The following is a 55,951-nucleotide window of genomic DNA, read 5'->3' on the forward strand; positions in this document are numbered from 1 at the left end:
GTGCGCTGCCTGGGCTGCACCCAGAGCGGTTACGGTCGTACCAACGACTAGCGCGTGAGGCCAGGTATCAGGCCTGGCCGCTGATCTTCAGGTACTTGTCGTGCAGCTGCTCCTTGGTCTCGACATGATTCTCGTCGAGGGGGATGCAGTCCACCGGGCAGACCTGCTGGCACTGGGGTTCGTCGTAGTGGCCCACGCACTCGGTGCAGAGGTTCGGGTCGATCACGTAGATCTCCGCACCCTGGGAAATGGCGCCGTTCGGGCACTCGGGCTCGCACACGTCGCAGTTGATGCAATCGTCGGTAATGATGAGGGACATCGTCGGCTCCTCGCCCCGCGAACGCGCGGCGATTCAAAAGTCAGGCGCGCATTTTGCCCCATCCGCGCGCCGGCTGCACCCGACAGTCCTTGGGGTTAATCAGCTGGCCGGGGCAAAACGCTCCAGCAGCGCCTGGTGCACGGTGGGATGGACGAACTTGGTCACGTCGCCGCCGAGCGCCGCGATCTCGCGCACCAGGGTGGAAGAGAGGTAGGAGTAGTGTTCCGAAGGGGTCAGGAACATGCTCTCGGCCTGGGGTGCCAGGACCCGATTCATATTGGCCAGCTGGAATTCGAATTCGAAGTCCGACACCGCGCGCAGGCCGCGCAGGATGATGGTCGCCTGCTGCTGTTCCACCAGGGTGGCCAGCAGGCAGCTGAAGCCGATCACCTCGACGTTGGGCAGGTGCGCGGTCACCGCCTTGGCCAGCTCGACCCGGCGCTCCAGCGGAAACAGCGGATTCTTCTTGGGGCTGGCGGCCACCGCCACCACCACTTCGTCGAACAGTCGCGAGGCGCGCTCCACCAGATCGCCATGGCCCTTGGTGATGGGGTCGAAGGTGCCGGGGTATAGCACTCGGTTCATGACGCTGTCCTGGGGGCGAAGCTGTAGGGGCTTGGATGGTAGCTCAGGGGCGGGAGGAGGCCAAGGCGACCAGGGCCAGGATCGCCGACCCGTGGGCGTTTATCGGCCGGATGGCGGTGACAGCTGGCTGACCAGCCAGTCGGGTATGCGTCTTTCCAGATAGTAGTCGGGGGCGCGAAAGGCACCGCCGACGAAGCCGACGTGGCCGCCATGGGGCAACCGCTCGAAGAGGGTGCCGGGTGCCAGTTCGGCGCGGGCGGGCAGGGCATCGGTGCCGATGAAGGGGTCGTCCTCGGCCTGGATCAGCAGGGTGGGGATGCGGATGCCAGCCAGGTAGTAGCGGCTGGAGGCCTGGCGATAATAGTCCCGGGCATCGCGGAAACCGTGCAGCGGCGCGGTGTATCTGTCGTCGAAGTCCCAGAAGGTCTTGAGGCCCTCGGGCGGTCCCAGGCGGGCGAGGAGTTCGTGCTGCTCGGGATGCCGCTCGCGGTCGAACAGCGCCTGCTTGTCGCGCACGTAGCGCGCCAGTTCGCGGATGAAGTGCCGTTGGTAGATGCGCGAGAAGCCGATGCCGATGCGGTCGGCGCAGAGGTCCAGGCGAAAGGGCACCGAGACCGCGGCGGCGGCGCGCAGGCCACTGTCGGCGCCGCGTTCGCCCAGGTACTTGAGCAGCACGTTGCCACCCAGGGAAAAACCCACGGCGAACAGCGGGGTCTGCGGGCGACTGGCCTGCAGGTGGCGGACCACGGCCGCCAGGTCTTCGCTGACGCCGGAGTGGTAGCCGCGCGGCAGGCGGTTGGGTTCGCCGGAGCAGCCGCGCCAGTTGAGGCCGACGCTGGCCCAGCCGCGGGCGGCGAGGGCGAATTGCAGGCCGAGCACATAGTGGGAGCCGGAGCTGCCGGTGAGGCCGTGGGCGATCAGCACCAGTGGCGCCTGGGGATCCTCGGCGTGGTACCAGTCGAGATCGAGGAAGTCGCCATCCTCCAGCCACAGTCGTTCCCGCGGCCGGGTGATGGGCGGCAGCCGACGCCACAGCGAGCCCCAGAGGGTCTGCAGGTGCGGACCGGGCAGCCAGGGCGCCGGCCGGAAGGGGGCGTCGGTCACGCCTGGCGGTGCCAGAGGGCGTAGTGGACGTTGCCGGTCTTCTTCTCGCGGTGCAGGTGCCAGGTCGCCGGCAGGGTCAGGCGCGAGGGCTGGGTTTCGCTCTCGGTGTAGACCCAGGCGTCCGCGGCCAGCCAGCCGTTGGCTTCCAGGGCCTGGCAGGCCGGCTCGAGAAGCTCCTTGCCAAAGGGCGGGTCGAGGAAGACCAGGTCGAAGGACTCTGTCACCGGCTTGGCCAGGGCCTGCAGGGCATCGGTCTGGCGCACCTCGGCCTGGGTGCAGCCGAGCGCCTGCAGATGGCTGCGCAGGGCATTGGCCGCCTGGGCATTGAGGTCGAAGGCCAGGGCCTGGCTGGCGCCGCGGGAGAGGGCCTCCAGCAACAGGGCGCCACTGCCGGCGAAGGGATCGAGCACCCGGGCGCCGGGGGTGACGGGCGCCAGCCAATTGAACAGGGTCTCGCGGACGCGGTCCGGGGTGGGTCTCAGGCCCAGGGCATCGGGGAACACGAAGCGCCGGCTACGCCAGTCGCCACCGATGATGCGCAATTGGTTGGCGGTCTTCTGGGCCATGTCAGAGCTCCGGAACGCCGCGGGGCGGCAGCGAGGTAAGAGGACGGGGTGGTGGCAACGGCTGCTGGGCGACCCGCGGGCCGGCGGTGACCACGACGAATGTCTGCGGATCCAGGTGGCGCTGCAGGGCGGCATGCACCTGTTCCACCGTCAGGCGGCGGACCTGCTGGAGGAAGTCGTCCAGGTAGCTGCTGGGCAGGTCGTAGAAGCCGATGTTGCCCAGTTGGGCGACGATGGCGCCGTTACTGGCGTTGGCCAGCGGGAAGCTGCCTTCGATCTGGCGCTTGGCGCGGTCCAGTTCGGCCTGGGTCGGGCCCTGGGCCAGGTAGTCGCTTAGCAGCTCCTGCACCAGGGCGAGGGTAGCGTCGCCCAGTTCGGCGCGGGTCTGCAGGCCGATGGTGAAGGGGCCCGGCTGGCGCATGGGGGTGAAACCCGAGCTGACGCCATAGGTGAGGCCACGGCGCTCGCGCAATTCGGTCATCAGGCGACTGCCGAAGCCACCGCCGCCGAGGATCTGGTTGCCGACGAACAGCGCCGCATAGTCCGGGTCGTCGCGGGTGATGCCGAGCTGGCCGAGCAGCAGGCGCGTCTGCTGGGCCGGCACCTCCAGCTGGACCCGTGCCGGCGCGGCAGCAGGGGGCGCCGGCAGCGGCGGCAGGGCCGGGCCCTGGGGCAGGGCGCGGGACAGCTGGGCGGCGATGCGTTCGGCGCGGGTGCGATCCAGGTCGCCGGTGATGGCGATCACCGCATTGCCGGCCGCATAGGCGCGGGCGTGGAAGGCCTTCAGGCGGGCCGCGTCGAGGCGCGCCAGGCCGGCCGCCGTACCGCGCGGCGAGTGGGCATAGGGGTGCTGGCCGTACAGCCGCTCCTGCAGGGCGTCGCCCGCCAGGTTGGCCGGTTCGCGCTGGCTGGCGGCGATCAGCGTCAGCAACTGGTCGCGGATGCGCTGGATGGCCTCGGCGGGAAAGGTGGGTCGGCCGACCACGTCGGCGAGCAGCGCCAGGGCGGGATCGCTGACCGCCGGATCGGCGAGGGTGCGCAGCCCGGCCACCGCCTGGTCGCGGTAGGCGCCGTTGCTGAAGTCGGCGCCCAGGCGCTCGAAGCCATCGGCGATGGCGCCGGCATCACGCCCCGGGGTGCCTTCGTTGAGCAGGCCGTTGGTCAGCATGGCCAGGCCCGGGGTGGCGCCGTCCTGGCTGCTGCCGGCGGCGAAGATCAGGCGCACGTCGAACATCGGCAGTTCCGGCGCCGGCACGAACAGCACCTGGGCACCCTCGGCGGTACGCCAGCGCTGGATGTCCAGCTGACGGCCCAGGGGTGGTGCGTCCTTGAGGGTCTTCAGGCTGTCCACGGCGGGATAGGCCCGCGCCAATTCATTGACCGGTGACGGGGACTGGCAGCCGGCGAGCAGGCACAGCGAGAGGCAGAGCAGGCGCTTCATGGACGCGTCTCCGCGGCGGGTGCGGGCCTTAGCTGGGCCAGGGTCAGGCGCTCGCGGGTGAAGTAGGTGCGGGCCACGCGGCGCAGGTCGTCCGGGGTGACCTTGGCCAGCTCGTCGAGTAGCGCATCGCCCCGCCGCCAGCCGAGGCCGACGCTTTCCAGCTGGCCGATGCTGCTGGCCTGGGCGGTGATGGAGTCGCGGCCGTAGACCAGGCCGGCCACCAGCAGGGCGCGGACCCGGGCCACTTCCTCCACAGTGGGTGCCTCGCGCTTGAGCAGCTCCAGTTGCTCCCAGAAGGCCGCTTCCAGCTGTTCGAGGGTCTTGCCGCGCTGGGTGTTGGGAAGGCCGCTGAGCAGGAAGAGGCTGTCGCCATTGGTATAGGCGCCGTAGGCGGCGCGGACGCTGGTGGCCAGTTCCTGGCCGCGTTCGAGGCGGCTGGGCAGGCGGGCCCCCGAACCGCCGCCGAGCAGGGCTGCCAGCAGTTGCAGGGCATAGGCGTCGCGGGGATTGGCGGCGGTGGCCAGGCTGGGCACGTTGAAGCCCATCAGCAGGCTGGGCACCTCGCGCGCCTGCAGCGCCAGGCGCCGCTCACCCGGCGCGGGCAGCTCCAGCGGGCGCCGCGGCGCGGGCAGCTCGCTGCGCGGGATGGCGCCGAACCACCGCTGCACCTCGGCCTTGAGCGCCTGGGGGTCGACGTCACCCACCACCACCAGGGTGGCGTTGTTGGGCGCGTACCAGGTCTGGTACCAGCGCTGGAGCTCGGCCGCGCTCAGGCGTTGCAGGTCCTGGGGCCAGCCGATGGTGGGGTTGCGATAGCCGCTGGCGGGATAGGCCGCCGCCTTGAAGCGCTCGAAGGACAGCGCCTCCGGACGGTCGTCGGTCCGCAGTCGGCGCTCTTCCTTGATCACCTCGAGTTCGCGGGTGACCTCGTCCGGCGCCAGGCGCAGATGGGCCATGCGATCGGCTTCCAGCTCCAGAGCCACCGGCAGGCGGTCGCGGGCGAGCAGCTGGTAGTAGACGGTGTAGTCGTCGGTGGTGAAGGCGTTTTCCTCGGCGCCCAGGTCGCGCAGCAGATGCGAGGCCTCGCCGGCGCCGAGCTTGCGGCTGCCCTTGAACATCAGGTGTTCCAGCGCATGGGACAAACCGGTCGCGCCGGGGCCTTCCAGGCTCGAACCCACCCGGTACCAGAGCTGCATGACGGCAACCGGGGCCCGGTGGTCTTCGCGGACCACCAGCTTCAGACCGTTGTCGAGGACGAATTCCTCGGTGTTCTGCCGGCTGGCAGCGGCCAGGGCGAGGCCGGGGAGCAGGCTGAGCAGGACGACCAGGGCGGTTCGACGAGAGCGGGAGGCGGGCATTGCGAGAGCAGGCCTTGTAGCGCGGTAGGGGACGAAGCGGCTGCGTCCTGGGGACGGTCGCGCGTTTTTCGCCGACGGGGAGGTCTTCCGCCCGGCAGGCTGCTAGGATACGCATCCCTTTTCCCGACGGCCATGCCTGACGGTCGAGCGCCGCCTGGCGGAGCTCCCGCAGCCCGGTCGTCCGTTCGATACAGAGCCCCGCATGTTTGGATCCGACGACAAGAAGTCTCCCCCCACGGAGAAGAAAAGCCTGTTCGGCTGGTTCCGCAAGAAGACCGCCGAGCCCGTAGAAACCCCGGCCGAAGCCCCGGCGGCCGCTCCCGAGGAGCGCCTGCCCGAGCCGCTGGCCAGCGAGCCGGTGCAGCACCCGGAGCCGGTACCCGAGCCGCCGGAGGCCATCCCTTCGCTGACGCCGATGCCGGCGTCCGAGGAAGAAGCGCCGTCGCCGGTCGCGCTCACGGCGCTGGTCGAGCCGGTGGTGATAGATCCCATCGTGCCGCCGGTCGAGGTCGAGCCGGTAAGGGCGCCCGAGCCCGAGCCAGTGGCTGCGCCGGTCGCGCCGCTGCCTCCGGCTGTCCCTGAACCTGAGCCCATTCCCGCTCCGGTCGTACCTGTTGCGCCCGCCGCCCCGGTCCGTCCTGATCCCGTGGTGGTTGTGCCCGAGCCCGAGCCCGCTCCACCCGCCGTCGCCGCCACTTCGCCCGAACCGGCCAAGCTGGGCTTCTTCGCCCGCCTGCGCCAGGGCTTGTCCAAGACCAGCGCCAGCCTCGGCGAAGGCATGGCCAGCCTGTTCCTCGGCAAGAAGGCCATCGACGACGACCTGCTCGAAGAGCTGGAGACCCGCCTGCTGACCGCCGACGTCGGGGTCGAGGCCACCGGCGTCATCATGCGCAACCTGACCCAGAAGGTGGCGCGCAAGCAGCTGGCCGACAGCGAGGCGCTGTACCAGGCGCTGCAGCAGGAACTCACCGAGATGCTGCTGCCGGTGGAGCAACCGCTGGTGATTGACACCAGCCACAAGCCCTACGTGATCCTGGTGGTCGGCGTGAACGGCGCCGGCAAGACCACCACCATCGGCAAGCTGGCCAAGCGCCTGCAGAACGAAGGCAAGAAGGTCATGCTGGCCGCCGGCGATACCTTCCGCGCCGCCGCCGTGGAGCAGTTGCAGGTCTGGGGCGAGCGCAATCGCATCCCGGTGATTGCCCAGCACACCGGCGCCGATTCCGCCTCGGTGATCTTCGATGCCGTCCAGGCGGCCAAGGCCCGCGGCATCGATGTGCTGATCGCCGACACCGCCGGCCGGCTGCACACCAAGGACAACCTCATGGAAGAGCTGCGCAAGGTGCGCCGGGTGATCGGCAAGCTGGACGAGGCGGCGCCCCACGAGACCCTGCTGGTGCTGGACGCCGGTACCGGCCAGAACGCCCTCAACCAGGCCAAGCAGTTCCACAATGCGGTGCCCCTGACCGGCCTGGCGCTGACCAAGCTGGATGGCACCGCCAAGGGCGGGGTGATCTTCGCCCTGGCCAAGCAGAGCGCCCTGCCGATCCGCTACGTCGGCGTCGGCGAAGGCATCGACGATCTGCGGCCCTTCGAGGCGCGGCCCTTCGTTCAGGCCCTGTTCGCGGAGCGTGGCGTCTCATGATCCAGTTCGACCGCGTCTCCAAGCGCTATCCCAACGGTCACGTCGGCCTGCAGGAACTGAGCTTCCGTGCCGAACGCGGCGAGATTCTCTTCGTCACCGGGCATTCCGGCGCCGGCAAGAGCACCCTGATGCGGCTGATCCTGGCCATGGAAAGGCCCACCGGCGGCAAGCTGACCCTGGCCGGCCAGGACATCTCGCGTATCACCAATGCGCAGATTCCCTTCCTGCGCCGGCAGATCGGCGTGGTCTTCCAGAACCACCAGCTGCTCTATGACCGCACCGTGTTCGACAACGTCGCCCTGCCGCTACAGATCCTCGGCTTGTCCAAGCCGGAGATCGCCAAGCGGGTGGCCGCGGCCCTGGAGCGGGTCAGCCTAAAGGACAAGCTCGACGACTATCCGGCGGAGCTGTCCACCGGCCAGCAGCAGCGGGTCGGTATCGCCCGCGCCGTGGTGCATCGTCCAGCCCTGCTGCTGGCCGACGAACCCACCGGCAACCTGGATCCCCGGCTGGCCTCGGAGATCATGGGCGTCTTCGAAGACATCAACAGCCTCGGCACCACGGTGCTGATCGCCAGCCACGACCATGCCCTCATCGCCCGGCTGCGCCATCGCATGCTCACCCTGCAGCGCGGCCGCCTGATCGGCGACGAAGAGGAGAGCCAGCCATGAGCGCCAACGAACTGCCGCGTGGCGAAGAGCAGGGCGGCAAGCCCCAGCGTCCGCAACGCCAGGCTCCGCAGAAACCCAAGAGCGACTGGCGCAGCCCGTTGCACGCCTACCTCGAAGCCCACCGTACCGGCCTCCGGGACAGCCTCAGGCGCATGGTGCAGCAACCCATAGGCACCTTCCTCACCTGCCTGGTGATGGGGATCGCCCTGGCCCTGCCGATGGGCGTATCGCTGCTGCTGAAGAACGTCGAGCGCCTCGGTGGCTCTTGGCAGCGCGCGGCGCAGATCTCGGTCTTCCTCGACCTGCGCACCGGGCAGGACCAGGCCGAGGTGCTGATGAGCCAGATCAAGGTGCTGCCGGACGTGGCCGAGGCGCGCTGGATCAGCCCGGATGACGCCCTGAAGGAATTGCAGCAGGACGCCGGCCTTGGTGAGGCGCTGCGCGAATTGCCGCAGAATCCGCTGCCCGGTGTCATCGCCGTGACGCCCAAGGAAATCGACAAGAGCCGCCTCGACATGCTGCGCAGCCAGTTGGCCGAGATGAACGGCGTGCAGCAGGTACAGCTGGACATGCAGTGGGTCGAACGCCTCACCGCCATCCTCAAGCTCGGCGAGCGCTTCGTCTTCGGCCTGACCGTGGTGCTGGTGATCGCCCTGTTGCTGGTGATCGGCAACACCATCCGCCTCGCCATCGAAAACCGCCGCACCGAGATCGAGGTGGTCAAGCTGGTGGGCGGTACCGACGGCTACGTGCGCCGGCCCTTCCTCTACATGGGTGCGCTGTTCGGCCTCGGCGCCGGCATCGCCGCCTGGGCGCTGCTGGTGTTCGGCCTGAACTGGCTCAATGCGGCGGTGATCGACCTGGCCGGCCTCTACGGCAGCAATTTCGCCCTTGGCAGCGTAGCCGTGGAAGATGGCCTGCAGCTGCTGATCGGCGCCGTATTGCTCGGTTATATTGGCGCCTGGCTGGCGGTCGCCCGCCATCTGCGCGAACTCGCCCCGCGCTGACGAACGGCCGTTTCCGCAACCTGCGGAAACGGTCCAAACCCCTGATGAAACAAGGCTTTCGCGGGTGTTTTCAGCTGGGGTTAAGGGAACCTCGGCTAGTCTGGCGCTGTCCAAAAAATCAGTGTTAGACTGTCCAGTGCTTAGTGAATCGGAGGATTCGCATGACCACTTCGTTGCAACCTGTTCCTACATTGGTTCCCGGCGCCAGCCTGGAAGCCTATGTGCACTCGGTGAACAGCATTCCGCTGCTCACCCCGGAGCGGGAGCGTGAACTGGCCGAGCGCCTCTTCTACAAGGAAGACGTGGAGGCCGCCCGGCAGTTGGTGCTCGCCCACCTGCGCTTCGTGGTGCATATCGCCAAGAGCTATTCCGGCTATGGTCTGGCCCAGGCCGACCTGATCCAGGAAGGCAATGTCGGCCTGATGAAGGCCGTCAAGCGCTTCAATCCCGAAATGGGCGTACGCCTGGTGTCCTTTGCCGTGCATTGGATCAAGGCCGAGATCCATGAATTCATCCTGCGCAACTGGCGCATCGTCAAGGTGGCCACCACCAAGGCCCAGCGCAAGCTGTTCTTTAACCTGCGCAGCCAGAAGAAGCGGCTGGCCTGGCTGAACAACGACGAGGTCCATCGCGTGGCCGAGACCCTGGGCGTCGAGCCGCGGGAGGTGCGCGAGATGGAAAGCCGTCTGACCGGTCAGGACATGGCCTTCGATCCGGCCAGCGATGCCGACGACGATGCCGCCTACCAGTCGCCGGCCCAGTATCTGGAAGACAGCCGCTACGATCCGGCCCGCCAGCTGGAGGAAGCCGACTGGACCGATAGCTCCACGGCCAATCTGCACGAGGCCCTGGAACGCCTGGATGACCGCAGCCGCGACATCCTCTATCAGCGCTGGCTGGCCGAGGAAAAGGCCACGCTGCACGAGCTGGCGGCCAAGTACAACGTGTCGGCGGAGCGTATCCGTCAGCTGGAAAAGAACGCGATGAACAAGCTCAAGGGCAACATCGCCGCCTGATCCGAGCGTTCATCGAGAAGCCGCGCCTCAGGGCGCGGTTTTTTTATGTCTGCGAGTTCGGCTTTAGCACGGAAGGCGCGCGACCCATCGCGGCCATGGGCCGCTCCTACAGCAGAGGCCCTAACTGGTAGGAGCGGCCCATGGCCGCGATCCAGGCTCACCCTTGGCATTCGAACGCTAGGCTTTCATTGCGTCTCGACAGGCAACGCGACGTTCAACGCCCAGTTTTACTGCCCGGTCATCCGTCGCAGATAGTCGCTGCCGCCGAGCTGGCGTTCCTGCTGGCGGATCCAGGCGGCGCGCTCGGCGACGTAGGCGCTCGGGCGGCTCGGACTCCATTCGCGCGGATTGGGCAGGACGGCGGCCAGCAGGCTGGCCTGGCGGTCAGACAGGTAGGGGGCGCCTATGCCGAAATGATGGCGCGCCGCGGCCTCGGCGCCGAACACGCCATCGTCCCATTCCACGCTGTTGAGATAGACCTCGAGGATGCGTTGCTTGGACCAGAAGGTCTCCAGCAGCACCGTGAACCAGGCTTCGAAGGCCTTGCGCAGGTAGCTGCGGCCGCTCCAGAGGAAGAGATTCTTGGCGGTCTGCTGGCTGATGGTGCTGGCGCCGCGCAGGGAACCGCCGGCTTCGTTGTGGCTGAAGGCCTGGCGGATCGCCGCCATGTCGAAGCCCCAGTGCTCGGCGAAGTGCTGGTCCTCGCCAGCGATCACCGCCATCTTGAGATCGTCCGGCAGCTCCTTCCAGGGCCGCCAGTCGCGTTGCAGGTCGATGGGCTTGCCGTCGATCCAGGACTCGACCTTGCGCTCCACCATCAGCATGCTGCCCGGCGGCGGTACCCAGCGCAGGATCAGCACCAGGGCCGCGCTGAGGGCGGCGAACCAGAGGGCGATACGCAGGAGACGGCGGAGGAGGGTGAGCAGCATCGGCTTGGTCTTTGGCGGTTAGCGGGCCATTATAACCAGCGCTGCTCTTCCATCGCCCGGTAAAACCCATGTTGCGTCTCTTCCTGCTGTTCGCGGCCCTGGCCGGCTTCACCGGTGTCGGCCTCGGCGCCTTCGCCGCCCACGGTCTCAAGGGGCGACTGTCCGCCGATTACCTCGCCGTGTTCCAGACCGGCGTGCTCTACCAGCTCATCCATGCCCTGGCGCTGTTCGGCGTCGCCCTGCTGTCGCTGCATTTCCAGGGCCGCCTGGTGGCCTGGGCCGGTGGCTGCTTCATCGCCGGCATCCTGCTGTTTTCCGGCAGTCTCTACCTGCTGACGCTGACCGGCGTTTCCCGGCTGGGCATCGTCACGCCCTTCGGTGGCCTGTGCTTCCTCGCCGGCTGGGCCTGCCTGGCCATCCTGGCCTGGCGCCTGAGCAGCCTCTGAGCGCGCGCTGGCCGTCGTTCCCGGTCCGGCGTCGCTGCAATGCGCGCCCGACCGGCGTAGAATGCGTCGCTCACCCCGCGACGATGCTTTTGCCATGCAGATCCTGTTGAACGGCGAATCCCTTGAATTGCCGGACGGTGCCACCGTCGCCGACCTGCTCGTGCGTCTCGAATTGACCGGACGGCGGGTGGCGGTGGAGCGCAACCTCGACATCGTGCCGCGCAGCCAGCACGCCACCACCGCCCTGGCGGACGGCGACCGGCTGGAAGTGGTCCACGCCATCGGCGGCGGCTAGCCGCGAAAGAGGAATCCAGATGAAAGACACTCCCTTCACCCTCGCCGGGCGCACCTATGAATCGCGCCTGCTGGTGGGTACCGGCAAGTACCGGGATCTCGAAGAGACCCGCGTGGCCATCGAAGCCTCGGGTGCCGAGATCGTCACCGTGGCGGTGCGCCGTACCAATATCGGCCAGAATCCCGGCGAGCCCAACCTGCTCGACGTGATCTCCCCCGAGCGCTACACCATCCTGCCCAACACCGCCGGCTGCTACGACGCGGTGGAGGCGGTGCGTACCTGCCGCCTGGCGCGCGAGCTGCTCGACGGGCACAACCTGGTCAAGCTGGAAGTCCTGGCCGACCAGAAGACCCTGTTCCCCAACGTCATCGAGACCCTCAAGGCGGCCGAGACCCTGGTGGCCGACGGCTTCGACGTCATGGTCTACACCAGCGACGACCCCATCGTCGCCCGCCAGCTGGAAGCCATCGGCTGCATCGCCGTGATGCCGCTGGCCGGCCTGATCGGCTCGGGCCTGGGCATCTGCAACCCCTACAACCTGCGCATCATCCTCGAAGAGGCCAAGGTGCCGGTGCTGGTGGATGCCGGGGTCGGTACCGCCTCCGATGCCACCATCGCCATGGAGCTGGGGTGCGAGGCGGTGCTGATGAACAGCGCCATCGCCCATGCCCGCGAGCCGGTGCTGATGGCCGAGGCCATGAAGCACGCCATCGTCGCCGGCCGCCTGGCCTACCTGGCCGGCCGCATGCCGCGCAAGCTCTACGCCACGGCGTCTTCGCCGCTGGACGGCCTGGTCAACTAGGAGGCTACTCTCGATCTGCTGCGCGTCGGCCAAACGGCGTTGAAAATGCCTTCGGAATGCTCATTTACTCTTTGTAAACTCCGCTTCCTCAGGCATTTTCGCCTTGTTTCGCTCTAGCTCGCGAGATCGAGAACAGCCTCTACACCGGCGCCCTCCGTCACGCGCCCGGCCTCTGCCGGGCGTCTCTTTTTCCCACTATCGATAACGCCATGACCGATCATCAAGACGACCAGACTCCCGACCGTCCCCTGCGCACCATCAAGAGCTTCGTGATGCGTGCCGGCCGCATGACCGAGGGCCAGCAGCGCGGTCTCGACCAAGGCTGGCCGCGCTTCGGTCTGGAATTGTCCGACGGCCCCCGGGATTTCGACCAGGTGTTCGGACGCCAGGCGCCGCGCACCTTCGAGATCGGCTTCGGCATGGGCCATTCCACCCTGGAGATGGCGGCCGCCGCGCCGGAGCAGGATTTCATCGGCGTCGAGGTGCATCGCCCGGGCGTGGGCGCGCTGCTCAACGGCGCCATGACCCAGGGACTGACCAACCTGCGCGTCTACAGCTGCGACGCCCTGGAAGTGCTGCGCCAGAACGTCGCCGACGCCAGCCTGGACCGGGTGCTGCTGTTCTTCCCCGATCCCTGGCACAAGAGCCGCCACCACAAGCGCCGTATCGTCCAGCCGGCCTTCGCCGAACTGGTCCGGCAGAAGCTCAAGGTCGGCGGGGTGCTGCACATGGCCACCGATTGGCAGGCCTATGCCGAACACATGCTCGAGATCATGAACGCCGCCCCGGGTTACCGTAACCTGGGCGACGCCTCGGGCTACGTCCCTCGTCCCGAGGAAAGACCCATCACCAAGTTCGAGCGGCGCGGCGAGCGGCTGGGCCACGGCGTCTGGGATCTCAAGTTCGAGCGCTGCGACTGACCGTACGTCTCTGACGAACCGACTTGAGCTGCCAGCGGGCAGTTGGCATGATGGCCAATTGCCCTGCTGTGATGGCGGTTGCAGTCGAATTCACAGAGACACCTGGATGCCAGCCTCCCACAAGAACGACAAACGGCGTAGTGCCGCCCCTGGCGGGCGACAAGTACGATGACGGATCTGGTACGTCCTGATTCGCCCGCCGCCGAGTTGCATGCCGTGCGCCGGCGGCTCGAGGTCGAGCGCAGTGCGCGGCAGCGCACCGAGCGTTCGCTGCACCTGATGGCCTCGGCCTTCACCCTCTGCCGCGACGCCATGGCGGTCCTGACCGAAAGCGGCCAGATCATCGAGGCCAACGCGGCCCTGCGGGCCCTGATGCTGAGTGCCGAGCGCAGTGTCGCCGGCCAGTACCTGTCGCACTACATCAAGTTGCCCGAAGCGGCCATCCGCACCTTCGAGCGTGACGGCTATGCGCTGTCCGAAGCCCAGTTCCATGTCTCCGCCAAGCGCGTCACGCCGGTCGAGATCAGCCTGAGTCGCTTCGCCGGCGAGGCGGATCGCGAAGGCTACGTCATCGCCAGCCTGAGGGACATCACCGAGCGCAAGCGCACGGAGCAGGCCCTGGAGCGCATGGCGCTGAGCGATGCCCTGACCCAGCTGCCCAACCGGACCTCCTTCTACCAGGCCTTCACGGCGCGTCTGCAAGGGTTGGCGGAGGCGAGCAAGCTGGCGGTGCTGTTCATCGATGTCGATGGCTTCAAGGAGGTCAACGATTCCCTGGGCCACGCCGCCGGTGATGAGCTGCTCTGCGCCCTGGTCCGGGAGTTGCGCCAGGTGCTGGGCGAAGGCGAGGTGCTGGCGCGCTGGGGTGGCGACGAATTCGTCGCCCTGCTGGACGTGCAAGACCCCGCCCATGCCCTGCAGGTGGCCGAGCAACTGGTGCAGGCGGTGGGGCGCCAGCAGCGCATCGGTGGCCATGACATCCGGGTGTCGGCCAGCATCGGCCTGAGCCTGGCGCCTGAGGAGGGGCTGGACGTCGAGACCCTGCTGCGCAACGCCGATGCGGCCATGTATGCCGCCAAGGCGGCGGGCAAGAGCCGGGTGCGCTGCTACGATCCGCAACTCACCAGCGCGGCGCGCAGCAAGGTAACCCTGCTGGCCCACCTGCACGGTGCCATCGAGGGCGAGCTCATCACCTTCGTCCTGCAGCCCAAGTTCGATGCGCGGCAAGTCATGGTCAGCGCCGAGTTGCTGGCGCGCTGGAACTGCCCCGGGGTGGGGATGGTACCGCCCAATGTCTTCGTGCCCCTCGCCGAGCAGAACGGCATGGCCTCGGCCCTCGGGCGCCTGGCGATCCGCCGCGCGGCCAGTCATGCCCGGGCCTTGCAGGACGCCGGGTTGCAGATTCCGGTGGCGGTGAACGTCTCGCCGCTGCAGGTGGCCGACGACGAGCTGGCCGAGGTGCTGGCGACCGCCTGTACGGATTACGGCATCGCCCCCAGCGCGCTGGAGCTTGAGGTCACCGAATCGGTTTTCCTGCAGAAGGGCGCCCCCGAACGCCGCCTGGCGGCGCTCCGGGAGCAGGGCTTTCGCGTGGCGATGGACGATTTCGGTACCGGCTATTCCTCGCTGGGCTACCTGCACCGCCTGCCCTTCGACACCATCAAGATCGACCGCAGTTTCCTGCTGGCGGTGGACGCCGACGACCGCTCCCGGCAACTGCTGGCCGGTATCGTCAGCCTGTGCCGCGCCTTGAACATGCAGATCGTCGCCGAAGGGGTGGAAACCCAGGCGCAATTCGAATTGCTCAAGGACCTCGGCGTGGACACCTTCCAGGGCTTTCTGCTCGGTCGCCCGCAGCCCCTGGAAAGCCTGCTCGACGGCCTGCGCGCCCGCGACTAGCTTCAGCCGCGGCGTTCGGCCAGGACACCCAGCAGGCAGACGCCGATCAGCAACACCGGCGCCAGGGCATAGTTGTTGAACTGCGCCAGGCCCTTCACCACCCAGGGCGTGAGGAAGGTCATGGCGGCGCCGTAGATCGCCAGGCACGCCAAGGCGAAGGCCGGTACCCGGACGGCGGTGGGCAGGCTGCCCAGGCGTGCCTGGATGAAGGCATTGACCTGGCTGCCGAACAGCACCAGCAGGGTGGCGGTGACCGCCAGGGCCACTTCGTCGAGATGGCTGCGGCTCCAGCGGGAGAGGTCGGCGATATGGTTGAGCACGAAGTCCAAGGCAGAGCTCCTCGTCAGTCAGGCAGAAAGGATTGCAACAGGTCGTTCAGGAACAGCTGGCCGCGGGCGGTGGGCCGCAGGCGTTCCGGGTCGTCCGCCAGTAGGCCGTCGCGTCGCGCTGCGGCCAGGGCGGGCGCCAATTCGTCCAGCGATTGACCGGTCCGCTGCGCATACCAGGCGGTCGGTACCCCGTCCACCAGGCGCAGGGCGTTCATCATGAACTCGAAGGGCAGGTCGGCCGCTTCCAGCCATTTCTCGCCGGCCTGGAAGGCCTTGGCCGGGTCGAGGTAATCCTTGGGCAGGCGGGTCTTCCAGCTGCGCAGCAGGCGGCCGTCCGGCGCACTGAGCTTGGCGTGGGCGCCGGCGCCGATGCCGAGGAAGTCTCCGAAGCTCCAGTAGTTGAGATTGTGCCGCGCCTGGCGCCCGGGCTGGGCGTAGGCGGAGGTCTCGTACTGGTGGTAACCGGCGGCGGCCAGGCGGGCCTGGCCGGCTTCCTGGATGTCCCAGAGCACCTCGTCCTCGGGCAGTTCCGGCGGCTGGCTCCAGAATACCGTGTTGGGCTCCATGGTCAGCTGGTACCAGGACAGGTGCGTGGGCGCCAGGGCGATGGCCTGCTGCAGATCTGCCAGGGCATCGGCCAGGCTCTGCTCGGGCAGGCCGTGCATGAGGTCCAGGTTGAAGTTGTCGAAGCCGGCGGCGCGCGCCCGGTCGGCGGCGCGGATGGCTTCGTCACGCCCATGGATGCGCCCCAGGGCCTTGAGTTTCTCGTCCTGGAAGCTCTGGATGCCGATGGACAGCCGATTGATGCCGAGCCCGCGATAGGCGACGAACTTGGCCTGCTCGAAGGTGCCCGGATTGGCTTCCAGGGTGATCTCGATGTCGGGCGCGAACTCCAGGCGCCGGGCCACGCCTTCCAGCAGGCGACCCAGGGCCGCGGCCGAGAACAGGCTGGGGGTGCCGCCACCGAAGAAGATCGAGGTCAGCGGCCGGCCATGGACGTGGACCAGGTCGTTATCGAGGTCGGCCAGCAGGGCGTCGACATACTCCACTTCCGGCAGCGTCGGGCCGGCGGCGTGGGAGTTGAAGTCGCAATAGGGGCACTTGCGCACGCACCAGGGGATATGGACGTAGAGCGCCAGCGGCGGCAGGGCGAAGGCCTCGGTCACAGGCCGAGCCGTTGCTTGAGCAGGACCATGGCGCGGGCGCGATGGCTGCGCTGGTTCTTTTCCGCCGGGACCAGTTCGGCCGCGGAGACCGCCTCGCCATCGGGCTGGAACAGCGGATCGTAGCCGAAGCCATGTTCGCCCTGGGCGGCCTGCAGGATGCGTCCCGGCCAGAGGCCTTCGCAGATGATAGGCAGCGGATCGTCGGCGTGGCGTACCAGCGCCAGCACGCAGACGAACTGGGCGGTGCGCTCGGCGTCGGGGACATCGCGCAGGGCGTCGAGCAGCTTGGCGTTGTTGGCCGCATCGCCCTGGCCGTCGGCGTAGCGGGCGGAATAGATGCCGGGGGCGCCGCCGAGGGCGTCCACCGCCAGGCCGGAGTCGTCGGCCAGCGCCGGCAGGCCGGACAGCCGCGCCGCGTTGCGCGCCTTGAGGATGGCATTCTCGACGAAGGACAGGCCGGTTTCCTCGGGTTCCACCTGGCTGAACTCGCCTACCGAGCGTACCCGCACCTGGCCGCCGAGCATGGCCTGGAGTTCCTTGAGCTTGCCGGCGTTGTGGCTGGCGAGGACCAGTTCGGTAAGGTCGGACATGAGGACACCGCGTCTCGTTGGGATGGCGGCGTATTGTACGCGAAGCCGGGGCCGGGCTGGCCGCGCCGCCCATGCCTTACGTCATATCGCGACGCGATGCTCCTGCAGGCGCGGCGCGCTGACCCGGTAGATGCCGATCTCGCCGAGCAGGTTGGGCCACAGCTTGCTGGCCCAGCCGTGGCGGTGCAGCCGGTCCACGGCGAGGCGATCCAGCACCTGGGCACGCTGCTCGCGGCAGAGGCGCTCGAAGTCCTCGAAGGTGCAGAAGTGGATGTTCGGCGTGTTGTACCAGGTGTAGGGCAGGAAGTCCGAGACCGGCATCCGTCCCTTGCCACCCAGGTAAAGCCGGCAGCGCCAGTGACCGAAGTTGGGAAAGGTGATGATGCACTGGCGCCCGACCCTGAGCATCTCCTGGAGGATGCGATCGGGATACTGCAGGGCCTGCAGCGATTGGGTCATGACCACCACGTCGAAGCTGTCGCTGGCGAAGTTGGCCAGGCCGCCATCGAGGTCCTGCTCGATGACGTTGACGTCCTTGAGCAGGCATTCGGCGATCTTGTCCGGATCGATCTCCAGGCCGTAGCCGGTGACCTGCTTGTGGTCGCGCAGCCAGGCGAGCAACTCGCCGGTGCCGCAACCGAGGTCGAGCACCCGGCTGCCCGCGGGGATCCATTCCTGAATGATGTCCAGATCGGCGCGCACGGCAGCTATACCTCGATACGGGTCATGTAGTGGGAGAAGGCCTGCAGATAGCGCGGGATGGGGATGAGGAAGGCGTCGTGGCCCTGGGGCGCGTCGACCTCCAGGTAGCTGACGTCCTTGCGTGCGGCCATCAGGGCGTTGACGATCTCCTTGGAGCGCGCCGGCGAGAAGCGCCAGTCGGTGGTGAAGGAGACGATCAGGAAGCGCGCCTGCACCCCGGCCAGGGTCTTGGCCAGGTCGCCGCCATGGGCGTGGGCCGGATCGAAGTAGTCCAGCGCCTTGGTCATCAGCAGGTAGGTGTTGGCGTCGAAGCGGCCGGAGAACTCCTCGCCCTGGTAGCGCAGGTAGCTCTCCACCTGGAATTCGACGCTGTGGAAGTCGTAGTTGAGCTGGTCGGTCTTCAGCTCGCGGCCGAATTTCTCGCCCATGGCCTCGTCGGAAAGGTAGGTGATGTGGCCGACCATGCGTGCCAGCATCAGGCCACGCTTGGGGATCACCCCCTTTTCCTGGAAGTGGCCGGCGTGGAAGTCCGGATCCGAGAGGATGGCCTGGCGCGCCACCTCGTTGAAGGCGATGTTTTCCGCCGACAGCTTGGGCGCCGAGGCGATGGCCAGGCAGTGGCGGATGCGCTCGGGATAGCTGATGGTCCACTGCAGCGCCTGCATGCCGCCCAGGCTGCCGCCGATCACCGCCGCCCATTGGGCGATGCCGAGGCGATCGGCCAGCCGGGCCTGGCTGTGCACCCAGTCTTCCACGGTCAGCACCGGGAAATCCGCGCCATAGGGGCGGCCGGTCGTGGGATTGGCACTGCTGGGGCCGGTGGAACCGTTGCAGCCGCCCAGGTTGTTGAGGGCGACGACGAAGAACTTGCTGGTATCTATCGGCTTGCCGGGGCCGATGCAGCTGTCCCACCAGCCGGGCTTGCGGTCGTCCAGGCTATGGTAGCCGGCCGCGTGGTGGTGACCGGAGAGCGCGTGGCAGATCAGCACGGCGTTGCTGCGACTGGCGTTGAGTTCGCCATAGGTCTCGACCATGAGGTCGTAGGCCGGCAGGGTGCGGCCACAGGCCAGGGCCAGGGGCTCGCTGAAATGCAGCAGCTCGGGGGTGACCAGGCCGACGGAATCTTCGGGAATGACGCTGGGCATTGACGGCTCGTCCGGGGCGGGGCTCGCCAGTCTAAAGAGCACCGCCGGGAGCGGCAAGGGCAGTCGCGGCGCGGCGGCCCCGGGGTGGCGGGTGGCTCAGCCGACCCGCGCCAAGGGCAGGGACACGACGTTGTCGTGGCGCTGCGAGGGGGCCGGGCGACTGATCTGCTTGAGCATGTCGCTGACCTCGGTGAGTTGCCGATGCAGGACGTCCTCGTGCACCTGCAGCCGCCGCACCTGCTCCTGGCTATTGAGGTTCTGCTGGGTGAGTTGCTTGAGGGCCAGCATGCTGGTTTCCAGCAGCTGCTTCTGCTCGCGGGTGTGCTGGACCAGCGGCGTCAGGGCACCATCGTTCCAGCGCAGTACCTGGGCATGGGCACCTTCCTGCAGCGCCTGGACCTCCTGGGCCACGGTGGCGAAGAAACGCCGGGCCAGGGCGCTCTGCTCGGTGAGCAGGGTCTTGACCTGGCGCTGCACCTCTTCGGTCTTGAGTTGCAGCTGGCGCAACTCGCGCACATAGGGGCGGATGCGCAGCCGCGGTGCTTCCAGCGGGTGCAGGGGATTCTCGGCATTGTGCCGCTGGTAGACCGCCCCGAGCACCTTGTTGGCCCGGTCGGCCTCGTTGTCCAGGGCCAGCAGGTCGTGCTCGACCATGCGGAAGAAGCGGGCGATGGACTGGTTGATGCCGACCGTGGTCAGGCTGGTGCGGAATTCGCGGCGGGCCGTTTCCAGGTGGGCGTCCAGGCGCTCCGGGGCGACCAGGTCGGTCAGCAGCTTGCGCTGCCCGGCCAGCATGTTCTGGGTGGTGCGCAGGTCCAGCAGGCGGCGGTGATAGAGGTCGTACTCCTGGCGGGTGCGCGCGGTCTGCAATTCGAGGCCGGCACCGGGCAATTCCTCGTCGGCCAGCTGCGCGTACTGGGCGCGAATGGCCTCCAGGCGCTGCTCGATGAGGGTGCGGCTGGCACCCAGCAAGCCACTGGCCTGCTGCACGATGCGTTGCTGCAGCAGGCGCTCGCGGGCACCGACGATGCGTTCGGCGAGCAGCTGTTCGAGGCTGTCGAGCTGGCTGCGCGCGAGCAGTTCCAGGTCGCCGCGCACCTTGCCCAGCAGTGCCTGCTTGGCCGACAGCGGCAGGATGTGCTCGGCCGGTAGCGCCAGTTGGCGGGCGCTGGCCTGGCGGACGTTTTCCAGCGACTGGGCGACATGGGCGACGCCGCCGAGGTCGTCCCAGAGGCTGTCGATCTTGTTCATCACCGCGAACAGCCGCTCCGGGGCATCGCCCAGGGACGGCTTGACGCACTGCTCCCAGAGCGCGAGGTCCGAGGCGGTCACGCCGGTGTCGGCGCCGATGAGAAAGAGCACGGCCTGGGCGTGGGGCAACAGCGACAGGGTCAGTTCGGGCTCGGCGCCGAGGGCGTTGAGACCGGGGGTGTCGAGGATGCGCAGGCCCTGGCGCAGCAGCGGATGATCGATGCTGATCAGCGCATGGCGCCAGGCCGGGATGCTGACCAGGCCGGCGCTGTCGAGCTGTTCCAGCTGCTCGGGGTCGAAGCCCAGCTGCACGGCGAGGGCGGTTTCCACCTCGCGCGTCTCGGTGACCTTTGCCAGCAGGGCGGCCATGGCGTCCGGGTGGCTATCGTCCAGGGCGAAGCGCTGCCAGGCGTCGGGGGTCTTGCGCCAGGCGCCCAGGCTGCGTTCGTCCAGGCGGCTGTCGATGGGCAGCAGCTGCAGATAGGGACCGTCGGCCGCGGCGTCGAAGAAGATCTCGGTGGGGCACATGGTGGTGCGCCCGGCCTGGGACGGCAGCATGCGCTGGCCGTAGTCGGCGAAGAAGAGGGCGTTGATCAGCTCGGTCTTGCCGCGGGAGAACTCGCCGGCGAAGGCCAGGGTGATGCCGTCGGCCTGCAATTCGCTCTGGCAGCTGGCCAGGGCGGCGTCCAGGGCCGGGGAGGCGAGACGATTACGCTGCAACCAGTCACGGTAGCGGCCCAGTTGGGTATCGAGTTCGGCTTTCCACGCGGCATAGGCATCGACGTGGCGGAACAGGCGTTCCATAGGGGACTTCCTTGACCTGGACAGCAAAGGCAGGACGGTGCCCCAGCGTCCGGAGGACGTCAATGCCGCCTCCGCCACGACGCGGCGGGCGGTCGTGGCGGGTGCGCGAGTGGTGCGTCAGAGGAAGGGCGCGAGGATCTGCGGCATGCCGGTGGCGGCGGCCAGCTGGCCGATGACGAAGCGATCCAGCAGATTGATCACGATGAAGGCGAAGATCGGCGACAGGTCCAGGCCACCCAGGCTCGGCAGGATGCGGCGGAAGGGCGCCAGCAGCGGCTCGCAGATCTGGTTGACCAGTTCGGCGGCGGGGTTGTGGGTCTGGGGCGCGACCCAGGAGAGGATGACGCTGACGATCAGGGCGAAGAAGAACACCTTGAGGAACAGCGAGGCCACGCCCAGCAGGGCCCAGATCAGCAGGGCCGGGAACAGGCCGGCGATGCTGGCGCCGAGCAGGACCACCACCACCATCATCAGTGCCAGCTGGACCAGCACGGCCAGCACCAGCGCCGCCAGATCGACGCCACCGAAGCCGGGAATGATGCGCCGTACCGGCTTGAGCAGCGGCTGGGTGGCACGCACGGTGAATTGCGACAGCGGATTGTAGAAGTCGGCGCGGACCAGCTGCAGGATGAAGCGCAGCAGGATGATCAGCAGATAGAGGCTGCCGAGGGTCTGGATGACGTAGACGAGAGCTTGCGCGAGAGCGGACATGGATACTCCTTATCGATCCGGCAACTGGGCCAGTTCCGCAGCCCGGTCGGCCGCGGCGGTGAGGGCTTCTTCCACCAGGTCCGCGAAGGCCCCGGCTTGGAAGGTTTCGATGGCGCGCTCGGTGGTGCCCTTGGGGGACATCACCGAACGACGCAATTGTTCGGGACTGCGGTCGCCCTGGCAGGCCATGGCGGCGGCGCCGCGGGCGGTGTGCAGGGTCAGCTGCTGGGCGACCTCGGCCGGCAGGCCGAGCTTGGTGCCGGCCTCGGTCATGGCTTCCATCAGCAGGAAGAAATAGGCCGGGCCGCTGCCGGAGACGGCGGTGACCGCGTCCAGCTGCTGCTCTTCCTCGACCCACAGGGCCAGGCCGACCGCGGCGAGGATTTCCTGGGCGCGGGCGCGCTGCTCGGCGCTGACCTGGTCGTTGGCGAACAGGCCGCAGGCGCCGAGGCGCAGCTGCGAGGGCACGTTGGGCATGCAGCGCACCAGCGGCCGCGCGCCCAGCCAGCGTGTCAGGCTGGCGCAGGTGATGCCGGCGGCCACCGAGACGATCAGTTGCTCCGGGCGCAGATGGGGTGCCAGCTCCTGGCAGACCTCGCCCATCACCTGGGGCTTCACGCCCAGCACCACCACGTCGGCGTCGGCGAGGACGGCGGCGTTGCTGGCCTCGACGCGGATGCCGAGGTCCCGGGCCAGCGCCTCGCGCTTGGCCGGATTGCGATTGCTGGCGCTGAGGCGGTGGGCCGGCACGCCCTGGGCGAGCAGCCCGCCGATGATGGCGCCGGCCATGTTGCCGGCGCCGATGAAGGCGATGCGGGTGTCGTTCATCGAGACTTCCTAGATTGAAGAGGCGGCGCCGTAGTCGCGGGCGCCGAAGAGGGCGGTACCGACGCGGACCCAGGTGGCGCCCTCGGCGATGGCGGCTTCCAGATCCTGGCTCATGCCCATGGACAGGGTGTCCAGGCCCAGGTTCAGCGCCTCGCTCAAGGTCCGCAAGCGGGCGAAGGCGGCGCGCTGCTCCGCCGGGTCGTCGGTCGGTTCGGGGATGGCCATCAGGCCACGCAGGCGCAGGTTGGGCAACTGGCTCACCGCGGCGGCCAGCGCCGGCAGGTCGTCGGGATGGCAGCCGGACTTGCTGGCCTCGCCACTGACGTTGACCTGCAGGCAGATGTTCAGCGGCCCGCGCTCGGCGGGGCGTTGTTCGGCCAGGCGCTGGGCGATCTTCAGGCGATCCACCGAGTGCACCCAGTCGAAATGGCCGGCGATGGCGCGGGTCTTGTTGGACTGGATGGGGCCGATGAAATGCCACACCAGCGGCAGGTCGGCCAGCTCCCCTTGCTTGTCGAGCGCCTCCTGCAGGTAGTTCTCGCCGAAGTCGCGCAGGCCGGCGGCGGCGGCCTCGCGCAAGGCGGCGGCGGGCTTGGTCTTGCTCACCGCCAGGAGGCCGACAGTCGCGGGATCGCGGCCTGCCGTCCGGCTGGCGGCGGCGATGCGTTCGAGTACGGTTGCGCTATTCTCGGCTATCGTGGACATTCAGCCCCTGCTTGCGTCGGCGCATCCGGCAGGCCTCGGCGTGCCGGATGAATGAGTGGCGGTGACCAGGTCAGACCGCCAGTGCTGCGCGGCATTCTACCTGCTTGCTCGACATCTGGGAGTCCCATGGATATCACCGAATTGCTGGCCTTTTCCGCGCGGCAAGGCGCCTCCGACCTGCACCTCTCCGCCGGCCTGCCGCCGATGATCCGCGTCGACGGCGACGTGCGCCGCATCAACCTGCCGGCCTTCGAGCACAAGCAGGTGCACGCGCTGATCTACGACATCATGAACGACAAGCAGCGCAAGGACTTCGAGGAATTCCTGGAGACCGACTTCTCCTTCGAGGTGCCGGGCGTCGCGCGCTTCCGGGTCAACGCCTTCAACCAGAATCGCGGCGCCGGCGCGGTGTTCCGCACCATTCCCTCCAAGGTGCTGAGCATGGAGGAGCTTGGCATGGGCGAGGTGTTCAAGAAGATCACCGACGTCCCGCGCGGCCTGGTGCTGGTGACCGGGCCGACCGGCTCGGGCAAGTCCACCACCCTGGCGGCCATGCTCGACTACCTCAACAACACCAAGTACCACCACATCCTCACCATCGAGGATCCCATCGAATTCGTCCACGAATCCAAGAAGTGCCTGGTCAACCAGCGCGAGGTGCACCGCGACACCCTGGGCTTCTCCGAGGCGCTGCGCTCGGCGCTGCGCGAAGACCCGGACATCATCCTGGTGGGCGAGCTGCGTGACCTGGAGACCATCCGCCTGGCCCTGACCGCCGCCGAGACCGGGCACCTGGTGTTCGGCACCCTGCACACCACCTCGGCGGCCAAGACCATCGATCGGGTGGTGGACGTCTTCCCGGCGGAAGAGAAGTCGATGGTGCGTTCCATGCTGTCCGAATCCCTGCAGGCGGTGGTCTCCCAGACCCTGCTGAAGAAGGTCGGCGGCGGCCGGGTGGCGGCTCACGAGATCATGATCGGCACCCCGGCCATCCGTAACCTGATCCGCGAGGACAAGGTGGCGCAGATGTATTCCTCGATCCAGACCGGTGGCGGCCTGGGCATGCAGACCCTGGACATGTGCCTCAAGGCCTTGCTGGCCAAGGGCTTGATCAGCCGCGACGCGGCCCGCGAGAAGGCCAAGACGCCGGAGAACTTCTGATGGATTTCGACAGGTTCCTGCAGCTGATGGTGGACAAGGGGGCGTCCGACCTCTTCATCACCACCGGCGTGCCCCCTTCGATGAAGATCAACGGCCGCATGACGCCCGTCACCAAGGACTCGCTGTCCCCGGATCAGTGCCGGGCCATCGTGCTGGGCGTGATGAACGACGAGCAGCGCCAGGAATTCCAGCAGAAGCGCGAGTGCAACTTCGCCATCAGCGCCCGCGGCATCGGCCGCTTCCGGGTCAGCGCCTTCTACCAGCGCAACCTGGTGGGCATGGTGCTGCGCCGCATCGAGGTGAACATTCCCACGGTCGACCAGTTGCGCCTGCCGGAGATCATCAAGAAGCTGGCCATGACCAAGCGGGGCCTGGTGATCTTCGTCGGCGCCACCGGCACCGGCAAGTCCACCTCGCTGGCGGCCATGATCGGCCATCGCAACAAGAATTCGGCCGGCCACATCATCTCCATCGAGGACCCCATCGAATACATCCACCAGCACCAGGGGTGCATCGTCACCCAGCGCGAGGTGGGCATCGATACCGAGTCCTTCGAGGTGGCGCTGAAGAACACCCTGCGCCAGGCGCCGGACGTCATCATGATCGGCGAGATCCGCAGCCGCGACACCATGGAGCACGCCCTGGCCTTCGCCGAGACCGGCCACCTGTGCCTGGCCACCCTGCACGCCAACAATGCCAACCAGGCGCTGGACCGCATCATTCACTTCTTCCCGGCGGATCGGCACAGCCAGACCTGGATGGACCTGTCGCTCAACCTCAAGGGCATCGTCGCCCAGCAACTGGTGCCGACCACCGATGGGCAGGGCCGCCGCGCGGTGATCGAGGTACTGCTCAACACCCCGCTGGCCGGCGACCTGATCCGCAAGGGCGAGGTCCATGAACTCAAGGCGTTGATGAAGAAGTCCAGCGAGCTGGGCATGCAGACCTTCGACCAGTCGCTCTATGGCCTCTATCGCGAAGGCGAGATCAGCTACGAAGCGGCGCTGGCCCATGCCGACTCCGCCAACGACCTGCGGCTGATGATCAAGCTGGGGTCGGAGACGGATGCCGATCACCTCAATCAGATCACCCAGAATCTCTCGGTGGACATGGGCGACGACGCGCCCAAGCGCTTTCGCTAGCCGTCGCTCGCGCTGTCGGCGGCCAGGGCCCTGGCTTCGCGCAGGGCGGCGACCAGGGCCTGGCGCGCCTGCTCCTGCTGCCGGGCATCCGGGGTCCGCAGGATGTAGGAGGGATGGTAGGTGGCGATGATCCAGCGGTCATCTAGGCGCAGCGGCCGGCCCATGAACTGTGCCAGGCCGCGCGGCTTGCGCCTGAGCAGGGCTTCCAGGGCCGTCGCGCCGAGCGCGACCACCACCGTCGGCTGGATGTCACGCAGTTCCTGCTCCAGCCAGTAGCGGCAGGGCGCGATCTCCGGTCCCGGGGTGACGTGCTTGCGCCTCATGCCCTGGGGAATCCACTTGAAGTGCTTCACCGCGTTGGTCAGGAACACCTCGTCGCGCGCCAGGCCGGCCTCGGCCAGGGCCGTCATCAGCACCTGCCCGGCCGGGCCGACGAAGGGCCGGCCGGCCAGGTCTTCCTGATCGCCAGGCTGCTCGCCGAGCAGCAGGATGCGCGCCGTGCGTGGGCCTTCGCCGGCCACCGGCTGGGTGGCCTTTTCCCAGAGCTCGCAGCGCCGGCACTCGTCGAGGGTGGTGGGCAGCGGCCGCTCCGGCTGGGCGCGTTCGGCGGCGATCAGCACCTCACGCCCGGCCTGGCGGCCCACGGCTTCGGCCTGGGCCAGGCGCTGGGCGCCGGCGCGCGCCTCGCTGAGCAGCGCCGGGATCAGCGGACCTTCCGGCAGGTCCTTCCAGAAGCGCGCCGGCATGTTGCCCCTCAGGGTGCGCGGATTGGCGCGTGCCGGATTGAAGGTGCTGCGATAGTAGGCGCGCCAGAGTTCGTCACCGGCGTTGCGGTCGTCGTCTTCCGGCGTCTGGCGGGCCAACTGCTGCAGGTCGGAGGGGCAGGGCTGTACCAGCTGCAGCGCCTGGCCATCCCAGAGGGCGGCGGCTTCCGGCGTGGCGATCAGCCAGCTGCTGTTGCCCATGCGGTCGCAGAAGTGCGGTGCTGCCAGGGCCAGCACATCGTGGGCCGGCTGGTGCCAGGCCACCCAGGCCGGTGGGCCGGCGCTTTCCGCGCGTGGCCGAAAGCGCAGGAAGGCATGCACGTGGTGGATCTCGCGGCGGATCGCCTTGACCCGGCGCTGCAATTCGCTGCCGTCTTCGTCACCGGCCAGCATCGCCGCGCGCTCACCGCGGGCGACACGCCAGAGCACCTGGTAGAGCAAGGCCCAACGATCATCGCTGCGAAAGCAGGCGGCGTAGTTCAGGGCCTCGGCCAGTTGTGGCGGGATCCGTATGGCGCCGCTGGGCGGAGGCGCCACGGCCTCGGCCGGCTCGTCGAACAGATCACCCAGCCCGCGACTCTCCTGCCAGCTCACCTGCGCCGGCGCGATGCCCGCCTGCAGCAGCCGGCGCGCCTCCTTGCGCCAGCCGGCGAAGGTGCCGTCGAAATCGACTCTCTGCATCTAGAGCAGGGCGAGCTGGGCGGGCGGTTCGGCGAGCTGCCGGCGCAGGTCGAGGGATTCCGCCAGGCGCGGCTGCGGGCGGTAATCCTGGGTGACGATGAAGGGGCGCGCCTTCTCCACGCTGCATTTGAGGCGGATCAGGTCGGCGTAGCGGATGCGCCGCTCGCGCCTGAGCTCCACCAGGCGCTTGGCCGAGAGCACGCCGATGCCGGGGACCCGGGCGATCAGCGCCTGGTCGGCGCGGTTGAGATCCAGCGGGAAGATGGCGCGATTGTGCAGCGCCCAGGCCAGCTTGGGATCCACGTCCAGCGGCAGTTGCCCATCTTCGGTGGGCAATTCCTCCGCCTGGAAGCCGTAGCCACGCATGAGGAAGTCGGCCTGGTACAGCCGGTGCTCGCGCAGCAGCGGTGGCGGCTGCAGCGGCACCGTGCCCGGGCTTTCCGGGATGGGGCTGAAGGCCGAGTAGTAGACGCGCTTCAGGCGATAGGCGCCATACAGGGTCTGGGCGGTATCGAGGATGGTGCGGTCGTTGGTGGCATCGGCGCCGACGATCATCTGGGTGCTCTGGCCCGCCGGCGCGAAGCGCGGCGCCTTGGCTTCGGCCTCGGCTTCTTCCAGGCCGAGACGGATGTTGCCCATGGTCTTGCGGATGCTGCTGCCGTTCTTTTCCGGCGCCAGCTTGATCAGGCTGCTCTCGGTGGGCAGCTCGATGTTCACCGACAGGCGATCGGCATAGAGACCGGCCTGGGCGATGATCTCCGGATCGGCGTCGGGAATGGTCTTGAGGTGGATGTAGCCGCGGAACTGGTGCTGTTCGCGCAGCAGCTGGGCCACTCGGGTCATCTGCTCCATGGTGTAGTTGGAGGAACGGATGATGCCGGAGCTGAGGAACAGCCCGCTGATGACGTTGCGCCGGTAGAAGTCGAGGGTCAGCTGCACCACTTCCTCGGGCGTGAAGCGCGCCCGCGGCACATTGCTGCTGCGCCGATTGACGCAGTACTGGCAGTCGTACTGACAGAAGTTGGTCAGCAGCACCTTGAGCAGCGCCACGCAGCGCCCATCGGGGGTGAAGCTGTGGCAGATGCCCATGCCATCGGTCGAGCCCAGGCCGTCCTTGCCCTTCGAGCTGCGCTTGGGCGCGCCGCTGCTGGCGCAGGACACGTCGTACTTGGCGGCATCGGCGAGAATGATCAGCTTGTCGGCGAGTTCCATCGAGACCTCCTGGACTGTGATTGCATACAGTATCCGGGAAGCGGAGCGTCGTTCAATGGCTTTGCGCCGGGCGGCGCCGAGTGGAGCGACACTCCGCCGGGCGGTAGTGGCCCGGCGGAGCGAGGGGAGGGATCAGGACTTGCGGGTACGCTTGGTACGCGGCTTGTCCGCGACGGGATCGGTTTCCGCCGCCAGGGTGGTGGGCTGCTGCAGCACGCGCTTGGCCGAGGCGAAGCGCTTGGTCCAGTAGGGCTTGCTCAGGTGGTCGACACGCACGCTCTCGCCACTGCGCGGGGCGTGGACGAATCTATCGTTGCCCAGGTAGATGGCGACGTGATCGATGCCGCTGCGCTGACCGGTCTTGAAGAACACCAGGTCGCCGGCCTTGAGGTCGCCGCGGGCGACCTTGGGTCCCTTGAGCTGGGCCAGTTCCCGGGAGGTGCGCGGCAGCTTGACGTTGTGCACGTCGCGATAGACGTAGTTCACCAGGCCGCTGCAATCCAGGCCGTTCTGCGGATTGGTGCCGCCGAAGCGATAGGGGGTGCCAACCAGGTCCATGGCGCGGGTCGCCACCTGGGCACCCACGTTGCGGGTGGCCGCCTGGGCGGTAGCCTGCTTGCGGTGCAGGGCGCTGGTCACGCGGGCGGCGCGCTTGGCGCGGGCCGCAGAGGCTGCCTGGGCATGGTCGACGCTGGCTACATGGCGAGCGGCGGCCTTGGGCGCGGGAGCGGCGGATGCGTGCCGGGCGGCGGTCTTGGGAGCTGAAGCGGCGGTGACATGCCGGGCTGCGACCTTGTGGACCGGAGCGGCAGTGCGCGCTGCAGAGTTCTCTTTCGCTTGCACTGCTGCGGGCAGTACAAGACAGGCGGAGAGCCATGTCAGAAGAAATAGACGCATTGTCGTAGGGGTGTCTGAAGATCGAAGCGAGGGATTCTATACCAACCCTGTGGATATTTTGTGCACCTCTCATCAAGAAATTATGTAATTTTTAGCGGAAAGTGAGGTCCCTTGACCGCCAACCAGTGAGACTCCCTGGGCATTCATCCAGTTTTCGACATAAAGTCACGGTGAAGGTAAGGGTGTACGTAAAGCAGCTTTTTCCATCCACGATGAGGTCTCAGGCATGCAGTATCAGGACACCCACAGCAAGGTCATGGGCTATCTGCTGTGGATCTTCGGCTTTCTCGGCGCCCACCGCTTCTACTATGGCAAGCCGGTCACCGGCACGATCTGGTTCTGCACCCTCGGCCTGCTGGGCATCGGCTGGCTGATCGACCTCTTCCTGATCCCGGCCATGGATCGCGAGGCGGACCTGCGCTTCCAGTCCGGTTCGCTCAACTACAGCCTGGGCTGGATCCTGCTGACCTTCCTCGGCGTCTTCGGCGTCCACCGCCTCTACCTGGGCAAATGGATCACCGCCATCCTCTATTTCTTTACGGCGGGTTTCTTCCTGCTGGGCGTGCTCTACGACTTCTGGACGCTCAACTCGCAGATCTCCGAAGAGAACCGTCGGCGGCTGGTGCGCTGAGTCGCGGCAGCGGGATAACAAGAAGGGGCTCCGCGGAGCCCCTTCTTGCATTCAGGCCTGGCGGCGGTAGGTCGCGCGCCCACCCACCAGGGTGCGCTCGACGCGCCCCGGCAGGGTGAGGCCCTGGAAGGGGCAATTGCGTCCGCGCGAGACCCAGGGGGTATCCGCCTGGGCCGTGGCGGCCTGGGCGAACAGCACCAGGTCCGCCGGCAGGCCCCTGGCCAGGCGGCCCGCGTCGAGGCGCAAGGCCTGGGCCGGGCCGTTGGTCAGGCGTGCCAGCAGGGTGGGCAGGTCCAGCAGGCCGTCCGCCACCAGGGTCAGGGCCAGTGGCAGCAGCAGTTCGACACTGCTGATGCCCGGTTCGGTGGCGGCGAAGGGTGCCAGCTTGGCATCCGCCTCCTGGGGCTGGTGATGGCTGGAGATGGCGCCGATCACCCCGTCGCGGACCCCGGCGCGCAGGGCGTCGCGGTCGCGCGCGGTGCGCAGCGGCGGCTTGACGTGATAGAGGCTGGAAAAGCCCTGCAGCGCCTCGTCGGTGAGCAGCAGCTGGTAGAGCGCCACGTCGGCGGTCACCGGCAAGCCCCGCGCCTGGGCGGCGGCGATCATCTCCACCGCGCGGGCGCTGGTCAGCTGACTGAAGTGAGCCCGCACGCCACTCTGCTCCACCAGCAGCAGGTCGCGGGAGAGGGCGATGGTCTCGGCGGTTTCCGGAATACCGGTGAGGCCGAGGAAGCTGGCGGTGGGGCCCTCGTGGGCCAGGCCGCCCTCGGCCAGGTCGGCGTCCAGGGCGGTGAAGACCACGGTGAGGTCGAAGGTCGCCGCGTACTCCAGCGCTCGCCGCTGCACCCGCAGGTTCTCGAACGGCTGCAGGCCATTGGTGAAGGCGACGCAACCGGCATCACGCAGCGCCATCAGCTCGGACAGCTGCTCGCCGGCCAGCCCCTTGGTCAGGGCGCCGATGGGATGGACGCGGGCGTGATCGGCGGTACGGGCGCGGTCGAGGATGAGTTCGGCCACCGCCGTGGTGTCCAGCACCGGGCGGGTGGTCGGCGGGCAGCACAGGCTGGTGACGCCGCCAGCGGCGGCGGCGCGGGTCTCGCTGTCGACGTTGCCCTTGCGGGTCAGGCCCGGTTCGCAGAGCGCGACGTCCAGGTCGACCAGGCCGGGGGCGAGGACCAGGCCGCTGGCATCCAGCTGCTCGGCGGCCTGGAAGCCCGCGGGCGCCTGGCCGATGGCCAGGATGCGGCCTTCATCGATATGGACATCGCTGACCTGGTCGAGGCCGGAGGCCGGGTCGACTACCCGGGCATTGCGGATGCTCAGGCTCACTGCACATTCTCCTGTAGCTGACGCTGGGCGGTCTGCCCGCTCATGGCCATCGACAGCACCGCCATGCGGACCGCGATGCCGTAGGTGACCTGGTTCAGGATGACCGACTGCTCACCGTCGGCGACCGCGGATTCGATCTCCACGCCGCGGTTGATTGGCCCCGGATGCATGACGATGGCGTCGGGCTTGGCCCGCGCCAGGCGCTGGCGGGTCAGGCCGAACAGCCGGTAGTACTCGCCTTCGCTGGGCAGCAGGCCACCCTGCATGCGCTCGCGCTGCAGGCGCAGCATGATCACCACGTCCACGCCGTCCAGGCCCTCGGCCATGTCGGTGTAGGCGCGGACGCCATAGAGCGCTTCGAGGCCGACCGGCAGCAGGGTGCGCGGGGCGATCACGCGGATGTCGCGGCAGCCCAGGGTGCGCAGCGCCAGCATGTCGGAGCGAGCGACCCGCGAATGCAGGATGTCACCGACGATGGCCACCGAGAGATTGGCGAAGTCGCCCTTGTGGCGGCGGATGGTCAGCATGTCGAGCATGCCCTGGGTGGGATGGGCGTGGCGACCGTCGCCACCGTTGATGATGGCCACGTCGGGGCAGACGTGCTCGGCGATGAAGTGGGCGGCGCCGGAATCGGCATGGCGCACCACGAACATGTCGGCGGCCATGGCCTCGAGGTTGCGCAGGGTGTCGAACAGCGTCTCGCCCTTGCTGGTCGAGGAGGTGGAGACGTTGAGGGTGATGACGTCCGCCGACAACCGCTTGGCCGCCAGTTCGAAGGTGGTCCGGGTGCGGGTGGAGTTCTCGAAGAAGACGTTGCACACCGTCTTGCCGCGCAGTAGCGGCACCTTCTTTACCGCCCGGGCGCCGACCTCGAGAAAGGAGTCGGCGGTATCGAGCAATTCGGTGAGGAGCTCGGCGGGCAGGTCGTCGAGTGACAGGAAGTGGCGCAATTGGCCCTGGGCGTTGAGTTGCAGCGAGCGCGTAGCGTCGGTCATGGCAGCGAATCCAGGTCAGGCGGCGGGGACGTCGCGGTATTCGAGGGCGAGCGGCGTGGGGCCGGTCAGCTTGACGCGCTGGGTGGGGGCGAGGGTCAGGGTGGCACCCACCACGTCGGGCTGGATCGGCAGTTCGCGGGCATTGACGTCCAGCAGGCAGACCAGGGTCACACTGGCGGGGCGGCCGTAGTCGAAGAGTTCGTTGAGCGCCGCGCGCACGGTGCGGCCGCTCATCAGTACGTCGTCCACCAGCACCAGGTGCTGGCCGTCGATCTCGAAGGGCAGGGCCGAGGGGCGTACCTGCGGGTGCAGGCCCTTCTGGGTGAAGTCGTCACGGTAGAAGGACACGTCCAGGCTGCCCAGCGACGTGTCCAGGCCGAGTTCGGCCAGCAGGGCCTCGGCGATCCACAGGCCGCCGGTATGGATGCCGATGAAGCGGGGATCGGTGATGCCGCGACGATCCAGCGACAGGCGCAGGTCCGCGGCCAGCCGCGGCAGGAGCTCGGCGGGGGTGGGCAGGTGCATGGCTACTCCGATTGCGGGCGCGCGGCCCGTTCCAGTTGTTGGGTCAGCCAGCCTTCCAGCAGGAGGGCGGCGGCGAGGGCGTCCACCGGGCGTTCGCGATAGCCGTCGCGCTGACCGCCCTGCAGGCGCTCGCCCTTGGCGGCGTAGGTGGTGAGGCGCTCGTCATGGGTATGCACGGGCAAGCCGTAGCGGCCGTGCAGGCGCCGGGCGAAGCGTTCGGCGCGCTCGCTCATCTCGCTGGGGGTGCCGTCCATGTTCAGCGGCAGGCCGACCACCAGGGCGCTAGGGCGCCACTCGTCCAGCAGGCGCTGGATCTGCTGCCAGTCCGGTACGCCGTTCTGCGCCTTGAGCGTGAGCAGTTCACGGGCCTGGCCGGTGACGGCCTGGCCCACGGCCACGCCGATCTGCCGGGTGCCGTAGTCGAAACCCAGGTAGAGGCCCGCGGGCGCACTCATGCGTGGCCCGCCTGGCGCGAGAGCAGGCGCAGGTCGATGCCCAGCAGGGCGGCGGCCGCGCCGAGGCGTTGCTCGCTCGGCGTTTCGAAGAGCAGGGCGCTGGTGGCCGGGGTGGTGAGCCAGAGATTGGCGGCCAGTTCCTCTTCCAGCTGGCCGGGACCCCAGCCGCTGTAGCCCAGGGTGATCAGGTGCCGGGCCGGACCGCTGCCGTCGGAGATGGCGAACAGCACGTCCGGCGAGGTGGTCAGGCTCAGGTCCTCGAGCTCCAGGGTGTTCTGGAAGATCGGGCCGGCATCATGCAGGACGAAGCCGCGATCGTTCTGCACCGGGCCGCCGGAGTAGAGGGCGAGCTGGTGGTCCTGCGGCGTGGGCGGCACGTCCGGGCGGAGCTGTTCGAGCAAATCGTCCAGGTGCAGGCCATTGGGGCGGTTGATCACCAGGCCCATGGCGCCATCGGGGCCGTGGTCGACGAGGTAGATCACCGTGGCGGCGAAATGGGGATCGTCCATCTGCGGCATGGCGATCAGGAGCTGGTGCTGTAGGGTGGTGCTGGAGGTCGGCTTCATGACCGGCAAGTTTCCCGGTTGCGCGGTCCGGCTTCAAGTACAACGACGTGCGCGGCTATTGACTGGACAGGCGGTCACCGCGCTCGAAGCGCCAGGTACGGATGATCTCCAGCCGGTCGATGTCGGCGAGGTCGCCACTGAAGGGCGCGAAGGGCGCCGCCAGCCGCACGATGCGCAGTGCCGCCTGGTCCAAGACCTGGCGTCCCGAGGATTCCAGCACCTGCACCTCGTACAGCGAGCCGTCCTTGTTGATGGCCACCAGCAGCCGCAGGCTGCCATAGAGCCGGTCGCGCTTGGCCTGCTCGGGGTAATTGAGGTTGCCGATCCGCTCGATCTTGCGTCGCCACTCTTCCTTGTAGCGGGCGCCCTTGTCCTTTTGCGTCGAGGCGGCGTTGATCCGCCAGATCTTCGGCCGCTTGGCGTACTGCTGGCGCTCTTCGGCGAGCTGGGCTTCGAGGCTGGCGAGCTCGGCGGCCTGGCTGTCGGCTTCCGGGCTCGGGGCATCGCGCTGCTCCCGCTCGGGTGTCTCGCGGCTGGGTTCGGCCTTGGTCGGGCGGCTGGCGCGTGTGGTCACGGCTGCCTTGGGCGCCTGGGCGCGATCAGCCGCGGACTTGCGGGCGGGTGGGGCCGCTTCGCGGATCTCGCTGTCGTGGAAGGGCGCCTGCACCGGCGTGCTCGGCGCCGCCGCCTTGTCCAGGGTGCCGCTGCCCTGCTGGTTTTCCTGGGCGAGGAAATCCGCCTGCTGGGGGGCTTCGTCGCTCTTGAAGCTGGCCAGCGTTACCTCCAGGGTGCGGCTGATCTGGCTGGGTTCGGGCAGCGCGAAGCCGACGCCGAGGATCAGCACGACATGCAGCAGGGTCGCGATGAGCAGCGTGAAGCCCAGGCGGTCGGCGGGATGCACCTGGACGGCGGGGGAGGAAGCGGTGCTGGGCATTGACTGGGTCGGCAAGGGCAGAAGGCGCGCGGCAGGGCTGGCGCCAGTCTGCGGATTGTGTCCGCGCTTGTCCATGCCGCCGCGGGCGGCATGGACGCTCGCCTCAGCCCGCGCGTTTCTGCGCGATCACGTCCATGAGGCGCTCGGCGATCCGGGTATCGTAGGCCGCATCGATCTCGCGGATGCAGGTCGGGCTGGTGACGTTGATCTCGGTGAGGTGCTCGCCGATCACGTCCAGGCCGACGAACAGCAGGCCGCGCTTGCGCAACTCCGGGCCCACCGTGGCGGCGATCTCGCGGTCGCGTGCCGACAGGGGCTGGGCCACGCCACGACCACCGGCGGCCAGGTTGCCGCGCGTCTCGCCCTGGGCCGGAATGCGCGCCAGGCAGTAGTCCACCGGCTCGCCGTCGATCATCAGGATGCGCTTGTCGCCGTCCTTGATGCCCGGCAGGTAGCGTTGGGCGATGATCTGCTGGGTGCCATGGGCGGTCAGGGTCTCCAGGATCACCGAGAGGTTCGGGTCGCCTTCGCGATGACGGAACACCGAGCTGCCGCCCATGCCGTCCAGTGGCTTGAGGATGACGTCGCCGTGGGTACGCGCGAATTCGCGGATGATGTCGGCGCGGCGGCTCACCAGCGTCGGCGGGGCCAGTTCGGGGAACAGGGTGGCGAAGAACTTCTCGTTGCAGTCGCGCAGGCTGGCGGGTCGGTTGACCACCAGGGTGCCGCCCCGCTCGGCCTGCTCCAGCAGGTAGGTGGCATAGACGAATTCGTTGTCGAAGGGCGGGTCCTTGCGCATCAGGATCACGTCGAGCTCGCGCAGGGGCAGGTCGACGTCCTCGCCAAAGGCGAACCAGCGTTCCGGATCCTGGAAGACGTCCAGCTGCCGGCCGCGGCCGCGGGCCTCGCCATCGACCTGGTACAGGTCCTGCATCTCGAAGTAGTGCAGGCTCCAGCCGCGGGCCTTGGCTGCCCACAGCATGGCCATGGAGCTATCCTTCTTATAGGAGATGCGTTCGATGGGATCCATGACGATCCCCAGGCGGATACTCATTGACGCTAGACCTCGGTTGGGCGTGGGCAAGGCATCAGGATAGCCCCTGCATCCCCTTGAGTGCCAATGCTTGCGCGATCGTCGTGGCGGGCGGGCCGGTGGTCCGTCGTCAGGGGATCTGCGTGGTACGTCACGGTATTGTGTGCTACAAAGAGGCGCCGCCAAAGTGCCCGGATCGACATCATTCACGTTTCATCGACGATGAGCTGGTAGCTTGAACATGGAACAGTATTCGGAAGGGCTGAAGGTCATGGTGATCGACGACTCGAAGACGATTCGTCGCACCGCCGAGACCCTGCTCAAGAAAGTTGGCTGCGAGGTCATTACCGCCATCGATGGATTCGATGCGCTCGCCAAGATCGCCGATAGTCATCCCCACATCATCTTCGTGGACATCATGATGCCGCGACTGGATGGCTATCAGACCTGTGCGCTGATCAAGAACAACAGCGCGTTCCGCGCGACGCCCGTCATCATGCTCTCCTCCCGTGACGGGCTCTTCGACAAGGCCAAGGGCCGCATCGTCGGCTCGGACCAGTACCTCACCAAACCCTTCAGCAAAGAAGAGCTGATCGGTGCGATCAAGACCCACGTCCCCAGTTTCACTCCGCTCGAACAAGCGTCCTGAGTGTCCTGAGGCGGGCGATTCAATCTAGTAGGAAATTTTCATGGCTCGAATTCTGATCGTCGACGACTCTCCAACCGAGATGTACAAGCTCACCGCCATGCTGGAAAAGCATGGGCATCAGGTGCTCAAGGCCGAGAACGGTGCCGATGGCGTGGCCCTGGCCCGCCAGGAGAAGCCGGATGCGGTGCTGATGGACATCGTCATGCCGGGCCTCAACGGCTTCCAGGCCACCCGGCAGCTGACCAAGGATGCCGAGACCAGCCACATTCCGGTCGTCATCGTCACCACCAAGGACCAGGAGACCGACAAGGTCTGGGGCAAGCGCCAGGGCGCCAAGGACTACCTCACCAAGCCCATCGACGAAGACACCCTGCTGCGCACCCTGGCGGGTGTCCTGCAAGGCTGAGGGCTCACGTCCGTTTCTCGCGGCAGCGCCCCGGTGGGCAGGGAATCCTATGAGCGACGCCACTACGCCCTACGAACTCTTGCGGCTGATCGACCTGCGCTGCCGGGAACGGGCGGCCGGGCTGCCGGCGCAGCAGGAAAACCAGCGGACCTGGAGCGGCATCGGCTTTCGCCTCGGTGAATTGCGCTTCGTGATCCCCATGGGCGAGGTCAGCGAGATCCTGCCGGAGCCGCGCTTCACCGCCTTGCCCGGCGTCAAGCCCTGGCTCAAGGGCGTAGCCAACGTACGCGGCCGGCTGCTGCCGATCGCCGACCTCGGGCAATTCCTCGGGGTGAAGGTCCAGGCGCTGCGCAAACAGCGCCGCATCCTGATCGTCGACCATGGCGACCTCTTCGTCGGATTGGCGGTTGACGAAGTCCTGGGCATGCAACATTTCGACATCGAGGCCTATCGCGAGCACGCCGACAGCGTGCCCGCGGGCCTGCACTTCTTTCTGGAGGGCGTCTTCCAACGCGACGTGCCGTGGCTGGTCTGCAGCCCGCGCGCCTTGGTCGAGCATCCCGAATTCATGGACGTCGCGGCCTGAGTCGCTAGACGCCAGGGCGCCGCGCACCGGCGCGGGGTCGGGATGGCAGGAGCTGTCGCCGACGGGTGGGGGTAGGGCGACGAGCACCGGCTTCAAGCGAACCGGTCCGGCGTCCGACAAGGATAGAACTGAAGGATCCAAGGTCCAGGCGGGGGCCGCTGATGAACAAACTCAATACCGGGAAACTCAACGCGTGGGTCGCGGGCATGTTCGTGGTGCTGATCGTCGCGATCGTGCTGCTGTTCGCCAACTTCGCGTACCTGGGCACCCAGACCAACTACGACAACCAGTACCAGGGGCAGGCCACCGAGCTGCGCATCCTGTCGCAGCAGCTCGCCAAGAGCGCCAGTGAGGCCGCCACTGGCAAGGCCGAGGCCTTCAAGGACCTGCGCGTGGCCCGCGCCGAATTCGAGCGCCGCTGGAACATCCTGCGCAATGGCGATCCCCAGACCGGCCTGCCGGCCTCGCCGGCGATCCTCGCCGCGCGGCTGGACACCGTGCAGGGCCAGTGGGCCAATCTGCGCAAGCAGGTCGACACCATGCTGGGCAGCGAACAGACCGTGCTGTCCCTGCATCAGTTGTCCGGTGCCCTGGCCGATACCATTCCCCAGCTGCAGGTCGAGAACGAGGAAATCGTCGACATCCTGATCGAGCGCGGCGCGGCCGCCAGCCAGGTAGTGGTGGCCCAGCGCCAGGCGCTGCTCGCCGAGCGGATCCTCAGCGCCATCAACAAGATCCTCACCGGCGACGAAGCCGCCGTGCAGGCCGCCGACAGCTTCGGCCGCGACGCCAGCCTGTTCGGCCGGGTACTCAAGGCCATGCGCGAAGGCAATGCCTCCATGGGCATCGCCAAGATCACCGATCCGGAGGCGGTCGGTCGCCTGAACGAGGCCAACAAGCTGTTCGAGTTCGTCTCTGGCAACGTCGACGAGATCCTCGCCACCTCGCCCGAACTGCTGCAGATCCGCTCCGCCGTGGGCCAGATCTACAGCGGCTCCCAGGCGCTGCTCGGTTCCGCCTCGGACCTCAGCGCCGGTTACGCCGCCCTGGCCCAGAGTCGCAAGATCAATACCGTGGGCAGCTATCTGCTGGTGTTCATCGCCCTCGGCGCCATCCTCTGCATCGGCTACATCCTGGTGCGCGACACCCGCCGCCGCCTGGCCGAGACCGACGAGAAGAACCAGCGCAACCAGACCGCCATTCTGCGGCTGCTGGACGAGATCGCCGACCTCGCCGACGGTGACCTGACCGTGCAGGCCACGGTGACCGAAGACTTCACCGGTGCCATCGCCGACTCCATCAACTACTCCATCGACCAGCTGCGCGAACTGGTGGAAACCATCAACCAGACCGCCTTGCAGGTGGCCGCCGCCGCCCAGGAATCCCAGGACACCGCGACCGTGCTGGCCGAGGCCTCGGAGCACCAGGCCCAGGAAATCGCCGGGGCCTCCGCGGCGATCAACGAGATGGCCGTGTCCATCGACCAGGTCTCCACCAACGCCTCCGAATCCACCGCGGTGGCGGAGCGCTCCGTGGCCATCGCCAACAAGGGCAACCAGGTGGTGCACAACACCATCATCGGCATGGACAGCATTCGCGAGCAGATCCAGGATACCGCCAAGCGGATCAAGCGCCTGGGTGAATCGTCCCAGGAGATCGGCGACATCGTCGGCCTGATCAACGACATCGCCGACCAGACCAACATCCTGGCCCTGAACGCTGCCATCCAGGCCTCCATGGCCGGCGATGCCGGTCGCGGCTTCGCGGTGGTCGCCGACGAGGTTCAGCGCCTCGCCGAGCGCTCCTCTGGCGCCACCAAGCAGATCGAGGCGCTGGTCAAGGCGATCCAGACCGACACCAACGAAGCGGTGATTTCCATGGAGCAGACTACCTCGGAAGTGGTCCGCGGCGCCGCCCTGGCCCAGGACGCCGGGGTAGCCCTGGAAGAGATCGAGAAGGTGTCCCAGAGCCTGGCCGGACTGATCCAGAACATTTCCAACGCCGCACGGCAGCAGTCGTCGTCCGCCAGCCACATCTCCAGCACCATGAACGTGATTCAGGAGATCACCTCGCAGACCTCCGCCGGGACCACCGCCACCGCACGCAGCATCGGCGAGCTGGCCAAGCTGGCCAGCGAGATGCGGCGTTCGGTATCGGGCTTCAATCTGCCGAACGAGCAGCCGCTGGGCTGAACGCAGCAGCCACACCGTGGCGTGGCGAGGGGGAAACGCGGTGGGGGAGTCGAGTTGGGCGTTGTGCCGTGCTCCCGCGCTGCCGGAGGCGGACTTCGAGCGCTGGCGACAGTTGCTCGAAAGCCGCGCCGGGATGGTGCTGGACGAGCGTCAGCGCAGCTTTCTGCAGGTCCAGTTGGCCGCGCGCATGCGCGAGCTGGGGATCACCGCCTACGACGACTATTACCGGATCGTCGGCGCGGGCATCAGCGGACGGGTCGAGTGGGTCCGCCTGCTCGACCGGCTGACCATCCAGGCCACCCGCTTCTTCCGCCATCCGCCGTCGTTCGCCCTGCTGGAAGCCTTCGTGAGTGAATTCGTCCAGGCCGCCAAGGGCGATAGCCTGACGCTGTGGAGCCTGGGTTGTGCCAGTGGAGAGGAAGCGTTTTCGATGGCCATCAGCACCGCCGACGTGCTTTCCCGGCAGGGGCACCCCATGACCTTCGCCCTGACCGGTACCGACATCAGCAGCGAAGCCCTGCGCCAGGCGCGGCAGGGCACCTATGGCCCGCAGCGGCTGGCCGGGGTGTCGCCCGAGCGGCGGGAACGGTACTTCCGTGCCCGTGAGGATGGCAGCTTCGAGATCGCCGCCTGGCTGGCCGAGCGGCTGTGCTTCGCCCGGCTCAACGTGCTGGAGCTGGGCCAGGCGCCCCTGCGCGGGCTCAACGTCATTTTTTGTCAGAACTTGCTGATTTATTTCCGCCGCTGGCTGCGTCGAGACCTGCTCAACCAGCTGGTCCAGCGGCTTGCACCGGGTGGGTTGTTGGTCCTGGGTGTCGGGGAGGTGAGCCAATGGAGCCACCCGCAACTGATACCCGTCGATCATCCCGAAGTCCTGGCGTTCACCCGCCAGGTAAGCCCCCCGGCATGACAGGAGCCGAGATGATCGATCGACACGACTACGTAGCCCTCGAGTGGGTCAAGGGAGAGATCGCCGAAACCTTGCAGCAGGCCCGCAAGGCGCTGGAGGCGTTCGTCGACAACCCCCAGGACCGTAGCCGCCTGGGCTTTTGCCGGACCTATGTGCACCAGGTCTATGGCACGCTGCAGATGGTGGAGTTCTACGGCGCGGCGCTGCTCGCCGAGGAGATGGAACTGCTGCTGCAGGCGCTCCACGAGGAGCGGGTGAACAGTTCGGACGAGGCGCTGGAAGTACTGATGCAGGCCATCCTGCAGGTACCGCCCTATCTCGACCGGGTCCTCGAGGCCCGGCGCGACCTGCCGCTGGCCATCCTGCCGCTGCTCAACGACCTGCGCTCGGCGCGCGGGGAAAAGCTGCTGTCGGAAACCAGCCTGTTCTCGCCGGATCTGTCCGCCACGCCGCTGTCGCTGACCGACGCCGAGCTGGCCGACCGGGCCGCACCGGACTGGTTGCCACGGCTGCGCAAGTTGCGCCAGGCCCTGCAGGGCGCCCAGGTCGGGCTGTTCCGCGACCGCGACGTCCAGTTGCACCTGGATTACCTGCTGCGCGTCTTCGAACGACTCGACCAGCTCTGCGCCGGATCGCCCTTCGGTGCGCTCTGGCCGGTGGCGGCGGGCTTGACCGAACTGCTGCAGGCCGGCGAGCTGGACAACAGCAGCTCGATCCGTGGCCTGTTGCGGCAACTCGATCGCGAGCTGAAGCGGCTCATCAGCGATGGCGTGGTGACGCTCAACCAGCCGGCGCCGGCCGACCTGCTGAAGAATCTGCTGTTCTACCTGGCCAAGGCACCGGTGCAGAGTCCGCGCATCGCCGCGCTTAAGGCCCACTACCGCCTCGACGAGGCGCTGCCGGATGCCGAGCTGGTGGGCTTCGAGCGCTCGCGTATCGTCGGCCCGGATCGCGAGGCCATGCGTTCGGTCGTCACCGCGCTCTGCGAGGAGCTGGTGCAGATCAAGGACAGCCTCGACCTCTTCGTGCGCAGCGATCGCCAGCAGGCCACCAGCCTGCGCAGCCTGCTGGCGCCGCTCAAGCAGATCGCCGATACCCTGGCGGTGCTGGGCTTCGGCCAGCCGCGCAAGGTGGTGCTGGAACAGCATGACGCCGTCGCCGAACTGGCCGACGGCATGCGCGAGGCCAGCGACGCCGCGCTGATGGACATCGCCGGCGCGTTGCTCTACGTGGAGGCCACCCTGGCCGGCATGGTCAGTGGCAACGAGGTGGGCGATGCCGAGGAGAGCCGGCTGCCCACCACCGACATCGACCAGTTGCACCGGGTGGTGGTGCGCGAGGCGCGCAATGGGCTGGAGCAGTCCAAGGACGCCATCATCGAATTCATCGCCTCCCAGTGGAACCACGTTCACCTGGAGCCGGTGCCGCTGTTGCTGACCCAGGTCCGCGGCGGCCTGGCGATGATCCCGCTGGAACGGGCCGCGGCCCAGGTCCAGGCGGCGAACGACTACATCTGCGAGCAGTTGCTGGGCAAGCAGGCGGTACCCAACTGGCAGAGCCTGGATACCCTGGCCGATGCCATCACCAGCGTCGAGTACTACCTGGAGCGCCTGGCCGAAGATCCCTCCACGCCCCACGACATGATTCTCGACATCGCCGACGAGAGTCTCGTCGCCCTCGGCTATCCGCCGAAGGCCCGGGCGGGCGAAGCCGAACCGGCGGAAACCGCGGCGCAGCCCCCGGTGGGCGAGGCGCCAGCGGAGCCGCTGGCGGAGCCCGAGGTCGCCGAGGCGTCTTTGGACCCGATTGCCTTGCCCGAGGAGGAGCCGGCGGACCTGCCGAGCGCTGGCCTGTCGACGGAAGCGTTGGCGTCTGCTGAGGCGGACGAGCCGCTGGCGTTCGAGCGGCCGGCTGCGGCGGCCACCGAGGACGCCGACGAACCATCACCGGCAGTGCCCGACGCCGGCCAGGCCGACGAAGCGGCCGAGCCGCCGTTGGCCGCTCCCGCGCCCCTGGTCGCCGATGCGGATGCCGTCGCCCAGGTGCTGGCCGCACCGGTCGACGCCATCAACCCCCCGGCGGCGCAGGTGCCTCAGGCCCTGTTGCCGCCGCCGGCCGATGCCGAACCCGTCGAGGAAGAACTCCGCGAAGTCTTCATCGAGGAGGCCGGCGAGGTCCAGGCGGAGCTGGAGCGTTGGCTGCCGACCTGGCAGGCCGATCCCGAGCAGCGCACCGCGCTGAGCGAATTGCGGCGTAATTTCCACACCCTCAAGGGCAGTGGCCGCATGGTCCAGGCACTGGTCATCGGCGAATTGGCCTGGGCGCTGGAGAATCTCTTCAATCGCCGTCTGGATCACAGCGTCGCTCACAGTGCCGCCTTGCAGGAGGTGGTCGAGCAGACCTGCGCCCTGCTGCCGGAGCTGGTCGAGGAATACGCCGCGGATCGTCAACGGCAACGTGACGACGTCGACTGGCTGGCCCACGCGGCCCATGCGCTGGCGCGCAACGAGGCACTGCCCGAGCCAGTGAGCGCCGCCACCCCGGCCGCGCAGGCGGAACCCCCGGTTGCCCAGGCCCCCGAGCCGCAACTGCCGGTCGCCGCGGCGAGCGAAGCCGATACCCAGTTGCTGGATATCTTCCGCACCGAGGCCCAGGCCCATCTCCATACCGTGCGCCGCTACCTGGAACAGCCCGGGACGGCTAGTGCCCTGCCGGTCTCCGACAATCTCCTGCGTGCCCTGCACACCCTCAAGGGCAGTGCCCACATGGCGGGCAGCTCGCCGATGGCCGAACTGGCCTCGGCACTGGAGCGGCTGGCCAAGGAATACAAGCTCGCCCACCTCGCCTTCGCCGAGCCGGAGTGCGCCCTGCTGACCCAGGGGGTGGCTCTCCTGGAAGAGCGCCTGGCCAGCCTCGACGAGGCCTCGCTGGCCACCCCGCTGGCGGGCGCCGCGGCGGTGATCGAGCACTGTGACGCCCTGCTGGAGCCGCTGCACCAGGCGCTGCCGATACCGGAGGCGCCGCTGCCGGAGCACCGCGACGTCCTGCGCCTGGCCGATTTCCTGATGCCGGCCATGGATCTGCTGCTGGAGGCCGACGAGCGCCTGAACGCCTGGCACCGGCAAGGTGATCAGGCCGCCTGCGCCGACCTGCTGGCCGAGCGCCTGAATACCTTCGCCGACGGCGCCGCCCGGGTCGGTCTGGCCGACGTCGAGCCGCTCGCCGAGGCGCTGCAGGTGGTCTATGCCGCGGTGGCCAGTGGTTCGCTACCGGCCGACGAGGCCTTCTTCCGCGAGGCGGAGGAAGCCCAGGAAGCCCTGATCAGCATGCTCAACCAGCTGGCTGGCGGCATGCGGGCGATCCCGAACGAAGAGCGGATCCAGGGGCTGCGGGCCCTGCTGGCGGGGATCCTCGCCGGGTTGCCGATGGAGGCCACCACCCTGCTGGCCGAGGCGGAGCCCGAAGCGACTTTCGCCCTCGAAACGGCCACGCCGGTCGCACCGGAGCTGGCGTTGGACGTCGATCTGAAAGCCGAAGCCGAAGCCGAAGCCGAAGCCGAAGCCGAAGCCGAAGCCGAAGCCGAGCGCGAGGTGCCGGACGAAGCGCAGGAAGACCTGCCGTCGCTGGCGGAGCCCCTGGCGGCGGAGCCGGCGGAAGCCCCCCGGGACGAAGCCGTCGAGCCTGTCGCCACCGACGACGTCGATGCGGAAATGCAGCTGATCTTCCTCGAGGAAGCCCAGGATCTGCTGGACAGCGCCGATCGGGCGCTGGCGCGCTGGCTGGCCGAGCCCCAGCAGCGCTTCCATCTCGGCACCCTGCAGCGGGACCTGCACACCCTCAAGGGTGGCGCCCACCTCGCCGAAGTCGCCCCGGTCGCCCGGCTGGCCACGGAGCTGGACGCCATCTACGAGGGCCTGCTCGATGGCCGTCTCGCCAGCGGCACCGAGCTGGGCGCGCCCCTGCGCGATGCCCACGCCTGCCTGGCGGCGCAACTGGAAGAACTGGCGGCCGGTGCGCCGATCAGTGACCATGCCGAAGAGGTCGAGCGCCTCCAGCGCATCCGCACCGGACAACTCGACGCTCCTGCCGAGGATGCCTCCATGGTCACCCCGGTCGAGTCGGACAGCGCTGCGGAAGCCGCTGAGCCCTCGGCCTCCCCGGAGTCCCAGGTTGCCGAAGCGCTACCCGAGCCTGCCCTCGATAACACGGACGAGGGGCCCGACGCCGAGCTGCTGGCCATCTACATCGAAGAAAGCCGCGACCTGCTCGACAGCATGGCGACCGCGCTGCGGGCCTGGGAAGCCGAGCCGGGCAACAGCCTCGAACTGGAATCCCTGCTGCGCGACCTGCACACCCTCAAGGGCGGTGCCCGCCTGGCCGAGGTGGAGTCCATCGGCGACCTCGCCCATGCCCTGGAAGCCTGCTACGAGGCCCTGGCGCGGGGTCACCTCAAGCCTGGGGCGGAGCTGAGCGAACTGCTGCATCGCGGCCATGATCGGCTGCACGAGCAACTCGAAACCCTGGCCCGCGGCGAGTCCCCGGCGCCGGCCAGCGAGCTGATCGCGGCGCTGCGCGACTACCGCGGGCGGCCCGTGGCGGCGAGCGAGCCGGCCGCTGCCGCTGCCGCGCCGGTCTTCGACGAAGACACGGATGCGGAAATCCTCGAGATCCTCATCGAGGAGGCCCAGGATCTGCTGGCCAGCATGGACGAGGCGCTGACGCGCTGGCCCGCCGCGCCCGAGGTGGCGGTGGATGAACTGCTGCGCTGCCTGCACACCCTCAAGGGCGGCGCCCGCCTGGCCGGCCTGCACGGCCTGGGCGAGCAGGCCCATGCGCTGGAGCAGCAGCTCGCCGAGCTACGTTCGCTCGCGGTCGGGCTGGACGAGGGCGACCGCGAAAGGGTCCGCGACCTGGCGACCAAGGGAGTCGACGCCCTGCAGCTGGCGGTGGCCCAGCTGTCGCTGCCAACGCCGGCCCAGCCGGTCGAGGTCATGGCACCCGCGCCTGAGCCGGAGGTGGTCGAAGGCACGGCGGCAGTGGCCACCGGTGCGGATGCCGAGTCCGCGCAGCCGGTCGACGAGCCTCCGGCAACGCCAGCCGGCGCCGCGGCCGTCCCGGTCATGGAGGCGCCGGCGATGCCTGCCGCGCCCGTTGCGGCGCTGCCGTTCGTCCAGCGCCTGCAGCAGATTCGCCAGCAGGCGGTGCAGCGGCGCTCGTCCCAGGAATTGGTACGGGTACCCGCCACGCTGCTGGAGCAACTGGTCAACCTGGCCGGCGAGACCTCGATCTTCCGGGGGCGCATCGAGCAGCAGGTCAACGACATAGGCACCACCCTGGGCGAGATGGAAGCCACCATCGAGCGGGTTCGCGATCAGTTGCGGCGCCTGGACACCGAGACCCAGGCGCAGATCATCAGCCGCCATCACGAGGACGTCGATCGCGCGGGCTACGAGGAGTTCGATCCGCTGGAGCTGGATCGCTATTCCCAGCTGCAGCAGCTGTCCCGGGCACTGTTCGAATCGGCCTCCGACCTGCTGGACCTGAAGAACACCCTGGGCCAGCGCAACCGCGACGCCGAGACCCTGCTGCTGCAACAGGCGCGGGTCAACACCGAGCTGCAGGAAAGCCTGATGCAGACGCGCATGGTGCCTTTCGAGCGCATGCTGCCGCGCCTGCACCGGGTGGTGCGCCAGGTGAGCGGCGAGCTGGACAAGCCGGTCGAGTTGCGCGTCGGCAACGCCGAAGGCGAGCTGGATCGTACCGTGCTGGAGCGGATCATTCCGCCGCTGGAGCACATGCTGCGCAACGCCATCGACCATGGCGTCGAAGATGTCGCCGGCCGCCAGCGCGCCGGCAAGCCGGCCGAGGGCGTCATCAGCCTGGATCTGCGGCGCGAGGGCGGGGACATCATCCTGACCCTGGCCGACGACGGCCGGGGCATCGATCTGGCGGCCGTCCGCCGCAAGGCCGTCGAGCGCGGCCTGATGGCGGAAGGCGTCGATCTGCCCGATCACGAGGTGCTGCAGTTCATCCTCGAATCCGGCTTCTCCACGGCGCCCACCGTGACCCAGATTTCCGGACGGGGCGTGGGCATGGACGTGGTGCACCAGGAGGTCAAGCAGCTCGGCGGCACCATGGACATCCACAGCGTGGCGGGCGAGGGGACGCGCTTCACCATCCGCCTGCCGTTCACCGTGTCGGTGAACCGGGCGCTCATGGTGCATGCCGGTGACGACCTCTACGCCGTGCCGCTCAATACCATCGAGGGCATCGTGCGGGTGACCGCCGCCGACCTCGAACGCTACTACCGCCCGGGCGCCGCGACCTACGAATACGGCGGCCAGCACTACGACCTGCGCTATCTCGGGCATCTGCTCAACAATGGCCAGCAGCCCAAGCTGAGCGGCCAGAACCTGCCGCTGCCGGTGGTACTGGTGCGCTCGGCCGAGTACGCCGTGGCGGTGCAGGTGGATGCGGTGGCCGGCTCGCGGGAGATCGTGGTGAAGAGCCTGGGGCCGCAATTCGCCGGGGTGCCGGGATTGTCCGGCGCCACCCTGCTGGGTGACGGACGCGTGGTGGTGATCCTCGACCTGCTGGCCATGATCCGCAGCCAACGCGCGAACGGTACCGAGACGCTGCGCCTGGCGCAGGGTCCGACGGCGCCGGCGGAGACCAGCCGGCCGGCGCTGGTCATGGTGGTGGACGATTCGGTGACCGTGCGCAAGGTCACCAGTCGCCTGCTGGAACGCCATGGCATGGAGGTCTTCACCGCCAAGGACGGGGTGGACGCCATCGCCCAGCTGCAGGAGCGACAGCCGGACATCCTGTTGCTCGACATCGAGATGCCCCGCATGGACGGCTTCGAGGTGGCGACCCTGGTACGGCATGACGCCCGCCTCAAGGACCTGCCCATCGTGATGATCACCTCCCGAACCGGGGAAAAGCACCGCGAGCGCGCCTTGAGCCTGGGCGTCGACGAGTACCTGGGCAAGCCTTACCAGGAGAGTGAACTCCTGGCCCACATCCATCGACTGGTCAGGGAACATGACTGAGATGACCAACGCCCGCGTCGCCATCCTGGCCGACAGCCCGCTGCAGCGCCATGTGCTGCAGCAGGTGTTGGCCGACAATGGCTATCACGTGGTCCTCAACAGCGATCCGGCACGCTTCGCCGAGGCCGACTGGCCGGCGCTGGCGACCGATCTGTGGTTGATCGACCTGAGCCAGACGGAAGAATCGTCCCTGGTGGATGCGCTGCTGGAAGGGGCCGACGTTCCCATCCTGTTCGGCGAAGGCCAGGCGCCGGAGCGCTTCACCGATCCCTTCACGCAGTGGGAGAAGCGCCTGATCGGCAAGCTCAAGCGCCTGATCGGCGATCCGGTGGCGGCGGTCGGTCCGGCGCTGGAGACGCTGCTGCAGGACCAGCCGCGGCCGCCGCGGCTGGCCTTGCCCGAGCCCCTGGCCAACCTGCCGCTGCCTGCCGGCGATCCGGCCCCCGAGGTCTGGTTGCTGGCCGCTTCCCTGGGCGGTCCGGCGGCGGTGAAAGCCTTCCTCGATGCGCTGCCCGGCGGGCTGCCGGTCGGCTTTCTCTATGCCCAGCACATCGGCGACGGCTTCGCCGCCAATCTGCTGCGCGCGGTCGGGCGCCACAGCCAATGGCACATCCAGGGCGTTCGCCCGGGTGAACCGGTGCGCTGTGGCGAGGTGGTGCTGGTGCCGACGCAGCAGGAGCTGACCTTCCGCGCCAATGGCGCCCTCGACGTGGTCGAGCGGGCCTGGCCGGAACCCTATACGCCGTCGATCGGCCAGATGATGCTCAACCTGGCCCAGCACTTCGGGGCGCGCTGCGGCGTCATCGTCTTCAGCGGCATGGGTAACGACGGCACGGCCTCGGCGGCCTATGTGCAGCGCCGCGGCGGTACGCTCTGGACCCAGTCGGCGAGTACCTGCATCGCCCCGAGCATGCCGGAAAGCCTGCGTGAATCGGGTCTCGCGACCCTTACCGCCGATCCCCGCGGCCTGGCCGAAGCGCTGGTGGCGCGACTGGCCGAGCAGCACGGCGAGCAACCGAGATGACCTCCATGTCGACCGTCACCCCTGCCGCTGAACACCTGACCGGTCTGCTGCTGACCCTGGCCGATCGCACCCTGCTGCTGCCTAACGCGGCGGTCGCCGAGCTGGTGCCCTGTCGCGAGATCCGTCCGCTGCCGGTCCAGCCCGAATGGTGCCTGGGGCAGGTGGCCTGGCGTGACCTGCGCCTGCCGCTGATCAGCTTCGAGGCGCTGTCCGGCGGCAGTACCGCGCAATTCGACGGCGACCGCCACGCGCGGGTGGCCATCCTCAATGCCCTCGGCGGGCGAGAGCGGGTGCGCTTCCTCGCCCTGCTGATCCGCAGCATCCCGCGCTCCTTGCGCATCACCCCGGAACTGATCGCCGCCGAGGTGCCCCTGGCACCCCTGGAACTGGGCGCCGTAGCCTACGACGGTGGCACGGCGCGCATTCCCGACCTGATCGGCGTGGAAGAGCGCCTCGCGGCGGCCGGCGTGTTCTAAGCCTGCCGGACGAGGCGCAGCCCGCCGTTTTCAGCAGGGGTGACGCCGACGCCGCGATAGTCGGCCAGGGTCGGCAGCCCCAGATCCAGCGGCTCGCGGTGGGTGGCGGTGATGGCCACGGCATCGGCGCCGGCCGCCTTGGCCGCGGCGAAGCCGGCATGGGCATCCTCGAACACCAGGCAATCGGTAATGTCCACGCCCAGCTTGCGCGCACCCAGCAGGAAGCAATCCGGGGCGGGCTTGCCCTGGGTGACGTCTTCGGCGCAGATCATCACCGGTGGCAGGGCCATGCCGGCGGCGGCGAGGCGAACCTCGGCCAGCCGGCGCGAGGCCGAGGTCACCAGCGCCCAGCTGCCGGCCGGCAGGCTGGCCAGGAAGGCCGCGGCGCCGGGGATTTCCTGGATGTCGGCGACATCGGCGATCTCCAGCTCGGTGATGGCCTGGACCTCGGCGGCGATATCGGCTCCCGCGGGCGCGAAGCGCTTCACCGTCTCCACCGCCCGCACCCCGTGCATGACGGCGAGGACGTCCGCCGGATCGAGGCCATGGCCGAGGGCCCAGGTGCTCCAGGCGCGTTCGGCGGAGGCCACGCTGGTGAGCAGGGTGCCATCCATGTCGAAGAGGAAGGCGGCGTAGGGGCGAGAGGGCAGGGTCATCCGGGGCTCCAAAACTATCCGTGGGGAAAAGGACGGACCGCTGAGGGCAGCGGCCCGAGGGGCAGATCAAGGGGTCTGAAAATCACCCCAGAGTTGCTGCGCCACGCTCAGGGCCACCACCGGGGCGGTCTCGGTGCGCAGTACCCGTGGGCCTAGGCGTGCGGATTGAAAACCGGCGGCGCGCGCCGCATTGACCTCGGCATCGCTCAGGCCGCCTTCCGGGCCGATCAGCAGCGCCAGGCGGGTGGGGCGGGTGTGACTTTCCAGAGGCTCGGCGACCGGGTGCAGCACCAGCTTGAGGTCGGCGGCCACGCTGGCCTGCCAGTCGCTCAGCAGTTGCGGCGCATGGATCAGCGGCACGCTGGAGCGCCCGCATTGCTCACAGGCGCTGACGGCGACCTGGCGCCAGTGCTGCAGGCGCTTGTCGGCGCGTTCGTCCTTGAGGCGCACCTCGCAGCGCTCGCTGACCAGCGGGGTGATCTCGGCCACGCCCAGCTCGGTGGCCTTCTGGACCGCCCAGTCCATGCGCTCGCCGCGGGACAGGCCCTGGCCGAGGTGGATCCGCAGCGGCGAGTCGGGCTGGCCGGGCAGTTGCTCGGTGAGCTCCACGCTCAGGGTCTTCTTGCCCACCTCGGCGACCTGGCCGAGGTATTCCCAGCCGCTGCCGTCGAACAGCTGCACGGCATCCCCCGGCGCCAGGCGCAGCACGCGGCCCAGGTAGTGGGCCTGAACCTCGGGCAGGTCCAGGCGGCCGAGGGCCAGGGGCAGGTCGAGATGGCAGCGGGTGAGACGCATGGCGGGCTCCAGATCAGCCGGGATCGCGGTGGTTGGGGTGCAGGTCGCTCAGGGCGACGCTGACCGAGGTGCGGGTGGCCAGGTCGATGCCTTCGCTCGCCACCTCGGCGAGGAAGTCGATCTGCTCGGGGGTGATGACATAGGGCGGCAGGAAGTAGACCACGTTGCCCAGCGGTCGCAACAGGGCGCCGCGGGAGAGGGCGTGCTGGTAGACGGCCAGGCCGCGTCTTTCCTGCCAGGGGTAGGGCGTACGGCGGGCCTTGTCGGCGCTCATCTCGATGGCCAGGGCCATGCCGGTCTGGCGTACCTCGCCGACCTGGGGGTGGTCGACCAGGTGCGCGGTGGCCTCGGCCATGCGCCGGGCCAGCGGCTGGTTGGCGGCGATAACGTCGTCCTCGGCGAAGATGTCCAGGGTTGCCAGGGCGGCGGCGCAGGCCAGCGGATTGCCGGTATAGCTGTGGGAGTGCAGGAAGGCGCGCAGGGTGTGGTAGTCGTCGTAGAAGGCCTGGTAGACGGCGTCGGTGGTCAGGCAGGCGGCCAGCGGCAGGTAGCCGCCGGTGAGGGCCTTGGACAGGCAGAGGAAGTCCGGGCGGATGCCGGCCTGTTCGCAGGCGAACATCGTGCCGGTGCGGCCGAAGCCCACGGCGATCTCGTCGTGGATCAGGTGCACGCCATAGCGGTCGCAGGCTTCGCGCAGGAGGCGCAGATAGACCGGGTGGTACATGCGCATGCCGGTGGCGCCCTGGATCAGCGGCTCGACGATGACCGCGGCGACGCTCTGGTGATGCTCGGCCAGGGTGCGTTCCATGTGCGCGAACATCTGCCGCGAATGCGTTTCCCAGTCCATCCCCTCAGGGCGCAGGTAGCAGTCCGGGCTCGGCACCTTGAGGGTGTCCAGCAAGAGGCCCTGGTAGGTCTCGGTGAACAGCGCCACGTCGCCCACCGACATGGCCGCGACCGTTTCGCCGTGGTAGCTGTTGGTCAGGGTGACGAACCGGCGTTTCTCCGGCTGCCCGACGTTGCGCCAATAGTGGTAGCTCATCTTCAGCGCCACCTCGATGCACGAGGAGCCGTTGTCGGCATAGAACACCCGGTCGAGGCCGGCCGGGGTCAGGGCGACCAGGCGTTCGGACAGCTCGATCACCGGCTGATGGCTGAAGCCGGCGAGGATGACGTGCTCCAGCTGGTCGACCTGGGCCTTGATGCGGTCGTTGATGCGCGGATTGGCGTGGCCGAAGACGTTGACCCACCAGGAGCTGACCGCGTCCAGGTAGCGCTTGCCGTCGAAATCCTCCAGCCAGACGCCCTCGCCGCGGCGGATCGGGATCACCGGCAACTGCTCGTGATCCTTCATCTGGGTGCAGGGGTGCCAGAGCACCTCCAGGTCACGGCGCATCCAGTCGTGATTGGTCATTGGCGGTCTCCTGGCGACGGGCCCGGCTGCAAAAGGGGGGCGCAAGCCTAAGCCAGGGCGCGCGACGGGAGCAAGGCGCGGGCCGATTGCCGGTCGTGGCGGCGTCTGGCTGCCCCGGAGCCGCTGGCGTATGCTGCGCCACCGCCGTTTCCCGGTCCCAGGAGTCTAGAAAAGATGTCGTCGCGTTGGACAGGTTTTACCGTCTGCTTGGCAGCCGGCGTATTCGCTACCAGCCTGAGCGCAGGCGCCGCCGAGAAGGCGCACAAGGACGCCCACAAAGAGGTGCACAAGGCCCCGGAAAAGGCGGCAGCCGCCCCCGCGGCGCCCAGCGGTCCCTCGGTGATCGTGGTCGGTGCCGGCATGGCCGGCCTGGCCTCGGCCTACGAACTGCAGCAGGCCGGCTGGAACGTGACCCTGCTGGAAGCCGGCCCCCGCGTCGGTGGTCGTTCCGGGCTCGCCTCCAGCGAGTGGATCGGCGATACCCAGGCCCAGCCGGTGCTCAACCACTACCTGGATACCTTCAAGCTCAAGACCGTGGACGCGCCGTCCTTCGTGCGCACCCCGGGCTATCTGATCGAAGGCCAGTATTATTCCCAGGACGACCTGGCGCAGAAGATGCCGGCCGTGGCCGATGCCTTGAAGCGCGTCGACAAGTCGCTGGATGACCTGGCCGCCGCCATCAGCGATCCGCTGCAGCCGACCGCCACCCCGACCCTGCATGCCCTCGACCAGATCAACGCCGCCACCTGGCTGGACAAGCAGAACCTGCCGCCGGTGGCCCGCCAGCTGATCAACCAGCGCATCCGCACCCGCTACGACGAGCCCTCGCGGCTGTCGCTGCTCTACCTGGCCCAGCAGACCCGCGTCTACCGCGGCGTCGAGGACAAGGACCTGCGCGCCGCCCGCCTGCCCGGTGGCAGCGAGGTGCTGGCCCAGGCCTTCGTCAAGCAGATCAAGACGCTCAAGACCGACAACAAGGTGTCGAGCATCGTCCAGGACAAGGACGGGGTGACGGTCAAGGCCGGCAATACCGGCTACAAGGCCGACTACGTGGTCATGGCGGTGCCGCTGCGCGCCCTCGGCCAGGTGCAGATGACCCCGGCGCTGGACGCCACCCAGCAGGCGGCCATCAAGGGCACCACCTATGGCTGGCGCGACCAGATCCTGCTCAAGTTCAAGACCCCGGTGTGGGACAGCAAGTCGCGCATGAGCGGCGAGATCTACAGCGACCAGGGCCTGGGTATGCTATGGGTGGAGCCGGACGTGAAGGGCGGCGCCAACGTGCTGGTCAACCTGTCCGGCGACAGCGCGCGCCTGGTGCAGGCCTTCGGCGACAAGCAGATGGTCGACCAGGTGCTGATCCGCTTCCACGCCTTCTATCCCAAGGCGCGGGGGGCCTTCTCCGGCTACGAAGTGCGGCGTTACAGCCGGGATCCGGGGGTGGGCGGCGCCTACCTGGCCTATGGCCCGGGCCAGATCACCCGCTACTGGCGGCTGTGGGAAAAGCCGGCGGGCCGGGTGATCTTCGCCGGCGAGCACACCGATCCGCTGCATCCGGGCACCCTGGAAGGCGCCCTGGCCAGCGGCCAGCGCGCCGCTGGCCAGGTCCGCGACCTCAAGGCCGGCAAGGCCGTGGTCCCGGTGGTCGCCAGCGCCAAGGCGGCGGTCCAACCTGCCGACGCGCCCAAGGCCGCCGCGGCCGCACCGGCCAAGGACAGTGGCGAGCACGGCTTCTTCTGGAAGCTGTTCCACTGGTCCTTCTGATCCCCGCCTGACCGACGACGCCCGTTCTAGGGCGCCGTCGATGGATCAGACAGCGCTCCTAAGCGGTACCTGATCCATCGATTCCTTCGATATTCGCTCGCCAGTTTTTCCGCTTTCATTCGATACGTTTGCGGCTAGTCTTAGGCAAAGCTTTTTCAGGAGAGAAAAGCGATGCACTGGCGCAACGACGGCCTTCGCTACGGTCTGGTAAGTCTGGTTCTGCATTGGGTCATGGCCCTGGCGATCGTCGCCATGTTCGCCTCCGGCCTGTGGATGCGCACCCTCGACTACTACGACACCTGGTACCACACCGCCCCCGAACTGCATAAGAGCGCCGGCATCCTCTTGCTGATCGCCCTGGTGCTGCGCCTGCTCTGGCGCCTGGTCAGCCCGCCGCCGCCGGTCGAAGGCAGCCCCCTGGTGCGCCGCGCCGCCGGTGCCGGTCATTTCCTGCTCTATGGCCTGATGCTCACCGTGATGGTAGCCGGCTACCTGATCTCCACCGCCGATGGCGTGGCCATCAATGTCTTCGGCTGGTTCAAGGTGCCGGCGACCCTGAGTGGCCTGCCGGATCAGGCCGATACCGCCGGCAAGATCCATCTCTGGTGCGCCTGGACGCTGATCGTCCTGGCCGGCCTGCACGTGCTGGCGGCGCTCAAGCACCACTTCGTCGACCGCGACGGCACCCTGGTCCGCATGCTCGGCCGGGTCCATACGCCGCACTGATCGTCTTTCCCACCACCACATGGAGCTCCATCCAATGCTGAAGAAAACCGTTGCCGCCCTGGCCCTGGGTACCGCTCTGCTGGGCGCTGGCCAGGCCATGGCCGCCGATTACAAGATCGACAAGCAGGGCCAGCACGCCTTCATCCAGTTCCGTATCCAGCACCTGGGCTACAGCTGGCTGTACGGCACCTTCAAGGACTTCGATGGCAACTTCAGCTTCGATGCCAAGGATCCGTCCGCCGACAAGATCAAGGTGACCATCAACACCGACAGCGTCGACACCAACCACGCCGAGCGTGACAAGCACCTGCGCAGCGCCGACTTCCTCAACGTCGCCGCCCATCCCCAGGCCAGCTTCGAGTCCACCAAGGTCACCGCCACCGGCGATGGCACCGCCGATGTCACCGGCAACCTGACCCTGAACGGCGTGACCAAGCCGGTCACCATCAAGGCCCACTTCATGGGCGAAGGCAAGGATCCGTGGGGCGGCTACCGCGCCGGCTTCGAGGGCACCACCACCCTCAAGCTCAAGGACTTCAACATCCAGAAGGACCTCGGCCCGAAATCCCAGGAAGTGGAATTCATGCTGTCCTTCGAAGGTGTGCGCCAGTAACCCCAGGCCGCCAGGTTGTAACCAGAAATGCCGGACTTTTCCGGCATTTTTTTGCGCATCGTAAGCCGGTGACCAGTTGGTCACCGGGCTGGGAGGCTGGCCGAACTCGCCTCCCGCCTCATGGTCTGCTACCCAGGTCGGTCGCGCGGGCCAGGCCGTTATCGGCTTCCCCGGTGTTCACGAGCCGTCGCACCGCTGCGGCGGCATACCCAAGCCCGGCGCTTGGGTTATTTACAAACAGTCGTGAACGTAAGTATATTGTTCTGATAACAATTCCTATGCTCGAGCCGGTGCGGATCCACGAGGCGCGCTGCGCATGCTCATTCCCCAGCTTTCAAGGACTTTTGATATGCAGATCAAGCCGGCGCATGCCTTCTTCGCACCCGCCCTGCTGGCCGTGGCCCTGGCCCTGGGCGCCTGTGGCAAGCAGGAGAACAAGGACCAGCAGCAACAGCAGCAGAAGCCCGCGGAAGTGGGTGTGGTGACCATCGAACCGCGCACCGTGACCCTGACCGACGAACTGCCCGGGCGCACCTCCGCCTTCCGCATCGCCGAGGTGCGGCCCCAGGTCAGTGGCATCCTGCTCAAGCGCAGCTTCACCGAGGGGGCCGACGTGAAGGCCGGCCAGCCGCTCTACCAGATCGATCCGCGCACCTACGAGGCCAACGTCAATTCGGCCAAGGCCTCGCTGGCCCAGGCCCAGGCGACCCTGGCCTCGAACCGGCTCAAGGCTCAGCGCTACGGCGCCCTGGTCAAGGAGCAGGCGATCAGCAAGCAGGAAGCCGACGATGCCCTGTCGGTACAACGGCAGAACGAGGCCCAGGTGGAATCGGCCAAGGCCAGCCTGCGCACCGCCGAGATCAACCTGGCCTATACCAAGGTCGCCGCGCCCATTTCCGGTCGCATCAGCCGCTCGATGGTCACCGAGGGCGCCCTGGTCACTGCCGACCAGACCACTGCCCTGGCCACCATCAATCAGCTCGATCCCATCTACGTCGACGTGACCCAGTCCGCCACCGACCTGCTGCGCCTGCGGCGCGAACTGGACAGCGGTCAGCTGCAGCGCGTGCAAGGCGAGAACGCCGCCGAGGTCAAGCTGATGCTGGAAGACGGCAGCGCCTATGCACGT

Annotated in this window: 54 protein-coding genes (2 of these 54 cut by a window edge); 25 read left to right on the forward strand and 29 right to left on the reverse strand. The window is 68.1% G+C overall.

Annotation, left to right across the window (positions count from 1 at the left end; all coding sequences use genetic code 11):
- Positions 1–51, forward strand: the 3' portion of a protein-coding gene (locus FSV73_RS10820; RefSeq protein WP_145007600.1) for a multidrug transporter. The gene continues 309 nt to the left of window position 1, outside the view; only the last 51 of its 360 coding nucleotides appear in the window; the start codon falls outside the window, past its left edge; the stop codon is at positions 49–51.
- Between the two features lie 16 nt (positions 52–67).
- On the opposite strand, the gene FSV73_RS10825 is transcribed toward FSV73_RS10820, so the two are convergent.
- The 6 genes from FSV73_RS10825 to FSV73_RS10850 all read right to left on the reverse strand — a co-directional run bounded on the left by FSV73_RS10825 (position 68) and on the right by FSV73_RS10850 (position 5,373).
- The gene (locus FSV73_RS10825; protein WP_007161640.1) at positions 68–319 is read right to left on the reverse strand and encodes a YfhL family 4Fe-4S dicluster ferredoxin; all 252 of its coding nucleotides are present in this window, start codon (positions 317–319) and stop codon (positions 68–70) included.
- 99 nt (positions 320–418) lie between these two features.
- On the reverse strand, positions 419–904 hold the full coding sequence (coaD, locus tag FSV73_RS10830; protein ID WP_145007602.1) for a pantetheine-phosphate adenylyltransferase: 486 nt from the start codon (positions 902–904) through the stop codon (positions 419–421).
- Positions 905–1,003: 99 nt separating this feature from the next.
- Positions 1,004–2,008, reverse strand: coding sequence for a hydrolase (locus FSV73_RS10835; RefSeq protein WP_145007604.1), 1,005 nt, complete (start codon positions 2,006–2,008; stop codon positions 1,004–1,006).
- The gene (gene rsmD, locus FSV73_RS10840; protein WP_145007607.1) at positions 2,005–2,574 is read right to left on the reverse strand and encodes a 16S rRNA (guanine(966)-N(2))-methyltransferase RsmD; all 570 of its coding nucleotides are present in this window, start codon (positions 2,572–2,574) and stop codon (positions 2,005–2,007) included. The genes FSV73_RS10835 and rsmD overlap by 4 nt, the downstream gene beginning before the upstream one ends.
- Position 2,575: 1 nt before the next feature.
- Positions 2,576–4,015, reverse strand: a complete 1,440-nt coding sequence (locus FSV73_RS10845) for a M16 family metallopeptidase (RefSeq protein ID WP_145007609.1) — start codon at positions 4,013–4,015, stop codon at positions 2,576–2,578.
- The gene (locus FSV73_RS10850; RefSeq protein ID WP_145007611.1) at positions 4,012–5,373 is read right to left on the reverse strand and encodes a M16 family metallopeptidase; all 1,362 of its coding nucleotides are present in this window, start codon (positions 5,371–5,373) and stop codon (positions 4,012–4,014) included. Before FSV73_RS10850 ends, FSV73_RS10845 begins: the two co-directional genes overlap by 4 nt.
- Before the next feature lie 202 nt (positions 5,374–5,575).
- On the opposite strand from FSV73_RS10850, the gene ftsY reads away from it, so the two are divergent.
- The 4 genes from ftsY (at position 5,576) to rpoH (ending at position 9,712) form a co-directional block, all read left to right on the forward strand.
- On the forward strand, positions 5,576–7,018 hold the full coding sequence (gene ftsY, locus FSV73_RS10855; RefSeq protein WP_145007613.1) for a signal recognition particle-docking protein FtsY: 1,443 nt from the start codon (positions 5,576–5,578) through the stop codon (positions 7,016–7,018).
- The gene (ftsE, locus tag FSV73_RS10860; protein WP_058762944.1) at positions 7,015–7,689 is read left to right on the forward strand and encodes a cell division ATP-binding protein FtsE; all 675 of its coding nucleotides are present in this window, start codon (positions 7,015–7,017) and stop codon (positions 7,687–7,689) included. Before ftsY ends, ftsE begins: the two co-directional genes overlap by 4 nt.
- The gene (ftsX, locus tag FSV73_RS10865; protein ID WP_145007615.1) at positions 7,686–8,696 is read left to right on the forward strand and encodes a permease-like cell division protein FtsX; all 1,011 of its coding nucleotides are present in this window, start codon (positions 7,686–7,688) and stop codon (positions 8,694–8,696) included. The genes ftsE and ftsX overlap by 4 nt, the downstream gene beginning before the upstream one ends.
- Before the next feature lie 161 nt (positions 8,697–8,857).
- The gene (gene rpoH, locus FSV73_RS10870) at positions 8,858–9,712 is read left to right on the forward strand and encodes an RNA polymerase sigma factor RpoH (RefSeq protein ID WP_026083834.1); all 855 of its coding nucleotides are present in this window, start codon (positions 8,858–8,860) and stop codon (positions 9,710–9,712) included.
- Positions 9,713–9,939: 227 nt separating this feature from the next.
- Here the strand turns inward: rpoH and mtgA are convergent, their stop codons facing one another.
- Complete coding sequence (mtgA, locus tag FSV73_RS10875) at positions 9,940–10,641, reverse strand: monofunctional biosynthetic peptidoglycan transglycosylase (protein WP_007161651.1); 702 nt, start codon at positions 10,639–10,641, stop codon at positions 9,940–9,942.
- 68 nt (positions 10,642–10,709) lie between these two features.
- Here mtgA and FSV73_RS10880 point away from each other — a divergent pair, with 68 nt between their 5' ends.
- The 5 genes from FSV73_RS10880 to FSV73_RS10900 all read left to right on the forward strand — a co-directional run bounded on the left by FSV73_RS10880 (position 10,710) and on the right by FSV73_RS10900 (position 15,003).
- Positions 10,710–11,087, forward strand: a complete 378-nt coding sequence (locus tag FSV73_RS10880) for a DUF423 domain-containing protein (protein WP_145007617.1) — start codon at positions 10,710–10,712, stop codon at positions 11,085–11,087.
- Positions 11,088–11,181: 94 nt separating this feature from the next.
- Positions 11,182–11,382: a sulfur carrier protein ThiS gene (gene thiS / locus FSV73_RS10885; RefSeq protein ID WP_058762949.1), complete on the forward strand. Its 201-nt coding sequence runs from the start codon at positions 11,182–11,184 to the stop codon at positions 11,380–11,382.
- Between the two features lie 19 nt (positions 11,383–11,401).
- Complete coding sequence (locus FSV73_RS10890) at positions 11,402–12,184, forward strand: thiazole synthase (protein WP_145007619.1); 783 nt, start codon at positions 11,402–11,404, stop codon at positions 12,182–12,184.
- Between the two features lie 248 nt (positions 12,185–12,432).
- Entirely contained in the window at positions 12,433–13,104 is a 672-nt protein-coding gene (gene trmB, locus FSV73_RS10895; RefSeq protein ID WP_222119448.1) for a tRNA (guanosine(46)-N7)-methyltransferase TrmB, read from the forward strand.
- Positions 13,105–13,272: 168 nt separating this feature from the next.
- Complete coding sequence (locus FSV73_RS10900; RefSeq protein ID WP_145007622.1) at positions 13,273–15,003, forward strand: putative bifunctional diguanylate cyclase/phosphodiesterase; 1,731 nt, start codon at positions 13,273–13,275, stop codon at positions 15,001–15,003.
- A gap of 2 nt (positions 15,004–15,005) precedes the next feature.
- Here FSV73_RS10900 and FSV73_RS10905 read toward each other — a convergent pair whose 3' ends face one another.
- From FSV73_RS10905 to FSV73_RS10945, 9 genes are all read right to left on the reverse strand, one after another.
- A complete protein-coding gene (locus tag FSV73_RS10905; protein ID WP_145007624.1) occupies positions 15,006–15,332 on the reverse strand; it encodes a DUF3392 family protein in 327 nt (108 codons plus the stop codon).
- Positions 15,333–15,346: 14 nt separating this feature from the next.
- A complete protein-coding gene (gene hemW / locus FSV73_RS10910; RefSeq protein ID WP_145007626.1) occupies positions 15,347–16,498 on the reverse strand; it encodes a radical SAM family heme chaperone HemW in 1,152 nt (383 codons plus the stop codon).
- Positions 16,495–17,088: an RdgB/HAM1 family non-canonical purine NTP pyrophosphatase gene (gene rdgB / locus FSV73_RS10915; protein WP_145007627.1), complete on the reverse strand. Its 594-nt coding sequence runs from the start codon at positions 17,086–17,088 to the stop codon at positions 16,495–16,497. The genes hemW and rdgB overlap by 4 nt, the downstream gene beginning before the upstream one ends.
- Positions 17,089–17,169: 81 nt before the next feature.
- On the reverse strand, positions 17,170–17,790 hold the full coding sequence (gene metW, locus FSV73_RS10920) for a methionine biosynthesis protein MetW (protein ID WP_145007628.1): 621 nt from the start codon (positions 17,788–17,790) through the stop codon (positions 17,170–17,172).
- Positions 17,791–17,795: 5 nt separating this feature from the next.
- Complete coding sequence (gene metX / locus FSV73_RS10925; RefSeq protein ID WP_145007629.1) at positions 17,796–18,935, reverse strand: homoserine O-succinyltransferase MetX; 1,140 nt, start codon at positions 18,933–18,935, stop codon at positions 17,796–17,798.
- Positions 18,936–19,031: 96 nt separating this feature from the next.
- A complete protein-coding gene (locus tag FSV73_RS10930) occupies positions 19,032–20,990 on the reverse strand; it encodes a dynamin family protein (protein WP_145007631.1) in 1,959 nt (652 codons plus the stop codon).
- 117 nt (positions 20,991–21,107) lie between these two features.
- Positions 21,108–21,701 carry a YggT family protein gene (locus FSV73_RS10935; RefSeq protein ID WP_145007632.1) on the reverse strand — a complete coding sequence of 198 codons (594 nt, stop codon included), beginning with the start codon at positions 21,699–21,701 and terminating at the stop codon, positions 21,108–21,110.
- A gap of 9 nt (positions 21,702–21,710) precedes the next feature.
- Complete coding sequence (gene proC, locus FSV73_RS10940; RefSeq protein WP_145007633.1) at positions 21,711–22,529, reverse strand: pyrroline-5-carboxylate reductase; 819 nt, start codon at positions 22,527–22,529, stop codon at positions 21,711–21,713.
- A gap of 9 nt (positions 22,530–22,538) precedes the next feature.
- A complete protein-coding gene (locus FSV73_RS10945) occupies positions 22,539–23,234 on the reverse strand; it encodes a YggS family pyridoxal phosphate-dependent enzyme (protein WP_145007634.1) in 696 nt (231 codons plus the stop codon).
- 126 nt (positions 23,235–23,360) lie between these two features.
- Between FSV73_RS10945 and pilT the strand changes: the two genes are divergently transcribed.
- On the forward strand, positions 23,361–24,395 hold the full coding sequence (gene pilT / locus FSV73_RS10950) for a type IV pilus twitching motility protein PilT (RefSeq protein WP_007161666.1): 1,035 nt from the start codon (positions 23,361–23,363) through the stop codon (positions 24,393–24,395).
- Positions 24,395–25,537 carry a PilT/PilU family type 4a pilus ATPase gene (locus FSV73_RS10955; protein WP_145007636.1) on the forward strand — a complete coding sequence of 381 codons (1,143 nt, stop codon included), beginning with the start codon at positions 24,395–24,397 and terminating at the stop codon, positions 25,535–25,537. Before pilT ends, FSV73_RS10955 begins: the two co-directional genes overlap by 1 nt.
- Here FSV73_RS10955 and FSV73_RS10960 read toward each other — a convergent pair.
- The 3 genes from FSV73_RS10960 to FSV73_RS10970 form a co-directional block, all read right to left on the reverse strand.
- Complete coding sequence (locus FSV73_RS10960) at positions 25,534–26,982, reverse strand: UdgX family uracil-DNA binding protein (protein ID WP_145007637.1); 1,449 nt, start codon at positions 26,980–26,982, stop codon at positions 25,534–25,536. The genes FSV73_RS10955 and FSV73_RS10960 overlap by 4 nt on opposite strands.
- Positions 26,983–28,194: a putative DNA modification/repair radical SAM protein gene (locus FSV73_RS10965; RefSeq protein WP_145007638.1), complete on the reverse strand. Its 1,212-nt coding sequence runs from the start codon at positions 28,192–28,194 to the stop codon at positions 26,983–26,985.
- Positions 28,195–28,326: 132 nt separating this feature from the next.
- Positions 28,327–29,037: a C40 family peptidase gene (locus FSV73_RS10970; protein ID WP_145007639.1), complete on the reverse strand. Its 711-nt coding sequence runs from the start codon at positions 29,035–29,037 to the stop codon at positions 28,327–28,329.
- A 280-nt stretch (positions 29,038–29,317) separates the two neighbouring features.
- Between FSV73_RS10970 and FSV73_RS10975 the strand changes: the two genes are divergently transcribed.
- On the forward strand, positions 29,318–29,722 hold the full coding sequence (locus FSV73_RS10975) for an NINE protein (protein ID WP_145007641.1): 405 nt from the start codon (positions 29,318–29,320) through the stop codon (positions 29,720–29,722).
- A 51-nt stretch (positions 29,723–29,773) separates the two neighbouring features.
- Here the strand turns inward: FSV73_RS10975 and FSV73_RS10980 are convergent, their stop codons facing one another.
- The 7 genes from FSV73_RS10980 to gshB all read right to left on the reverse strand — a co-directional run bounded on the left by FSV73_RS10980 (position 29,774) and on the right by gshB (position 35,580).
- The gene (locus FSV73_RS10980) at positions 29,774–31,051 is read right to left on the reverse strand and encodes a dihydroorotase (RefSeq protein ID WP_145007642.1); all 1,278 of its coding nucleotides are present in this window, start codon (positions 31,049–31,051) and stop codon (positions 29,774–29,776) included.
- The gene (locus FSV73_RS10985; RefSeq protein ID WP_145007644.1) at positions 31,048–32,046 is read right to left on the reverse strand and encodes an aspartate carbamoyltransferase catalytic subunit; all 999 of its coding nucleotides are present in this window, start codon (positions 32,044–32,046) and stop codon (positions 31,048–31,050) included. Before FSV73_RS10985 ends, FSV73_RS10980 begins: the two co-directional genes overlap by 4 nt.
- Before the next feature lie 15 nt (positions 32,047–32,061).
- Entirely contained in the window at positions 32,062–32,571 is a 510-nt protein-coding gene (pyrR, locus tag FSV73_RS10990; RefSeq protein ID WP_145007646.1) for a bifunctional pyr operon transcriptional regulator/uracil phosphoribosyltransferase PyrR, read from the reverse strand.
- A 2-nt stretch (positions 32,572–32,573) separates the two neighbouring features.
- On the reverse strand, positions 32,574–33,026 hold the full coding sequence (ruvX, locus tag FSV73_RS10995; protein WP_145007647.1) for a Holliday junction resolvase RuvX: 453 nt from the start codon (positions 33,024–33,026) through the stop codon (positions 32,574–32,576).
- Positions 33,023–33,592 carry a YqgE/AlgH family protein gene (locus FSV73_RS11000; RefSeq protein WP_145007648.1) on the reverse strand — a complete coding sequence of 190 codons (570 nt, stop codon included), beginning with the start codon at positions 33,590–33,592 and terminating at the stop codon, positions 33,023–33,025. The genes ruvX and FSV73_RS11000 overlap by 4 nt, the downstream gene beginning before the upstream one ends.
- A gap of 55 nt (positions 33,593–33,647) precedes the next feature.
- Entirely contained in the window at positions 33,648–34,526 is an 879-nt protein-coding gene (locus tag FSV73_RS11005; protein ID WP_186309211.1) for an energy transducer TonB, read from the reverse strand.
- Positions 34,527–34,629: 103 nt separating this feature from the next.
- Positions 34,630–35,580: a glutathione synthase gene (gene gshB, locus FSV73_RS11010; protein WP_145007650.1), complete on the reverse strand. Its 951-nt coding sequence runs from the start codon at positions 35,578–35,580 to the stop codon at positions 34,630–34,632.
- A gap of 220 nt (positions 35,581–35,800) precedes the next feature.
- On the opposite strand from gshB, the gene pilG reads away from it, so the two are divergent.
- The 8 genes from pilG (at position 35,801) to FSV73_RS11050 (ending at position 48,854) form a co-directional block, all read left to right on the forward strand.
- On the forward strand, positions 35,801–36,208 hold the full coding sequence (pilG, locus tag FSV73_RS11015) for a twitching motility response regulator PilG (protein ID WP_007161679.1): 408 nt from the start codon (positions 35,801–35,803) through the stop codon (positions 36,206–36,208).
- Positions 36,209–36,248: 40 nt separating this feature from the next.
- Positions 36,249–36,614, forward strand: a complete 366-nt coding sequence (gene pilH / locus FSV73_RS11020) for a twitching motility response regulator PilH (RefSeq protein ID WP_007161680.1) — start codon at positions 36,249–36,251, stop codon at positions 36,612–36,614.
- A gap of 49 nt (positions 36,615–36,663) precedes the next feature.
- A complete protein-coding gene (locus FSV73_RS11025; RefSeq protein WP_145007652.1) occupies positions 36,664–37,200 on the forward strand; it encodes a chemotaxis protein CheW in 537 nt (178 codons plus the stop codon).
- 161 nt (positions 37,201–37,361) lie between these two features.
- Positions 37,362–39,392 carry a methyl-accepting chemotaxis protein gene (locus FSV73_RS11030; RefSeq protein ID WP_145007653.1) on the forward strand — a complete coding sequence of 677 codons (2,031 nt, stop codon included), beginning with the start codon at positions 37,362–37,364 and terminating at the stop codon, positions 39,390–39,392.
- A gap of 61 nt (positions 39,393–39,453) precedes the next feature.
- A complete protein-coding gene (locus FSV73_RS11035; protein WP_145007654.1) occupies positions 39,454–40,302 on the forward strand; it encodes a CheR family methyltransferase in 849 nt (282 codons plus the stop codon).
- 11 nt (positions 40,303–40,313) lie between these two features.
- Positions 40,314–47,354, forward strand: coding sequence for an Hpt domain-containing protein (locus FSV73_RS11040; RefSeq protein ID WP_145007655.1), 7,041 nt, complete (start codon positions 40,314–40,316; stop codon positions 47,352–47,354).
- On the forward strand, positions 47,347–48,378 hold the full coding sequence (locus FSV73_RS11045; RefSeq protein WP_145007657.1) for a chemotaxis protein CheB: 1,032 nt from the start codon (positions 47,347–47,349) through the stop codon (positions 48,376–48,378). Before FSV73_RS11040 ends, FSV73_RS11045 begins: the two co-directional genes overlap by 8 nt.
- A gap of 5 nt (positions 48,379–48,383) precedes the next feature.
- On the forward strand, positions 48,384–48,854 hold the full coding sequence (locus FSV73_RS11050; RefSeq protein WP_145007658.1) for a chemotaxis protein CheW: 471 nt from the start codon (positions 48,384–48,386) through the stop codon (positions 48,852–48,854).
- Here the strand turns inward: FSV73_RS11050 and FSV73_RS11055 are convergent.
- From FSV73_RS11055 to FSV73_RS11065, 3 genes are all read right to left on the reverse strand, one after another.
- Positions 48,851–49,510 carry an HAD-IA family hydrolase gene (locus FSV73_RS11055; RefSeq protein WP_145007659.1) on the reverse strand — a complete coding sequence of 220 codons (660 nt, stop codon included), beginning with the start codon at positions 49,508–49,510 and terminating at the stop codon, positions 48,851–48,853. The two genes, FSV73_RS11050 and FSV73_RS11055, sit on opposite strands and share 4 nt — an antisense overlap.
- Positions 49,511–49,576: 66 nt before the next feature.
- Positions 49,577–50,305 carry a 16S rRNA (uracil(1498)-N(3))-methyltransferase gene (locus FSV73_RS11060; RefSeq protein WP_145007660.1) on the reverse strand — a complete coding sequence of 243 codons (729 nt, stop codon included), beginning with the start codon at positions 50,303–50,305 and terminating at the stop codon, positions 49,577–49,579.
- Between the two features lie 13 nt (positions 50,306–50,318).
- Positions 50,319–51,719: an adenosylmethionine--8-amino-7-oxononanoate transaminase gene (locus tag FSV73_RS11065; protein ID WP_145007661.1), complete on the reverse strand. Its 1,401-nt coding sequence runs from the start codon at positions 51,717–51,719 to the stop codon at positions 50,319–50,321.
- A 174-nt stretch (positions 51,720–51,893) separates the two neighbouring features.
- Between FSV73_RS11065 and FSV73_RS11070 the strand changes: the two genes are divergently transcribed.
- The 4 genes from FSV73_RS11070 to FSV73_RS11085 all read left to right on the forward strand — a co-directional run.
- Positions 51,894–53,483 (forward strand): flavin monoamine oxidase family protein, encoded by a 1,590-nt coding sequence (locus FSV73_RS11070; protein WP_145007663.1) that lies wholly within the window; start codon positions 51,894–51,896, stop codon positions 53,481–53,483.
- Positions 53,484–53,654: 171 nt separating this feature from the next.
- A complete protein-coding gene (locus FSV73_RS11075) occupies positions 53,655–54,209 on the forward strand; it encodes a cytochrome b (protein WP_145007664.1) in 555 nt (184 codons plus the stop codon).
- Between the two features lie 34 nt (positions 54,210–54,243).
- The gene (locus tag FSV73_RS11080) at positions 54,244–54,822 is read left to right on the forward strand and encodes a YceI family protein (protein ID WP_145007665.1); all 579 of its coding nucleotides are present in this window, start codon (positions 54,244–54,246) and stop codon (positions 54,820–54,822) included.
- Positions 54,823–55,171: 349 nt separating this feature from the next.
- Positions 55,172–55,951, forward strand: partial view of an efflux RND transporter periplasmic adaptor subunit gene (locus FSV73_RS11085; RefSeq protein WP_145007666.1) — the 5' portion only. Its footprint extends 414 nt past the window's final position; 780 of the gene's 1,194 nt are visible here — the first part of the coding sequence; it begins with the start codon at positions 55,172–55,174; its stop codon lies off the right edge, out of view.

This window comes from Pseudomonas oryzihabitans, from assembly GCF_007665395.1.
GTDB lineage: Bacteria > Pseudomonadota > Gammaproteobacteria > Pseudomonadales > Pseudomonadaceae > Chryseomonas > Chryseomonas psychrotolerans_C.

Bases quoted from the DNA above. Each gene is read 5' to 3' on its own strand.
- FSV73_RS10890 (WP_145007619.1), top strand. From the start codon at position 11,402: ATGAAAGACACTCCCTTCACCCTCGCCGGGCGCACCTATGAATCGCGC.
- mtgA (WP_007161651.1), bottom strand. From the start codon at position 10,641: ATGCTGCTCACCCTCCTCCGCCGTCTCCTGCGTATCGCCCTCTGGTTC.
- coaD (WP_145007602.1), bottom strand. From the start codon at position 904: ATGAACCGAGTGCTATACCCCGGCACCTTCGACCCCATCACCAAGGGC.
- pyrR (WP_145007646.1), bottom strand. From the start codon at position 32,571: ATGCACCTGCCCACCCCCGCCGAGCTCCTGCCGCGGCTGGCCGCGGAC.
- FSV73_RS11045 (WP_145007657.1), top strand. From the start codon at position 47,347: ATGACTGAGATGACCAACGCCCGCGTCGCCATCCTGGCCGACAGCCCG.
- FSV73_RS10845 (WP_145007609.1), bottom strand. From the start codon at position 4,015: ATGAAGCGCCTGCTCTGCCTCTCGCTGTGCCTGCTCGCCGGCTGCCAG.
- FSV73_RS10900 (WP_145007622.1), top strand. From the start codon at position 13,273: ATGACGGATCTGGTACGTCCTGATTCGCCCGCCGCCGAGTTGCATGCC.
- FSV73_RS10825 (WP_007161640.1), bottom strand. From the start codon at position 319: ATGTCCCTCATCATTACCGACGATTGCATCAACTGCGACGTGTGCGAG.
- ftsE (WP_058762944.1), top strand. From the start codon at position 7,015: ATGATCCAGTTCGACCGCGTCTCCAAGCGCTATCCCAACGGTCACGTC.
- thiS (WP_058762949.1), top strand. From the start codon at position 11,182: ATGCAGATCCTGTTGAACGGCGAATCCCTTGAATTGCCGGACGGTGCC.
- ftsX (WP_145007615.1), top strand. From the start codon at position 7,686: ATGAGCGCCAACGAACTGCCGCGTGGCGAAGAGCAGGGCGGCAAGCCC.
- FSV73_RS11065 (WP_145007661.1), bottom strand. From the start codon at position 51,719: ATGACCAATCACGACTGGATGCGCCGTGACCTGGAGGTGCTCTGGCAC.
- FSV73_RS10880 (WP_145007617.1), top strand. From the start codon at position 10,710: ATGTTGCGTCTCTTCCTGCTGTTCGCGGCCCTGGCCGGCTTCACCGGT.
- FSV73_RS10930 (WP_145007631.1), bottom strand. From the start codon at position 20,990: ATGGAACGCCTGTTCCGCCACGTCGATGCCTATGCCGCGTGGAAAGCC.
- FSV73_RS11005 (WP_186309211.1), bottom strand. From the start codon at position 34,526: ATGCCCAGCACCGCTTCCTCCCCCGCCGTCCAGGTGCATCCCGCCGAC.
- FSV73_RS11000 (WP_145007648.1), bottom strand. From the start codon at position 33,592: ATGAAGCCGACCTCCAGCACCACCCTACAGCACCAGCTCCTGATCGCC.
- pilH (WP_007161680.1), top strand. From the start codon at position 36,249: ATGGCTCGAATTCTGATCGTCGACGACTCTCCAACCGAGATGTACAAG.
- FSV73_RS11025 (WP_145007652.1), top strand. From the start codon at position 36,664: ATGAGCGACGCCACTACGCCCTACGAACTCTTGCGGCTGATCGACCTG.
- FSV73_RS10955 (WP_145007636.1), top strand. From the start codon at position 24,395: ATGGATTTCGACAGGTTCCTGCAGCTGATGGTGGACAAGGGGGCGTCC.
- FSV73_RS11080 (WP_145007665.1), top strand. From the start codon at position 54,244: ATGCTGAAGAAAACCGTTGCCGCCCTGGCCCTGGGTACCGCTCTGCTG.
- FSV73_RS10985 (WP_145007644.1), bottom strand. From the start codon at position 32,046: ATGACCGACGCTACGCGCTCGCTGCAACTCAACGCCCAGGGCCAATTG.
- FSV73_RS11070 (WP_145007663.1), top strand. From the start codon at position 51,894: ATGTCGTCGCGTTGGACAGGTTTTACCGTCTGCTTGGCAGCCGGCGTA.
- pilG (WP_007161679.1), top strand. From the start codon at position 35,801: ATGGAACAGTATTCGGAAGGGCTGAAGGTCATGGTGATCGACGACTCG.
- FSV73_RS11030 (WP_145007653.1), top strand. From the start codon at position 37,362: ATGAACAAACTCAATACCGGGAAACTCAACGCGTGGGTCGCGGGCATG.
- rdgB (WP_145007627.1), bottom strand. From the start codon at position 17,088: ATGTCCGACCTTACCGAACTGGTCCTCGCCAGCCACAACGCCGGCAAG.
- FSV73_RS10975 (WP_145007641.1), top strand. From the start codon at position 29,318: ATGCAGTATCAGGACACCCACAGCAAGGTCATGGGCTATCTGCTGTGG.
- FSV73_RS11060 (WP_145007660.1), bottom strand. From the start codon at position 50,305: ATGCGTCTCACCCGCTGCCATCTCGACCTGCCCCTGGCCCTCGGCCGC.
- gshB (WP_145007650.1), bottom strand. From the start codon at position 35,580: ATGAGTATCCGCCTGGGGATCGTCATGGATCCCATCGAACGCATCTCC.
- ftsY (WP_145007613.1), top strand. From the start codon at position 5,576: ATGTTTGGATCCGACGACAAGAAGTCTCCCCCCACGGAGAAGAAAAGC.
- FSV73_RS10935 (WP_145007632.1), bottom strand. From the start codon at position 21,701: ATGTCCGCTCTCGCGCAAGCTCTCGTCTACGTCATCCAGACCCTCGGC.
- FSV73_RS10850 (WP_145007611.1), bottom strand. From the start codon at position 5,373: ATGCCCGCCTCCCGCTCTCGTCGAACCGCCCTGGTCGTCCTGCTCAGC.
- pilT (WP_007161666.1), top strand. From the start codon at position 23,361: ATGGATATCACCGAATTGCTGGCCTTTTCCGCGCGGCAAGGCGCCTCC.
- rpoH (WP_026083834.1), top strand. From the start codon at position 8,858: ATGACCACTTCGTTGCAACCTGTTCCTACATTGGTTCCCGGCGCCAGC.
- metX (WP_145007629.1), bottom strand. From the start codon at position 18,935: ATGCCCAGCGTCATTCCCGAAGATTCCGTCGGCCTGGTCACCCCCGAG.
- FSV73_RS10965 (WP_145007638.1), bottom strand. From the start codon at position 28,194: ATGGAACTCGCCGACAAGCTGATCATTCTCGCCGATGCCGCCAAGTAC.
- FSV73_RS11055 (WP_145007659.1), bottom strand. From the start codon at position 49,510: ATGACCCTGCCCTCTCGCCCCTACGCCGCCTTCCTCTTCGACATGGAT.
- FSV73_RS10960 (WP_145007637.1), bottom strand. From the start codon at position 26,982: ATGCAGAGAGTCGATTTCGACGGCACCTTCGCCGGCTGGCGCAAGGAG.
- FSV73_RS10945 (WP_145007634.1), bottom strand. From the start codon at position 23,234: ATGTCCACGATAGCCGAGAATAGCGCAACCGTACTCGAACGCATCGCC.
- FSV73_RS11075 (WP_145007664.1), top strand. From the start codon at position 53,655: ATGCACTGGCGCAACGACGGCCTTCGCTACGGTCTGGTAAGTCTGGTT.
- FSV73_RS11050 (WP_145007658.1), top strand. From the start codon at position 48,384: ATGTCGACCGTCACCCCTGCCGCTGAACACCTGACCGGTCTGCTGCTG.
- ruvX (WP_145007647.1), bottom strand. From the start codon at position 33,026: ATGAGTGCGCCCGCGGGCCTCTACCTGGGTTTCGACTACGGCACCCGG.
- FSV73_RS11040 (WP_145007655.1), top strand. From the start codon at position 40,314: ATGATCGATCGACACGACTACGTAGCCCTCGAGTGGGTCAAGGGAGAG.
- proC (WP_145007633.1), bottom strand. From the start codon at position 22,529: ATGAACGACACCCGCATCGCCTTCATCGGCGCCGGCAACATGGCCGGC.
- rsmD (WP_145007607.1), bottom strand. From the start codon at position 2,574: ATGGCCCAGAAGACCGCCAACCAATTGCGCATCATCGGTGGCGACTGG.